The organism is Ferrovibrio xuzhouensis (assembly GCF_042648965.1).
Classification (GTDB): Bacteria; Pseudomonadota; Alphaproteobacteria; order Ferrovibrionales; family Ferrovibrionaceae; genus Ferrovibrio; species Ferrovibrio xuzhouensis.
Map to the genome: position 1 here is coordinate 163445 of NZ_JBHRYJ010000006.1, position 43933 is coordinate 207377.

At 64.5% G+C, this 43933-nt stretch carries 43 protein-coding genes and 1 pseudogene (1 of these 44 only partly in view); 14 read left to right on the forward strand and 30 right to left on the reverse strand.

Going from position 1 to position 43933, the window contains the following annotated elements; translation table 11 throughout:
• The 6 genes in view from ACFOOQ_RS20845 to ACFOOQ_RS20870 are tightly spaced (at most 50 nt apart) and all read right to left on the reverse strand, a layout consistent with a single transcriptional unit that may run on beyond the window.
• Positions 1–273, reverse strand: the beginning of a protein-coding gene (locus ACFOOQ_RS20845) for an FAD-dependent monooxygenase (RefSeq protein WP_379729651.1). It extends 915 nt beyond the left edge of the window; the window shows 273 of its 1188 coding nt (coding positions 1–273); its start codon is at positions 271–273; its stop codon lies beyond the left edge, outside the window.
• Positions 274–323: 50 nt separating this feature from the next.
• Positions 324–1028 carry an ABC transporter ATP-binding protein gene (locus tag ACFOOQ_RS20850; protein ID WP_379729653.1) on the reverse strand — a complete coding sequence of 235 codons (705 nt, stop codon included), beginning with the start codon at positions 1026–1028 and terminating at the stop codon, positions 324–326.
• Complete coding sequence (locus tag ACFOOQ_RS20855) at positions 1021–1812, reverse strand: ABC transporter ATP-binding protein (RefSeq protein ID WP_379729654.1); 792 nt, start codon at positions 1810–1812, stop codon at positions 1021–1023. The genes ACFOOQ_RS20850 and ACFOOQ_RS20855 overlap by 8 nt, the downstream gene beginning before the upstream one ends.
• A 3-nt stretch (positions 1813–1815) precedes the next feature.
• Entirely contained in the window at positions 1816–2799 is a 984-nt protein-coding gene (locus ACFOOQ_RS20860) for a branched-chain amino acid ABC transporter permease (protein WP_379729655.1), read from the reverse strand.
• On the reverse strand, positions 2796–3674 hold the full coding sequence (locus tag ACFOOQ_RS20865; RefSeq protein ID WP_379729656.1) for a branched-chain amino acid ABC transporter permease: 879 nt from the start codon (positions 3672–3674) through the stop codon (positions 2796–2798). The genes ACFOOQ_RS20860 and ACFOOQ_RS20865 overlap by 4 nt, the downstream gene beginning before the upstream one ends.
• Before the next feature lie 32 nt (positions 3675–3706).
• Positions 3707–4837, reverse strand: a complete 1131-nt coding sequence (locus ACFOOQ_RS20870; protein WP_379729658.1) for an ABC transporter substrate-binding protein — start codon at positions 4835–4837, stop codon at positions 3707–3709.
• Between the two features lie 436 nt (positions 4838–5273).
• Here ACFOOQ_RS20870 and ACFOOQ_RS20875 point away from each other — a divergent pair, with 436 nt between their 5' ends.
• Together ACFOOQ_RS20875 and ACFOOQ_RS20880 are read left to right on the forward strand one after the other, a co-directional pair.
• A complete protein-coding gene (locus ACFOOQ_RS20875; protein ID WP_379729659.1) occupies positions 5274–6677 on the forward strand; it encodes an amidase in 1404 nt (467 codons plus the stop codon).
• A gap of 25 nt (positions 6678–6702) precedes the next feature.
• Positions 6703–7452, forward strand: a complete 750-nt coding sequence (locus ACFOOQ_RS20880; protein ID WP_379729660.1) for a maleate cis-trans isomerase family protein — start codon at positions 6703–6705, stop codon at positions 7450–7452.
• Here ACFOOQ_RS20880 and ACFOOQ_RS20885 read toward each other — a convergent pair.
• Positions 7449–8162 (reverse strand): TetR/AcrR family transcriptional regulator, encoded by a 714-nt coding sequence (locus ACFOOQ_RS20885; RefSeq protein WP_379729661.1) that lies wholly within the window; start codon positions 8160–8162, stop codon positions 7449–7451. The two genes, ACFOOQ_RS20880 and ACFOOQ_RS20885, sit on opposite strands and share 4 nt — an antisense overlap.
• Positions 8163–8289: 127 nt before the next feature.
• On the opposite strand from ACFOOQ_RS20885, the gene ACFOOQ_RS20890 reads away from it, so the two are divergent.
• Positions 8290–9336, forward strand: a complete 1047-nt coding sequence (locus ACFOOQ_RS20890) for a 2,5-dihydroxypyridine 5,6-dioxygenase (protein WP_379729663.1) — start codon at positions 8290–8292, stop codon at positions 9334–9336.
• 3 nt (positions 9337–9339) lie between these two features.
• Positions 9340–9966, forward strand: a complete 627-nt coding sequence (locus tag ACFOOQ_RS20895) for an N-carbamoylsarcosine amidohydrolase (protein ID WP_379729664.1) — start codon at positions 9340–9342, stop codon at positions 9964–9966.
• Here the strand turns inward: ACFOOQ_RS20895 and gyrB are convergent.
• The 6 genes from gyrB to rpsT form a co-directional block, all read right to left on the reverse strand.
• Positions 9963–12404 carry a DNA topoisomerase (ATP-hydrolyzing) subunit B gene (gyrB, locus tag ACFOOQ_RS20900; protein ID WP_379729665.1) on the reverse strand — a complete coding sequence of 814 codons (2442 nt, stop codon included), beginning with the start codon at positions 12402–12404 and terminating at the stop codon, positions 9963–9965. The two genes, ACFOOQ_RS20895 and gyrB, sit on opposite strands and share 4 nt — an antisense overlap.
• Positions 12405–12420: 16 nt before the next feature.
• The gene (gene recF, locus ACFOOQ_RS20905; RefSeq protein WP_379729666.1) at positions 12421–13641 is read right to left on the reverse strand and encodes a DNA replication/repair protein RecF; all 1221 of its coding nucleotides are present in this window, start codon (positions 13639–13641) and stop codon (positions 12421–12423) included.
• 5 nt (positions 13642–13646) lie between these two features.
• A complete protein-coding gene (gene dnaN, locus ACFOOQ_RS20910) occupies positions 13647–14765 on the reverse strand; it encodes a DNA polymerase III subunit beta (protein ID WP_379729667.1) in 1119 nt (372 codons plus the stop codon).
• Between the two features lie 193 nt (positions 14766–14958).
• The gene (gene dnaA / locus ACFOOQ_RS20915; protein WP_449265828.1) at positions 14959–16464 is read right to left on the reverse strand and encodes a chromosomal replication initiator protein DnaA; all 1506 of its coding nucleotides are present in this window, start codon (positions 16462–16464) and stop codon (positions 14959–14961) included.
• A gap of 8 nt (positions 16465–16472) precedes the next feature.
• Positions 16473–16901, reverse strand: a complete 429-nt coding sequence (locus ACFOOQ_RS20920; RefSeq protein ID WP_379729668.1) for a rhodanese-like domain-containing protein — start codon at positions 16899–16901, stop codon at positions 16473–16475.
• Positions 16902–17364: 463 nt separating this feature from the next.
• Positions 17365–17628 carry a 30S ribosomal protein S20 gene (rpsT, locus tag ACFOOQ_RS20925; RefSeq protein ID WP_379729669.1) on the reverse strand — a complete coding sequence of 88 codons (264 nt, stop codon included), beginning with the start codon at positions 17626–17628 and terminating at the stop codon, positions 17365–17367.
• Positions 17629–17803: 175 nt separating this feature from the next.
• On the opposite strand from rpsT, the gene ACFOOQ_RS20930 reads away from it, so the two are divergent.
• The 3 genes from ACFOOQ_RS20930 (at position 17804) to ggt (ending at position 22579) form a co-directional block, all read left to right on the forward strand.
• Entirely contained in the window at positions 17804–18388 is a 585-nt protein-coding gene (locus ACFOOQ_RS20930; RefSeq protein WP_379729670.1) for a hypothetical protein, read from the forward strand.
• A 135-nt stretch (positions 18389–18523) separates the two neighbouring features.
• A complete protein-coding gene (locus tag ACFOOQ_RS20935; RefSeq protein ID WP_379729671.1) occupies positions 18524–20860 on the forward strand; it encodes a bifunctional salicylyl-CoA 5-hydroxylase/oxidoreductase in 2337 nt (778 codons plus the stop codon).
• 114 nt (positions 20861–20974) lie between these two features.
• The gene (gene ggt / locus ACFOOQ_RS20940; protein ID WP_379729672.1) at positions 20975–22579 is read left to right on the forward strand and encodes a gamma-glutamyltransferase; all 1605 of its coding nucleotides are present in this window, start codon (positions 20975–20977) and stop codon (positions 22577–22579) included.
• Here the strand turns inward: ggt and ACFOOQ_RS20945 are convergent.
• Positions 22576–23112 carry a carboxymuconolactone decarboxylase family protein gene (locus tag ACFOOQ_RS20945; protein WP_379729673.1) on the reverse strand — a complete coding sequence of 179 codons (537 nt, stop codon included), beginning with the start codon at positions 23110–23112 and terminating at the stop codon, positions 22576–22578. The genes ggt and ACFOOQ_RS20945 overlap by 4 nt on opposite strands.
• Before the next feature lie 77 nt (positions 23113–23189).
• Between ACFOOQ_RS20945 and ACFOOQ_RS20950 the strand changes: the two genes are divergently transcribed.
• Entirely contained in the window at positions 23190–23540 is a 351-nt protein-coding gene (locus tag ACFOOQ_RS20950; protein ID WP_379729674.1) for a winged helix-turn-helix transcriptional regulator, read from the forward strand.
• Here ACFOOQ_RS20950 and ACFOOQ_RS20955 read toward each other — a convergent pair.
• The gene (locus ACFOOQ_RS20955; protein ID WP_379729675.1) at positions 23537–24076 is read right to left on the reverse strand and encodes a hypothetical protein; all 540 of its coding nucleotides are present in this window, start codon (positions 24074–24076) and stop codon (positions 23537–23539) included. The genes ACFOOQ_RS20950 and ACFOOQ_RS20955 overlap by 4 nt on opposite strands.
• A 186-nt stretch (positions 24077–24262) precedes the next feature.
• On the opposite strand from ACFOOQ_RS20955, the gene ispH reads away from it, so the two are divergent.
• From ispH to rnhA, 3 genes are read left to right on the forward strand one after another with little or no spacing between them, the layout of a single operon-like run.
• Positions 24263–25228, forward strand: a complete 966-nt coding sequence (gene ispH, locus ACFOOQ_RS20960; protein WP_379729676.1) for a 4-hydroxy-3-methylbut-2-enyl diphosphate reductase — start codon at positions 24263–24265, stop codon at positions 25226–25228.
• 10 nt (positions 25229–25238) lie between these two features.
• Positions 25239–26228 (forward strand): homoserine kinase, encoded by a 990-nt coding sequence (locus ACFOOQ_RS20965; protein ID WP_379729677.1) that lies wholly within the window; start codon positions 25239–25241, stop codon positions 26226–26228.
• Between the two features lie 7 nt (positions 26229–26235).
• A complete protein-coding gene (rnhA, locus tag ACFOOQ_RS20970; RefSeq protein ID WP_379729678.1) occupies positions 26236–26700 on the forward strand; it encodes a ribonuclease HI in 465 nt (154 codons plus the stop codon).
• Positions 26701–26756: 56 nt separating this feature from the next.
• Here rnhA and ACFOOQ_RS20975 read toward each other — a convergent pair whose 3' ends face one another.
• Positions 26757–27239: a peroxiredoxin gene (locus ACFOOQ_RS20975; protein WP_379729679.1), complete on the reverse strand. Its 483-nt coding sequence runs from the start codon at positions 27237–27239 to the stop codon at positions 26757–26759.
• A 115-nt stretch (positions 27240–27354) separates the two neighbouring features.
• Positions 27355–28155: a protein-disulfide reductase DsbD domain-containing protein gene (locus ACFOOQ_RS20980; RefSeq protein WP_379729680.1), complete on the reverse strand. Its 801-nt coding sequence runs from the start codon at positions 28153–28155 to the stop codon at positions 27355–27357.
• 106 nt (positions 28156–28261) lie between these two features.
• Between ACFOOQ_RS20980 and ACFOOQ_RS20985 the strand changes: the two genes are divergently transcribed.
• Entirely contained in the window at positions 28262–28843 is a 582-nt protein-coding gene (locus ACFOOQ_RS20985) for a YqgE/AlgH family protein (RefSeq protein ID WP_379729681.1), read from the forward strand.
• 10 nt (positions 28844–28853) lie between these two features.
• Here the strand turns inward: ACFOOQ_RS20985 and ACFOOQ_RS20990 are convergent, their stop codons facing one another.
• The 12 genes from ACFOOQ_RS20990 to coxB are packed head-to-tail and all read right to left on the reverse strand — an operon-like array spanning position 28854 to position 39852.
• Positions 28854–29456, reverse strand: a complete 603-nt coding sequence (locus ACFOOQ_RS20990) for a GNAT family N-acetyltransferase (RefSeq protein WP_379729682.1) — start codon at positions 29454–29456, stop codon at positions 28854–28856.
• Between the two features lie 28 nt (positions 29457–29484).
• Positions 29485–30744 carry a M16 family metallopeptidase gene (locus tag ACFOOQ_RS20995; protein ID WP_379729683.1) on the reverse strand — a complete coding sequence of 420 codons (1260 nt, stop codon included), beginning with the start codon at positions 30742–30744 and terminating at the stop codon, positions 29485–29487.
• Complete coding sequence (gene thrC, locus ACFOOQ_RS21000; protein ID WP_379729684.1) at positions 30741–32153, reverse strand: threonine synthase; 1413 nt, start codon at positions 32151–32153, stop codon at positions 30741–30743. The genes ACFOOQ_RS20995 and thrC overlap by 4 nt, the downstream gene beginning before the upstream one ends.
• 19 nt (positions 32154–32172) lie before the next feature.
• Complete coding sequence (locus tag ACFOOQ_RS21005) at positions 32173–33663, reverse strand: carboxypeptidase M32 (RefSeq protein ID WP_379729685.1); 1491 nt, start codon at positions 33661–33663, stop codon at positions 32173–32175.
• Positions 33660–34424 carry an SURF1 family protein gene (locus tag ACFOOQ_RS21010; protein WP_379729686.1) on the reverse strand — a complete coding sequence of 255 codons (765 nt, stop codon included), beginning with the start codon at positions 34422–34424 and terminating at the stop codon, positions 33660–33662. Before ACFOOQ_RS21010 ends, ACFOOQ_RS21005 begins: the two co-directional genes overlap by 4 nt.
• Positions 34425–34428: 4 nt before the next feature.
• Entirely contained in the window at positions 34429–34809 is a 381-nt protein-coding gene (locus ACFOOQ_RS21015; RefSeq protein ID WP_379729687.1) for a DUF983 domain-containing protein, read from the reverse strand.
• An 11-nt stretch (positions 34810–34820) separates the two neighbouring features.
• Positions 34821–35633 (reverse strand): cytochrome c oxidase subunit 3, encoded by an 813-nt coding sequence (locus ACFOOQ_RS21020; RefSeq protein ID WP_379729688.1) that lies wholly within the window; start codon positions 35631–35633, stop codon positions 34821–34823.
• A 38-nt stretch (positions 35634–35671) separates the two neighbouring features.
• On the reverse strand, positions 35672–36295 hold the full coding sequence (locus ACFOOQ_RS21025; RefSeq protein WP_379729689.1) for a cytochrome c oxidase assembly protein: 624 nt from the start codon (positions 36293–36295) through the stop codon (positions 35672–35674).
• Complete coding sequence (locus ACFOOQ_RS21030; protein WP_379729690.1) at positions 36292–36426, reverse strand: hypothetical protein; 135 nt, start codon at positions 36424–36426, stop codon at positions 36292–36294. Before ACFOOQ_RS21030 ends, ACFOOQ_RS21025 begins: the two co-directional genes overlap by 4 nt.
• Entirely contained in the window at positions 36423–37346 is a 924-nt protein-coding gene (locus ACFOOQ_RS21035; protein ID WP_379729700.1) for a heme o synthase, read from the reverse strand. The genes ACFOOQ_RS21030 and ACFOOQ_RS21035 overlap by 4 nt, the downstream gene beginning before the upstream one ends.
• Before the next feature lie 57 nt (positions 37347–37403).
• Positions 37404–39023: a cytochrome c oxidase subunit I gene (gene ctaD / locus ACFOOQ_RS21040; protein WP_379729691.1), complete on the reverse strand. Its 1620-nt coding sequence runs from the start codon at positions 39021–39023 to the stop codon at positions 37404–37406.
• A 28-nt stretch (positions 39024–39051) separates the two neighbouring features.
• Positions 39052–39852, reverse strand: coding sequence for a cytochrome c oxidase subunit II (coxB, locus tag ACFOOQ_RS21045; RefSeq protein WP_379729693.1), 801 nt, complete (start codon positions 39850–39852; stop codon positions 39052–39054).
• 306 nt (positions 39853–40158) lie between these two features.
• Between coxB and ACFOOQ_RS21050 the strand changes: the two are divergent.
• Both ACFOOQ_RS21050 and ACFOOQ_RS21055 read left to right on the forward strand, forming a co-directional pair.
• Positions 40159–42642: pseudogene (locus ACFOOQ_RS21050) on the forward strand (PAS domain S-box protein); the annotation flags it as partial.
• A 121-nt stretch (positions 42643–42763) separates the two neighbouring features.
• Entirely contained in the window at positions 42764–43246 is a 483-nt protein-coding gene (locus tag ACFOOQ_RS21055; protein ID WP_379729694.1) for an SDR family oxidoreductase, read from the forward strand.
• A gap of 8 nt (positions 43247–43254) precedes the next feature.
• On the opposite strand, the gene ACFOOQ_RS21060 is transcribed toward ACFOOQ_RS21055, so the two are convergent.
• The coding region (locus tag ACFOOQ_RS21060; protein WP_379729695.1) for a chlorite dismutase family protein at positions 43255–43933 on the reverse strand (679 nt) is incomplete at its 5' end.

Below are 43933 nucleotides of genomic sequence, written 5' to 3' on the forward strand. Positions count from 1 at the left end.
CAGCGGCGTCCGGAAAAGTTTACGGCCCGTGCGATAATCCAGCCCCAGAATAGCCTGAGGCATGAAGCTCACGGATTTCAGCTCGTCTTCGAGTCCGAGAGCCCGCATGACCTTCACGGCATTCGGCGTCATCTGGATGCCAGCACCCACTTCGCCGATCTGTGGGACCTGCTCGTGGATCGAGACTTCATGGCCGCGCTTGCGAAGGGAGTTTGCCGCAGCAAGGCCACCAATACCGGCGCCGACAACAGCGATCCGAAGCTTTCTACTCATCCCGGAACCTTTCTTCCTTAACCGTTTAATTAATTTATCGGCAAAAAAAATTACCCGCCGAGGTAAGCCTTGAGCAGCGAGGGATTGCCGAGCATGGCCCGCGCATCATCCTCGGCAACTATCTGGCCGGTGCCCACCACATAGGCCCGGTTCGCGAGCATGAGGGCCATTTCGACATTCTGCTCAACCAGGAGCACCGAAACGCCCTTGGCATGAACGGTCTTGATGATGTTGCCGACCTGTTGCATCAGCAGCGGACTTAGCCCCAATGACGGCTCATCGAACATGATGAGCTTGGGATCCGACATCATGGCGCGGCCGATCGCGAGCATCTGCTGCTGTCCGCCACTCAAGCGACCCGCGAGTTCGGACCGGCGCTCCAGAAGAACCGGGAAGTCCGCATAGACCTCATCCAGCTTGCGCTTGACCAGGCTTGCCTTGGGCATGATGTACGCGCCCAGCTCCAGGTTCTCCTCAATCGTCATGTGCGGCCAGACTTTGCGTTCCTCCGGGCAATGCGCAATGCCTGCTTTGATGATATCGGCCGGTTTCCGTCCGCCCAGCACCATTCCGTTGAACGAAATCTCGCCAGACGTCGGCTTGAGCAGCGCCGAAATTGTGCGCAGCACGGTCGTCTTTCCCGCACCGTTCGGCCCCACCAGGGCAACGACTTCGCCGGTCCGCACCTTCAACGATACCTGCCGCAGAGCGGGCACAGCGCCATACCCAGCCGAAACGTTCTTCAGTTCAAGCATGGGCAGCCTCACCGCTCACTTCCAGACTCCCGCCCAGATAGGCCTCGATGACAGCAGCGTTGCTCCGGATGTCAGCGGGCGTCCCTTCGGCGATCTTTTCTCCAAAGTTCAGCACCACGACGCGGTCGGACACTTCCATCACGACGTTCATGTCGTGCTCGACGAGCAGGATTGTGATGTCCAGTTCCCGGCAGATGTGGCGGAGCAAGGCGACGAGCCGCACCGATTCTTCGGTATTCAGACCCGCTGCCGGTTCATCCAGCAGCAGGAGCCGGGGCGCAGCGGACAGGCCGATCGCGATCTCCAGAAGGCGCAGCTTGCCGTAGGCAAGATTCCGGGCCTCCTCTTCTGCGAGTTCCTGCAAACCAACCAGCGTGAGGATGCTGTCGACATTTTCCTGAACATCCCTGTCTCTGGCCCGCGCCGACGATGTGTTGAACATTGTCTCGAGGAAACTCCCCCTTGCGCGCAAGTAATGAGCCGTCACCAGATTCTCTCGCACGGTCAGGCCAGAGAAAACGTTCGTGATCTGGAAGCTTCTGACGATGCCGAGCTGGGCTATCTTGTGCGGTTTGAGATGGCCAACTGACACACCGTCAAAGGTGATTTCCCCCTCATTCGGCGTCACGAAGCCCGTAATCATGTTGAACATGGTGGTCTTCCCGGCGCCGTTCGGGCCGATCAGACTGACGATTTCTCCTCTATTGACCTGGAAGCAGACGTTCCTTGTGGCCTGCAGGCCACCGAACCGGCGGGACACGTTGTCGACGTTGAGCATGGTCATCGGTCAGCTCTCCGCGGGCTTGGGCTGCGGTACCTTGGCTGGCACGCCCCTGCGCCGTCGCAACAGCAGGCCGGTGATACCGTTGGGGAGGAACACCACGACCGCGATCAGCAGCAGCCCGAAGACGCTCAGCCGGACCTCATTGATGAAACGCAGGTATTCCAGCGCCAGGCCAATGACCAATGCGCCGAGAATTGGGCCCAGGACAGTTCCTTTGCCCCCAAGGGCCACCATCATCAGCATGGTCACCATGAAGCTGAAGCCAAATACCTCCGGCCCGACGAAGCTGATGTAATGTGCATAAAAAGACCCAGCCAGGCCTGCGAAGAAAGCCCCGGCAACAAATGTCCCCAAGGCATAGCGGAATGGGTTAATTCCAATCGACTTCGCCAGTCTCCGGTTTTCCCGAATCGCGACGGACGCAGCACCATATGAGGACCGGGCAAAGCGAAAAACGCAGATTGTCGTTACCGCGAGCAGGGCAAGTCCGAGGTAGTAATACCAGAGCTTCGAATTGAACTCATAAACGTGCCCAGCGCCCAGGTTGATGACCGGGGCCGGAATATTGGAAAAACCGAGAGGTCCACGGGTCACCTCAACCCAGTTCAGCACAATGAGGCGCATGACCTCAGTGAAGCTCAGGGTAATCAGGACGAAATAGTGACCTTCCAATCGCAGCGTGATAGCGCCGATAGCAAGGCCGAACAGCGCTGCGATCACCCCGGCTACTGGCAGCGCCAGCCAGAACGGGGCATGGAACTGGGCTGAGAGAATTGCCGAGGTATAAGCGCCAATACCCAGGAAGGCCGCATGTCCGAGGGGAAGTTCTCCCACGTACCCCACGGTGAGATTCAGGCTCGACGCCAGAATTCCGTAGAAGAAGACCATGATCATGACGTGGATAAGGAATTCGTTCGGGACGATCAGGGGCAGCGCCAGCGCCAAAATCAGGCCACCAGCGAGCGTGTTATTCTCAATCGACTTCATTTCTCGCGAGCCCCAACCATACCGAACAGGCCTGAGGGCTTGACCAGAAGCAGGCCGATCACGAGCAGGAATCCTACGACATCCATGTAACCCGTGGAAATGAAGCCCCCCCACAGGCTTTCAACCACGCCCAGAAGCAAGCCGCCAACAATCGCTCCGCCGAAGCTGCCCATTCCACCAAGGATGACGACGACGAACGCCTTCAGCGTTGCCAACTCCGCTGCCGTCGGATGAACAACGAAAACGGCCCCGAGAAGAATCCCCGACAGGGCAGCAAGGGTTGTTCCAAGGGCAAATGTAAACCGGTAGGTCTGCGAAATCGGTATGCCGACGAGGGCGGCCGCTTCCTTTTGCTGGAATACGGCCCGCATGGCACGTCCGCGGCGGGTGTGATTGATGAGGTAATGAACGGCAACGATTGCGGCGACCGAGACAAAAATCGTGATGACACGGACCTTGGTAATCACAATTGTTCCGATAATGAGTGGTGCAGCTCCGATGCCGGTCTCAATGTTCTTCGGCTCAGTGCCGAACACAAGGAGCATTGTGTTCATCATGAACACAGACAGGCCGATGGTGACCAGGGCCGTCGATATCATAGGCGCATCGCGCATGCGGCTGAGGAGCGCCCAATCCACGAAGGCTCCGAATATCCACATGACGACCAGCACGATTGGAATTGCGGCCGCGAAGGGTATCCCGAGGAAATGCGTCAGCACGTATGCCAGCATTCCTCCGAGGACGAAGAACTCTCCATGCGCGAAGTTGACGATCTGCATCATCCCGAAGATGAGCGTCAGGCCAACCGCGGTCAGCGCATAGAAGCAGCCTGCCACGAGCCCGTTGACTATGAACTGTAGGGTTACATCGAACACTTTGGGGCCTCGTGATCAGGCTGCTCTGCGTTTCAGTTCGGCTTTTCCATCTTGGCGTCCGCCTTTACCACCGGCGAGCCGCCCTTAAGTTCTACAAGGAAGACACTCTGCCCGTAGATCTGCCCCTTGGCGTCGAACCGCAGGCGGCCGGTCGGACCAGTGTAGTCAGTCGCAACCAGAGCTTCACGGATTTTGGCCGGTTCCGCCGAGCCCGCGCGCTTGATGGCAGCCGCAATGATGTGAATGGTGTTGTAGCCCGACATCGAATATTTGCCCGGATCTTCGTTGTATGCCGCCTTGAACTTGGAGACGAAGGTCTTGTTCAGGTCACCACTGATGGTTGGTGCATAAGCGACACCCGCCAGCAGGCCATTTGCGGCATCTCCCGCAAGATTCATGAAGGTCGGCGTCGCCCAGGCACCCACACCGAAAATCTTCGATTTGACGCTGAGCTCCTTCGCCTGCTTCACGAGGGTCGCCGCCGCCTGCGTCTCGGCCGCGACAACGATGAGGTCCGGATTGGCCGCACGAACCTTGGTCAGCAACGTGTAGAAGTCCGCATGGCTGTATTCGAAAAACTCAGTTCCGACCGTCTTGGCCCCCAGCCCCTCAAGGACATGCTTGAAAGAATCGACGGTCCCGCGACCCCAATCATCGTTGGCGGCCAAGAAGAACACGGATTTGAACTTCAGGTCGCTGTAGAGCGATTTCGAGAAGGCAACAGCCAGCATGGCGTCGGTCTCCGCGTTGCGGAAGAACCACTTATTGCCAGCTTCAGTCAGCTTCGGCAGGGACGAAACGCCCGTGACCAGCGGAATCTGGCTCTTTTCCGCCAACGGCATAACCGCCTGGGTGGCGCCACTGCAGAACGCCCCCATGATGACCGGCACCTTGTCCGCGGTGATCAGCTTTTCAGCTGCACTGACCGATTCGGCGGGCTTGCAGGCACCATCCCCAATCACAAGCTCGATCGGCGAGCCCAGGACACCACCGGCATCGTTGATTTCCTTGACCGCCAGCTTGGCGCCCTTGATGACGTTATTGCCGTCGAACGCGACGCCGCCCGTCAGCGGTTGAACGACGCCGATCTTGATCGGCTCCGCCATCGCGACGGAGGTCATCAACGACAGGCCAGCCAGCGAAAGTGCCAGGTGTTTCAACATGGACGATCCCTTTTCTCTGTTTGGAAGTGGGCTTGAGATGGTTTTGGGTCGGCCGAGAGCGGATTTGTCGGGCGGATTAGCCGTTTGCACCGCTGAATAAAGGGAAACGCCATGGAACTGCGGGAAGCGCTCCCGCCAGTCACACCCCGCATTTCCCTGCATCGCGGCATCAGGCCCGCCCGTTCTTTTAATTAATCGACTATTTAATTAAATACGGGATTGCGTTTTTGCGTCAAGCGGATTCTGTGCCTGCGATATTTGCAGTGTGGCGGATAAATCATCATGAGTACCGCGCTCGTTGCGACAAACCCTGATTCCACGCGCCTTAATCGCAATTCGGCAGTCGAAGCGAAAAACGGCGCCCTCAAAATCCTTCTTGACCTCAGGAATAAAATTCTGATTTTAATTAATCATCTAATTAATAAACGGGTGCGCCTTGAGCAAAGAGATAACCTCGCTCTCCGCCGCTGGATTGCGGAAAGCCTATCTTCGCAAGGACTTGTCACCGGTGGAGGTGACAAAGATCGCGATTGCGCAGATCGAGCGGCTGGAGCCGCAGCTGAATGCCTTCGCCGTCCAGGCGACGCCCGAGGCACTACTGGAGCAGGCCGCCATGTCGGAGCGTCGATGGCTCGACGCCTCACCGCTCGGCCCTCTCGATGGCGTACCTATCACCATCAAAGATGCCATCCGCACGAAGGGCTGGCCTACTGTGGCCGGGTCGCACACGGTGAAGCCAGGTCAGCCGTGGACCGAGGATTCCCCTGCCGTCGCCCGCGCCCGGGAAAGCGGCGCCATTTTTCTTGGCAAGACCACCACGCCGGAATTCGGCTGGAAGGCCGTAACCGACAGCCCGAAGTATGGCATTACCCGCAATCCCTGGAATTTCGACCGCACTCCTGGTGGCTCCAGCGGCGGCTCCGCCGCGGCCTTAGCCGCTGGTATCGGACATGCGGCGATCGGCACGGATGCTGCGGGCTCGGTCCGTATTCCGGCGTCCCTTTGCGGGCTGGTCGCGCTCAAGGCCACCACGGGCCGCATCCCGACCTACCCACCGAGCGCACTGTGGCGCATGGGCCATATTGGGCCTATCTGCCGCACGGTCGATGACACCGCAATGATGCTGAACCTGCTGTCCCGGCCGGACCCCCGGGACTGGAGCGCCCTGCCCCCGTCCGGCGAGGATTTTGAGCTGCCGCGCCGGTCGCTAGCAGGCTTGAAAGTCGCCTTCAGTCCGACCCTTGGTTATGCGCGGGTGATGCCTGAAATTGCGCAAGTCGTCGAGCTGGCCGTCCGGAAGCTTGAGGACCTGGGAGCGACTATTGAACTGGTGGAAGCTCCGTTCCCGGATCCGACCCCAGCGGCAATGACCATGTTCGCCGCGGGTATCGTTCATTCCCAGCGCCATCTTGACGATGCCGCCATGGCAATGCTCGATCCGGATCTGAGGGCAGTCATCGAGAATTCGGCTTCGGTTGACCGCGAAGCATACATGTCAGCGGTCGATCAGCAGATTGCCCTGACCCGCAACAACCGCCTGTTTCATCAGACATACGACCTTCTGGTGACACCTACTCTGGCGGTTGCCGCATTCGAGGTCGGCCGGAATGTTGCGCCGGACTATGACACGGCCAACTGGATGAGCTGGACGCCCTTCACATACCCGTTCAACCTGACCGGCCAGCCCGCCGCGACCGTGCCCTGTGGCCTGACTGCAGAGGGACTGCCTGTCGGCCTGCAGTTCGTTGGCGACCTATATGCCGATGCTCTCGTGCTCCAGGCCGCACGCCTGTTTGAGACGGTCTCTCCGTTCGGCCACGCCCTGCCGAGCTGCCTCTAACAATCAATCCCTACAGGCTTCAGTCATGACCCAGTTCCGGATCGGCCAGATCGTTCCCAGTTCCAACGTAACGATGGAAACTGAAATACCGGCCATGCTGCAGATGCGGCAGCAGATTCGCCCCGAACGTTTCACTTTCCATTCGAGCCGCATGCGTATGCGGCGCGTGGAGAAGGAGGAGCTGGCGGCAATGGACCGAGAATCGGATCGCTGCGCAATTGAACTGAGTGATGCCCGGATGGATGTCATCGGCTACGCCTGCCTAGTCGCCATCATGGCAATGGGGAAAGGCTATCACCGCCAGTCGGAGCAACGCCTTGCCGAGAGAACTCGGGAAAATGGTGCCGGAACCCAGATCGTCACCAGTGCGGGGGCCCTTGTCGATGCCCTTCCGGTCCTGGGGGCAAAGAAGATTGCCGTCGTCGCTCCTTACATGAAGCCGCTGACCCGACTCGTCGTCGATTATATCGAAAGCGAAGGTATCGAAGTTGTCGACTTCATCGCACTGGAGATCCCGGACAATCTTGACGTGGCACGTCACGACCCGCAGCGACTTCCGGACATCGCCAAACGGCTCAAAGTCGCTTCGGCGGATGCCGTAGTTCTGTCGGCTTGCGTACAGATGCCCTCCCTGCCAGCAATAGCCCGCGCCGAGGCGATCCTCGGGCGTCCGGTGCTGAGCGCCGCGGTGGCAACGACGTATTCGATGCTGAAAAGTCTGAAGCTGGAACCGATCGTTCCCGGTGCGGGCTCCCTGCTATCGGGCGCCTACTAATGCGCCTTTCGGATCGACGCCTTCTTCTTCGTGCGCCCGGTCGGGGCCTCGAGGCCACTCACCATGAATGTGGTCATTCGGTCAATGATCTCGTCGCTGGCCACCGCCCCCTTGTACTGCCCCTCGGACAGGTCCTCGAGGCGGTACAAGCCGGACAGCATATACAAAAGAGACCCGATCATGAATGCCATCCGCCAGTACACATCTGCCGGGTCGACCTTCGGCAGGACCTTCATGAAGGCCTTCACGTACCGGCGCGTCGAGAGGTCATAAACTTCGCGACGCAAATTCATCGCGAGATCCTCAGGTTCATAGTGCAGCCGCGACTGCAACCGTACGAAAGCCATGCCACCCGCGCCCATATCCCGCATTTCGAACGACGGCGTAAGGAACGCCCGTACGATATCCTGCAGGCTCGGCGCCTTGTTCGCGGCTTCAAGCTCATCGAGAAGCTCGATTCGCCTGTCGGTAATCTGCAAACCGCGCCGCTTGAATACCTCCCCGAACAGCTTTTGCTTCGTTCCGAAGTAGTAGTTGATCAGTGCCTGATTGACTTCGGCTCGCTCGGCGATTTCTCGCAGCGACGTACCGGCAAATCCACGCATAGCGAATTCCTGCTCAGCAATGTCGAGGATCGTCTCCCGCGTCGCCCGGTCGCCGGTGGGGCGGCCAGGGCGGCGAATGATCTTCTTGGCAATCTTCTTTGTCATTCCGAATCCAGATGCGGCAACCGCAGGCACCCCGTTCAACACGGCGAGGCGCGTCGAAAATGCCGGATTCGCGTGGACAAAAGCAATCAAATTAATTATACAACTCATTAATTAACGGAGGCATCCCATGGCAATCAGCGACTCTGAACTCATCGCCGCGTGGACCGAGGTGTTGAAGCTGTCCCGCCTGAAGCCGACCGAAACCGTGACCATCCTGACCAGTCAGGACAGCCACCCCCAGACCCTCAGCTGCGCCAGAACTGCGGCACAGCTTGCCGGTGCAAAGGTGATCTGCCTCGACCTGCCTCCGATGAATGGCGAGAAATCGCTCAGTCGAGACAAAACTGCATATGTCGGGACCACCCCACTGACCAACAATCAGGCCGCCATGGCGGCACTGAAGTCCAGCGACATGGTAATCGACCTGATGCTGCTGCTGTTCTCACCTGAACAACAGGAAATCCTTGAAAGCGGCACGCGCATCCTCCTCGCCGTCGAGCCGCCGGAAGTGCTTGTTCGGCTCCTCCCTACTGAAGCCGACAAGACGCGCGTCATGGCCGCAGCGGATTTGCTCAAGCGGAGCCGCAGCATGCAAGTTACATCTGCCGCAGGCACTGACTTCCGCTGTGCCCTTGGGGATTATCCCCTGCTGACCGAGTATGGCTTCTCCGATGAGCCTGGTCGCTGGGACCATTGGCCCAGCGGATTTCTTGCCACCTGGCCGAACGAAGTGACGTCGGAAGGCACCCTCGTCCTGGACCGGGGCGACATCCTGCTACCGATGAAGCGATACCTGGCCGATCCAGTTCGCCTGACTGTTGAAAAGGGCTACGTGACGGAAATTTCTGGCAGTCTCGACGCAGAGCTCCTGCGCGACTACATGACCGCCTTCAATGACCCCGAGGCCTATGCAATCTCGCACATTGGCTGGGGCCTGCAGCCGCGGGCACGGTGGTCGACACTCGGTCTGTTCGATCGGGAAGCCACTCTGGGCATGGATGCCCGGGCTTTTGAAGGCAATTTCCTCTTTTCGCTCGGCCCGAATACCGAAGCGGGCGGAACCCGGAACACAGCCTGCCATATCGATATTCCGATGCGGAACTGCACTGTTTCGCTCGACAACAAGCCGGTTGTCGAGAAGGGTCGCGTCCTCGATTCCCTAGAAGCAGCGTAATCCATGTCAGACGTGGAAGTTTACCAGCGCCAGGGCTTTGGCAATGCGCTGGGACTGAGCGGCCGACCTGGCCTGCTAATCATCGATTTCGTCAACGGATTTTCTGACCCGGCAGTATTCGGCGGGGGTAATATTCCCGCGGCCATTGCAGCTACGATTCCATTTCTGGCATGGGCACGCGAGCACAAACTTCCTGTCGCGCACACTCGTATCGTCTACGCCGATGATGGCAGCGACGGGAATGTATTCAGCCTGAAGATCCCAGGCATGCAGACCCTGGTCGAGCGGGGCGAGACTAGTCAGATCGTCCCCGAGTTGGCTCCGGTGACCGGCGAAATGGTAGTCCGGAAGACCCTGCCTTCGGGTTTCTTCGGTACTAATCTTGCCGCCTGGCTGACCCAGCGATCTGTCCAGACACTCCTTGTGGCTGGCTGCACGACCAGTGGCTGCGTCCGGGCCAGCGTGGTTGACGCGATGTCCTACGGCTTCCGACCTGTCGTACTGACCGATTGTGTGGGCGACCGCGCCAAAGGGCCGCACGAGGCCAACCTGTTCGACATGCAGCAGAAATATGCCGACCTGATGTCATCAAGGGATGTCATGGCCGCCAGTTTTTCGGCTATAGCCTAGATATCCAGGTTCACCACGTTCAGCGCGTTCGACTGGATGAAATCGCGGCGCGGCTCGACCACATCGCCCATCAGGGTCTCGAAGACGTTGTCGGCCTCTTCCGCATGGTCGACCTTGACCTGCAGCAGGCTGCGTGCTTCCGGGTCGAGCGTGGTTTCCCACAGCTGCGACGGGTTCATCTCGCCCAGCCCCTTGTAGCGCTGCATGGAAATGCCGCGCTTGCCGATCGTCTGCACGCGCTCCAGCAGATTGAGCGGCCCCTGCACGGCATGCACCTCGTCTTTGCGGCGCAGTTCGGCGGGCTTGAGATAGGTGGCCTGCAGTTCCGTCGCCATCTCGTTCAGCTTGCGTGCCTCGGCCGAGCGGAACAGCTGGCCGTCCAGCACATAGGTCTCGGTATAGCCACGCAGGCTGCGCTTGACGATCAGTGCATTGTCGGCCGCCAGCGTGCAGGTCCAGCCGCGCTCCAGCTCCGGCGTCAGCGCGTTGAGGCGCCGGGCCAGGGCCTCGGCCGCCTGGCCCGCCTTCTCGGCTGAGGTCATGACGTCGGGCTGCACCATGCCAAGGATCGCCGCCTGTTCGACGACCCACGGATTGTAGCGCTTGCCGATGGAATCGAGCAGCGCGCGGGCAACGCGGGCATGGTCGAGCAGGGCATGCAGGTCCTGGCCGGCGCGCTGGCTGCCGTCATGCAGGTTCAGCACCGCGCCATCCATGCCCTCGCCGATCAGGAATTCCTCCAGCGCCGCCTCGTCCTTCAGGTAGCGCTCGGACTGGCCGCGCTTGACCTTGTAGAGCGGCGGCTGGGCGATATAGAGATGGCCGGCATCGATCAGCGAACGCATCTGGCGGAAGAAGAAGGTCAGCAGCAGGGTGCGGATATGGGCGCCGTCCACGTCCGCGTCGGTCATGATGATGATCTTGTGGTAGCGCAGCTTCGCCAGGTCGAAATCGTCATGGCCGATGCCGGTACCCAGCGCCGTGATCAGCGTGCCGATTTCCTGCGAGGACAGCATCTTGTCGAAACGCGCGCGTTCGACATTGAGGATCTTGCCACGCAGCGGCAACACGGCCTGGTTGGCACGATGTCGGCCCTGCTTGGCCGAGCCGCCCGCCGAGTCACCCTCGACAAGGAAGAGTTCGGCCTTGGAGGGGTCACGTTCCTGGCAGTCGGCCAGTTTTCCGGGCAGCGAGGAAATGTCGAGCGCGCCCTTGCGGCGGGTCAGTTCGCGGGCCTTGCGCGCCGCCTCGCGGGCAGCAGCGGCCTCGACCACCTTGCCGACGATGATGCGGGCATCGGCCGGATGCTCCTCGAACCAGCTCGCCAGCATTTCGTTGACCAGGCTCTCGACCGCCGGGCGAACTTCCGAGGACACCAGCTTGTCCTTGGTCTGCGAGGAGAACTTCGGATCCGGCACCTTCACCGACAGCACGCAGGTCAGGCCCTCGCGCGCATCGTCGCCGGTCAGCGTCACCTTTTCCTTCTTGGCGATGCCGCTTTCACTGGCATAGCCGTTGACGCAGCGGGTCAGCGCGCCGCGGAAGCCGGCCAGATGGGTGCCGCCGTCACGCTGCGGGATATTGTTGGTGAAGCACAGCATCGTCTCGTGATAGCCGTCGTTCCACTGCATCGCGACCTCGACGCTGATGCCCTCGCGCTCGCCACGCATGGTCACCGGCGGCTTGTGCAGCGGCGTCTTGTTGCGGTCGAGATAGCTGACGAAAGCCTCGACACCGCCCTCGTAGCACAGCTCGATGCGCTTGGGCTCGACGCCGCGCAGGTCCTCGAGCACGATACGCACGCCGCTGTTGAGGAAAGCGAGCTCGCGCAGGCGATGCTCCAGCGTGGCCAGGTCGAATTCGGTCTTGGTGAAAGTGTCCGGCGATGGCAGGAAGGTCACCTCGGTGCCGCGCTTGCCCTCGGCCTCGCCCACTTCGGCCAGCGGCGCCTCGGCATTGCCATGGCGGAACCGCATATAATAGGCCTTGCCGCCGCGCCAGATGCGCAGGTCGAGCCAGATCGACAGCGCGTTGACCACCGACACGCCGACGCCGTGCAGGCCGCCGGAGACCTTGTAGGAATTCTGGTCGAATTTGCCGCCGGCATGCAGCTGGGTCATGATGACCTCGGCCGCCGAAACGCCTTCCTCGGGATGGATGTCGACCGGAATGCCGCGGCCGTTGTCGCGCACGGTCACCGAGCCGTCCGGATTCAGCGAGACATAGGCTTCGTCGCAATAACCGGCCAGCGCCTCGTCGATGGCGTTATCGACCACCTCGTAGACCATGTGGTGCAGGCCGGTGCCGTCGTCGGTATCGCCGATATACATGCCGGGCCGCTTGCGCACGGCATCCAGACCCTTCAGCACCTTGATGGACGAAGAGTCGTAACTCTCGCCGTTTTCGTCGCCGTTGCGCGGTGCCACTGCTTCGCTCATATCCGTCACTGCCTCATCAATGGACCAGCGGCGGCGTGACCACGCCGTCCGCGACCCCGAAGAATTGTGCCCGTCCGGCCAGGCCTGCAAACAGGCTCTCGTCGGTTCCGGTCAGCCAGACCTGCCCGCCAAGCACGAGCAGTTCGTCATACAACGCCTCCCGACGCCGGGCGTCGAGATGGGCGGAAACCTCGTCCAGCAGCATCAGCGGTGCTGCCTGCCGGCGCGCCCGGATCAGCCGGGCATTGGCCAGCGTGATCGCGATCAGCAGGGCCTTCTGCTCGCCGGTCGAACACTGCTCGGCGGCCTGCCCCTTCCCGGCATGCCAGACCGCCATGTCACTGCGATGCGGGCCTTCGGCGGCCGCACCGGCCTCGCGATCATAGCCGCGCCGCTCGGCCAGCAGGCGGCGGAAGCGTTCTTCGGCGGCCAGTGCCGGCATCTCGGCCAGCCAGGCCTCCACGCCGCCCTGCGCATTCAGACGGGCCGCCGGAAACGGCCCGGCGGCCAGCGCCATCGCCGCCTCGATGCGGGCGAGGCCGTCGCGGCGCGCGGCAGCCACCGCAATGCCATGCTCGGCCATCTGGCTTTCCAGCGCATCGAGCCAGACCGGATCGGCCCCCGCTGTTTTGCCAATGCCGGCCTTCAAAAGCCGGTTGCGTTCGCGCATCGCCCGCTCGTAGGCCGCCACCTGGCGGGCATGGCCGCCATCGAGGCCGTAGACCAGCCGGTCCATGAAGCGCCGGCGGGTCGACACGCCTTCGACGAACAGACGGTCCATCTGGGGCGTCAGCCACACGACATCAAGATACTCGCTCAGACCGTTGGCGCTCGGTGCCGCCTCGCCGTTCAGCCGGACGACGCGGCGCTCGCCACCCTCGTCCTCGCCGGCCGGCTCGGCCAGCCCCGTGCCCACCGAAATCGCCCCGACGAATGCCGCGATCTCCGCATGCACGGCCCAGCGCGTCCCGCCGTCGTGCCGTGTCACCTCGGACAGCTTCGCCCGCCGCAGACCGCGGCCGGGGCTGAGGAAGGACAGGGCTTCAAGGATATTGGTCTTGCCGGCGCCATTGGCACCGGTGAGCACCACTGGCGCCCCGGTCAGTTGCAGCTGCAGCGCGGTGTAGTTGCGGAAATCACGCAGCGACAGCGCCAGCACGGCAGTCCCCGGACCACCCGCGGCCCGTTCTGCTGCACTGTCCTGTTCGATCTTTGCAACAAGCGCTGCGCTGCTCACCAGGCTCAGACTCGCATCGGCATCAGCACGTACAGGGCACCGTCATCGCTGGGATCCCGCACGATGGTCGGCGCCAAGGCATCCGCCAGCAGGAAGCGGGCATTTTCGCCCTCGATCTGGCTGGCAATATCCAGCAGGTAGCGCGAATTGTAGCCCACCTCGATGGGTGCCGCGCTGTAGACCGCCGTCAGCTGCTCCGAGGCCGAACCATGATCGGGGCTGGTCGCCGACAGCTCGATGCCATCGGGCTTCAGCGCCAGTTTCACGGCGCGGCTCTTCTCGGTGGAAATCGTGGCGACGCGGTCGACGGCGGCCGCGAAGGCCTTGCTGTCGACTTCCATCACCTTGTCGTTGTCGCGCGGGATAACGCGTTCGTATTCGGGGAAGGCGCCGTCGATCAGCTTGGAGACCAGGATCAGTTCGCCGCAGGTGAAGCGGATCTTGGTGTCGCTGAGCTCGACCTTCACTTCCGAGGAGCCGCCTTCCAGCAGCTTGCGCAGCTCGCTGACCGTCTTGCGCGGCACGATCACGCCCGGCATGCCGGCGGCCCCCGCCGGCAGCGGCGCCTCGACGCGCGCCAGGCGATGGCCGTCGGTCGCCACCGCGCGCAGCATCGGCACGCCGGCGCTGGAGGCCGCATGCAGGTAGATGCCGTTCAGGTAATAGCGCGTCTCTTCGGTCGAGATGGCGAAGCGGGTCTTGTCGATCAGGCGGCGCAGCTGGTCGGCCGCCAGCGTGAAATTATGCGGCAGCTCGCCGGCCGCCATGACCGGGAAGTCCTCCTTCGGCAGGCAGCTCAGCTTGAAGCTGGAACGGCCGGCGCGCAGGTCGAGGCGCTGCTCGGCCGGCGTGAAGGTGAGTTCCACCTCGGCGCCATCCGGCAGCTTGCGCACGATGTCATAGAGAGTGTGGGCGGCCACCGTGGTGGCGCCGGGCTTGGCGACCTTGGCCGGCAGCTTCTCGACCACGGCGATGTCGAGGTCGGTCGCGGTGAGCGCGAGATGCTCGCCATCCGCCTCCAGCAGGACATTGGACAGGATCGGGATCGTGTTCCGACGCTCGACCACGCTCTGGACATGGCTCAACGCGGTCAGCAGAACGGCACGCTCGATAGTGAGTTTCATGGCTGGAAAACCGATGGTGTTTTTTGTGGTTGTCGGCGGCCTTCCGCCGAGTCTTAAAAGTATACCAAACGGCCCAGCCCCAAGCGAGGGATTTGGGGGGGATTCCAGCCCTTTTTGCATATGCGAAGGGGCCGCCTCGCGGCAGCCCCAGAGCGAAATTAACTATCTGATATAATTGGAAATTCTGAAAAAATCAGCTTTCCAGTTTGCGGCGCAGCAAATCGATATCCTCGGCGAAGGCCGCGTCGATCTCGCGCAACTCCTCGATCTTGCGCACGGCATGCATCACGGTGGTGTGGTCGCGGCCGCCGAACTTGCGGCCGATTTCGGGCAGGGACCGAGAAGTGAGCTGCTTGGCAAGATACATCGCCACCTGGCGCGGACGGGCCACGGCCCGCGCCCGGCGCGGGCTGTGCATGTCGGCAAAGCGGATCGAGTAATGCTCGGCGACCCGCTTCTGGATCTCCTCGATCGTCACCTTGCGGTCGTTGGCTCGCAGCAGGTCCTGCAGCACTTCCTGGGCCGACTGCACGGTGACCGGCTTGCCGACCAAGCTGGCATAGGCCGAGATGCGGTTCAGCGCACCTTCCAGCTCGCGGATATTCGACGTGATGCGACGGGCGAGGAATTCCAGCACATCCTGCGGGATGTTGGTCAGGCCGTTCTTCTCGGCCTTGGCCTGCAGGATCGACAGGCGCAGCTCAAAGTCGGTCGGATGGATATCGGCGACAAGGCCCCAGCCGAGCCGCGAGCGCATGCGCTCCTCGATGCCTTCCAGATCCGACGGCGAGTGGTCGCCGGAGACGATGATCTGGCGGTTCTGGTCGCACAGCGCATTGAAGGTATGGAAGAACTCTTCCTGGGTGCTTTCCTTGCCGGCGATGAACTGGATGTCGTCGATCATCAGCACATCGACCGAACGGAACTGCTCCTTGAAGGCCATCGTGTCCTTGAAGCGCAGCGCCCGGATGAACTGGTACATGAACTTCTCGGCCGAAAGATACACCACCCGGCGCTCGGGGAAGCGCTGGCGGATATGCCAGCCGATCGCATGCATCAGATGGGTCTTGCCCAGGCCCACGCCACCGTAGAGGAACAGCGGGTTGTAGGTCACGGTCGGGCTCTCGGCGACGCGCAGCGCCGCGGCGCGGGCCAGCTCGTTGGACTTGCCGGTGATGAAGCTGTCGAAGGTGAAGCGCGGATCGAGCGGCGCCGAAAGCTCGCGCTCGACATCGTCCATCTCGCGGACCTGCGGCATGCTCTGCGGCGTCGCCTCGACCGGAACCGGACGGGCGGGCTGAACCGCCACCACCGTCTCGCCGGCAGCCGACACCGACTTGGCCTGCGGCGGCTGCGTCGCACCGGTCGGGCGGACATGGATCACCACCCGGCGCACGGTCGGGTTTTCCAGCCGCCAGATTTCGCGCAGACGCTCGCTGTAATGGTTTGCCACCCAGTCGCGCATGAACCGGGTCGGCACCGCCATATGGATGTCGCCATCCTCGCCGAGCACTTCGCCGGCCAGCACCAGCGGCTTCAGCCAGGAATTGAAGGCGGCATCGCCGAAAGAGACACGCAACCGGGCGCGCACGCGCTGCCACTGGCTGTCGAGAGCGTCACCGGCGACGGCAGCCGACGCGGAAGCGGTCAGCGCGGCAGCTGGCATGGAGACGGATTGCGGCTGGGACGTTTTTGCCATGATGGGCCTCAGCTCTGGGTCCAGGCGAGGCCGGTGGCCTTCCAGCCACCCAGTCGACTGCGATGTTTTTCGGCGTCAAGATCGCCCTCGAACCCGCCGGCGACATTGTAGCAGGCCGTGAAGCCCGCCGCCGTCATCGCCTTGGCCGCGGCGCGCGACCGCGCGCCGGAACGGCACAGGAAATACAGGGGCTGGCCGGGCTTGATGCCCTGGGCGCGCAATTCTTCGGCAAAACGCGGGTTCACACTCATATCGGGATACATCTGCCAGGAAACGAAAACGGGACGCTTGCCGAGCTTGCCGAGATCCGGCACGCCCACAAAGCTCCACTCCGGTTGGGTACGGACGTCGATCAGCTGAGCATCGGAATTGGTCGAGAGCTGGTTCCAGACTTCGGCAACCGTGACATCACCAGCATAGTCCTGATCCCCCGCCATAATCGAAGCCAACATCCCCTAACCTCGCGCCACGTTTGTTGTTTCAATTCTATCATTCCGTCACGCGTGCCGCCGGCTGGTTGCCGGTCCGTTGGTCGCCGTCGCCCCGGCAAAAAAAACGCATTTGCGAGGCGATCATTCTTCTGCTCGGCGACACATCAAGGAACCGTTCAACGCGCGGCAGCGAAGGCATTAAAGGGAAATCACAGCGGCCACGCAAGCGGACAGATGAAGACTCCCCGAAAAAAAATTCCACGTTGCAGAATTGGTACTTGATCGCTGTATCCACGCAGGAATTGCATGTGACACGGACTAATCACCTGACCGAAAACGTCCGCGAACCCGACGCTGCAAAAGATCAAAGCGTTCGCACTCGCATAAAAAAACATCGCCCGCCATTTCCGGCGGGCGATGTTCTGTAAACCGGCGATCCGTCTTGCGGCGCGTCAGGCGCGCCGCAGGATCAAGCCATAGCCTTTACGCGGGCGTTCAGACGCGACAGCTTGCGCGAGGCGGTGCCCTTCTTGACCACACCCTTGCTGACGCTCTTGTCGAGCTCCGGCTGCGCGAGCTTGATCGCGGCCTGGGCCGCGGCCTTGTCGCCGCTCGAAATGGCGGTCTCGACTTTCTTCACGGCGCTACGCGCCACGGTACGGCGGGCGCGATTGACGTCCGTGCGCTTCTTGGTCTGGCGGGCGCGCTTCTCCGCGGACTTGTGCTGAGCCATGCTTGCGAATTCCGATGGTTCGTTGGTTGAGGTGCCTTGGCGGCGAAATCAAGGCGCGGGTTATAGCCCCGCCCCCGGCAGGCGTCAACCCTGCATAAATGCCTGTCCTGACAGGCTCTCGCCTGCCAGCCGGGGCCGCTTGCCGGGCCTGCGGGGCGCCGGCATAGTGGCCGGCATGCCCGATCTGATTCTGCTTGGCCTTGCCGCCTATCTTCTGGGGGCTGCCGCCGGCCTCGCCCTGGTCGCCGCCAGTCCGCTGCCCGCTGCCCTGTTCTGGGGCATCGGGATGATCCTGCACCTCGGCCTCGCCGCGGCCGAACTGTGCGGGCGGTTCGGCATCCCGGTCTTTTCGGGGATGGAAGGTGATCTCCGCCACCTGGCGTTCACGCTGGGGCCGCTCAGCTTTGCGCTCGGTGCCATTTTCAGCCTGATTATTCCCGGCAACAGCCGGAAACTGACGCTTTTCACCGGCATCGGGCTGGCCATCGTCATTGCCGCGGCGCTGGGTCGCCTGCCGGTCGGTACCCTGCCGCTGCCCCTGATCCTGCTCGGTGTCCTGCTGGTGGCGGTGCTGGTCGGGCTGCGCTACCGCCCGGTGCCCGGCCGCTGGCTGCTGCTGGCCCTGATTCTGGCCGCTCTGGCCGAACTGGCCCGCTACCGCTACCTCGGCATCATCCCGGTTGCCCCCACGGCCATCGCGGACGGCTTTTACGGTCTGGCTCTGGCGGCCTTCGGGATGACCGCTAACCGCACACGCTGACCCCCCCGCCCGTATTTTTCATCTTTGGCGGCTTCCCTGGCGGCGTTTCCTTGCCGGGAATTATTTTAAGTATAAACTAATTTTCGGGACGCCGGCCTGCCGGCTCCCCTCTGCCATCGAGCCCGGGGAATTGTCATGCGTGTCACCATCGTCGGCGCCGGTCCGGCCGGCCTGTATCTGGCCCTGCTGCTGAAAAAGGCAGACCCGCGGCACGACATTACCATTCACGAGCGCAACCGCGCCGACGATACCTTCGGCTTCGGCGTCGTGTTCTCCGACGAGACGCTGAACCAGTTCCTCGCCGAGGATGCCGATACCCACCAGGCGATCCGCGACAGCTTCGCCTACTGGCACGAGATCGACGTGGTCGCCGATGGCGAACGCATCCGGTCCGGTGGCCACGGCTTCTGCGGCCTCGCCCGCAAGAAGCTGTTGCAGATCCTGCAGGCCCAGTGCATCGCACGCGGCGTGACCATCCACTTCGAAAGCGAGCAGCAGGACTTCGAGGCCCTGCGCCGCGACAGCGACCTGCTGGTCGGTGCCGATGGCATCAACAGCTTGGTGCGCGACCACTGGAAGGGTCGCTTCGGCCCCAGCCTCGACTGGCGTCGCAATCGCTTCGTCTGGCTCGGGACGACGTTGCCGCTCGATACCTTCACCTTCATCTTCCAGGCCAACGAACATGGCCTGTTCCAGGTGCATGCCTACCGCTTCGAGGACGGCCTCTCGACCTTCATCGTCGAGACCACCGAAGAGACCTGGCGCCGCACCGGGCTGGAGCAGGCCAGCGAAGCCGATACCATCGCCTATTGCGAAACGCTGTTCGCGCCGCACCTGCTGGGCCACCGGCTGATCGGCAACCGCTCGATCTGGCGCAGCTTCCCGACCGTGAAATGCGAAAACTGGGTGCATGAGAACGTCGTCCTGATCGGCGATGCCGTGCATACGGCGCATTTCTCCATCGGCTCGGGCACCAAGCTGGCCATGGAAGACGCCATCGCGCTGAGCCGGGCCATCCAGGCCCATCCGCAATCCGCCCCGGCCGCCCTGCAGAGCTTCGAGGCCGGGCGCAAGACGGAAGTCTCGATCCTGCAGCATGCCGCGCAGGTGTCGCTCGAATGGTTCGAGCATACCGACCGCTATCGCAGCTTTGCGCCGATCCAGCTCGCCTTCAGTCTGCTGTCGCGCTCCAAGCGTGTCACCTATGACAATCTGCGCCTGCGCGATCCCGGCTTCGTCGCCACGGTCGACCGCTGGTTCGCCGACCAGGCGGCGCGCGATCTGGGCATGGCCGCACCCGCGGTCGCGCCGCCGCCGATGTTCACGCCGTTCCGCCTGCGCGACATGACGCTCGACAATCGCGTCGTCGTCTCGCCGATGTGCCAGTATTCCGCCGAGGATGGCCTGCCGAACGACTGGACCCTGGTGCATCTGGGCAGCCGCGCCGTCGGCGGCGCCGGCCTGGTCATCACCGAAATGACGGATATCGCCCCCGAGGCCCGCATCACGCCCGGCTGCACCGGCCTGTGGAGCCCCGCCCAGGCCAGGGCCTGGCGCCGCATCACCGATTTCGTCCATGCGCACAGCCGGGCGAAAATCGCCGTGCAGCTCGCCCATGCCGGGCGCAAGGGCGCCACCTGCCTGCCCTGGGCCGGCGGCTATGACCAGCCTTTGCCCGCGGGTGGCTGGGAAATCGTGGCGGCCTCGGCCATTCCCTATCTGCCGGACAGCCGGGTGCCGCGGGCGATGACCCGCGCGGACATGGACCAGGTGCGCGATGATTTCGTCGGCGCGACACGGCTGGCGCTCGATGCCGGCTTCGACATGATCGAATTGCACATGGCGCACGGCTATCTGCTGTCGAGCTTCATCTCGCCGCTGAGCAACATCCGCGATGATGAATATGGCGGCAGCCTGGAGAGCCGCATGCGGTTCCCGCTCGAGGTGTTCGACGCCGTGCGCGCCGTCTGGCCGGCGGAGCGGCCGATGTCGGTGCGCCTGTCGGCCGTCGACTGGGTGCCGGAGCGCGGCCTGACCATCGCGGACTCCGTGGCCATCGCGGCGATGCTGAAGGCGCATGGCTGTGACCTGGTCGACGTTTCGGCCGGTCAGACCTCGGCGGAAGCGAAGCCGCAATACGGCCGAATGTTCCAGACACCGTTTGCCGATGCCATCCGCCAGGAAGCCGGCATCGCCACCATCGCCATCGGCGCGATCACCTCGGCCGACCAGGTCAACACCATCCTCGCCGCCGGCCGCGCCGATCTCTGCGCGCTGGCCCGGCCGCATCTGGCCGATCCCTATTTCACCCTGCATGCCGCCGCCGATTACGACTGGCGCGGCGTGCACTGGCCGGTGCAGTACGCCGCCGGCCGCGACCAGCTCTACCAGCTGAAATCCCGCGAGCGGGAAGAGGCCGCGGCCGCCGGCGATGTCTTTGCCCGCCAGCGCGCCAGGCGGGATGACGCATAGGCGCAGGATTGCCGCGCCGCAAAATTGTCTATCAGGCCTCCGGCGGCCTGTAATTCCGTCATGGCTGGTGTAATCTCCGCGCACGGATCATCCCCAGGAGTTCAGGCTTCCCCCATGCGCGATCTGCAATTGCCCGGCCGCTCGGTGGCCATGGGCCGTCACGGCGCTGTCGCCACCTCGCACAGCCTCGCCAGCATCACCGCCCTCGATATCCTCAAGCGCGGCGGCAATGCCACCGATGCCGCGATTGCCGCCTGTGCCGTGCAATGTGTGGTCGAGCCCGGCTCGACCGGCATCGGCGGCGACAATTTCGTGCTTTACGCGCCCGCCGGCACCGACACCCGCAACGGCGGCAAGGTCTACGGCCTGAATGGCTCGGGCCGCGCCCCCGGGGGCCTCACCGCCGATCTGCTGCTGCGGCAGGGCATCAAGGACATCCCGCTCACCTCGCCGCACGCCGTCACCATCCCCGGTGCGGTCGATGCCTGGAGCAAGCTGAACAAGCGCTTCGGCAAGCTGCCGCTCGGCGAATTGCTGCAGCCGGCGATCCGCTTCGCCGAAGAGGGCTTCCCGATCACCGAGCGCGTCGCCACCGACTGGGGCCGCAACGAAGCCAAGCTGTCCGCCGACCCCAACACCGCCCGCATGTGGCTGGCGGGCGGCAAGGCCCCGAAGCTGGGCAGCGTGTTCCGCCAGCCCGAGCATGCAAAGGTGTTCCGCGAGATCGCCGCCAAGGGCCGCGACGGTTTCTATACCGGCTGGGTCGCCGAGGACATCGTCAGCTACCTCAACGGCATCGGCGGCACCCACAGCCTGGAGGATTTCGCCACCCAGGAAGCCTTCTGGGTCGATCCCATCGCCACCCGCTATCGCGATGTCGAGATTCTCGAAATCCCACCGAATGGCGTGGGCATCATCACCCTGCTGATGCTGAATATCCTCGGTGGCTTCGACCTGTCGAAATACGACCCGACCGGCGTCGAGCGTTTCCATATCGAGGCCGAGGCGACGCGGCTGGCCTTCCAGGCCCGCGACCTCTATGTGGCCGATCCGGCCTTCGGCGACGTGCCGGTGCAGAAGCTGCTGTCGGCCGAATTCGCCGACGAGCTGCGTGGCCGCATCGACCTGAAGAAGGCCATGGTCAATCCCGGCCCGGTCGGCGGGCAGGCCTATCGCGACACGGTGTATCTCACCGTGGTCGACGAGGAAGGCAATGCCTGCTCGTTCATCAACTCGCTGTTCTGGCCCTACGGGTCCGCGCTGTGCAGCCCGAAGACCGGCGTGCTGCTGCAGAACCGCGGCTGCGGCTTCAAGGTGCAGCCGGGCCATCTCAACTGCGTCGAGCCGCACAAGCGGCCACTGCATACCATCATCCCGGCCATGGCGCTGAAGGATGGCAAACCCTGGTTGTCGTTCGGTGTGATGGGCGGCGGCTTCCAGCCGGTCGGCCAGAGCCATGTGCTGACCAACATGGTGGATTTCGGCATGAACGTGCAGGAAGCCATCGATTGCGCCCGCGCCTTTCACGTCGGCGGCAAGTTCGAGGCCGAACGCGGCATCCGCGAAGACGTGCTGAAGGGCCTCGCCGCGCTGGGCCATGAGATCAAGCTGGCCGAGATGCCCCATGGCGGCGGCCAGGCCATCCTGATCGATGGCGCCAATGGCGTATTGCAGGCGGGCTCCGACCCGCGCAAGGACGGCTGCGCGCTGGCCTACTAGATTGCCGGTGGCGGGAAGCCCGGCGCGCCGGGTTCCCGCGCCACGCCGGTGACGTTCACCGTGAACGATACCAGGTGATAGAAGCCGACCAGCGCCGTGATCTCGATCAACTGCGCGGGTGTGAACACCGCCGCCGCACGCGTCCACAATCCGTCGTCAACGGTTGCCGTATCGACCAACGCATCGGTCAGCGCCACCAGCAGGGCCTCGTCGGCCGCCGGCCACGCCGCCGCATCGCCGTGCACGGTTGCGATGACCTCGTCGGCCGTGAAGCCGGCCTTGCCGGCGAAGAAGGCAACATGCACGCCCCATTCGTATTCCGCGCCCAGCCGCGCCGTGGTGCGCAGGATGACGAGTTCGCGCTGGCGCAGGCTGACCGAGCCCTTGTCGAGCAGCCCGCCGCCGCGCCAGCGCGACAGTACGCGCGGGTTATGGGCCACCGTGCGGAACAGGGCGAGCTCGGCCGGCATCTGGGCCAGGGCCTCGGCGATGGCCGGATCATAGGGCGGGGACAGGGGTTCAAGCCGGGCCATGACGGCCTCCTCCGGTTATGCTACGTTTTTCATAGCAAAGACTAGCGCTACTTTTTCCGTAGCACAAGGAGGTATTAATGGCGCCGCCCCTGCCCCACCAGCCGGTCCGCGGCTCGGCCACCGGCCGCCCCATCATGGCTGCCCTCGACCTGCTGGGCCGGCGCTGGTGCCTGCGCATCCTGTGGGAGCTGAGAGGCCCGTCGCTGACCTTCCGGGCCCTGCAGGGCGCCTGCGGGGAAATGTCCCCCTCGGTGCTGCAGCAGCGCCTGAAAGAGCTCAGGGCGGCCCGTCTGGTCGATCATGCGGGGGACGGTTATGGCCTGAGCGGCCGGGCGCGTGAGCTGCTGCCGGTGCTGCTCGCCCTGCAGGACTGGTCCCGGCTGTGGGCAGCCGACCTGGAGCCGCCGCCCGGCAGCGCTCCGGACTAGAAGCCGCGTTCCTGGCGGTTCTTCTCAAGCTGTTCGTGGCTGACCTCGAGACCGACCAGAACCTCGATATCGCTGGTCGAGCGGCCGTCCAGCGGGATGGTCTGCTCCAGCTCCTCGCCGACCACGACGCGGCGGCGACCTTCCTTGAACGGCACATGGGCGGTGAAGGCCTGACGCGCCAGCACCTTGCGATCACGATCGACGACGGCCACGAAATACGGCACCTGCGCCTCGCCAGCCGCAGCGGCCGGGCCGCGCGTCGCCGCCACCTGCAGGATGAAATGCACCGTCACGCTGGCCGGCTTCTCTTCGAATCTGCACTCGCCGTTGTAATCGAGCAGTTCGGTCTGGAAGGTCACGTCGGTCAGGTCGCGGCCCGGACCCGGGCGATACTGCGTCGCCTTCTGGGCATCGCCGAGGATGCCAACGCGCGGACAGGATGGCAGGTTCGGTTTCTTCGAACTGCAGGCGGCAAGCCCGAGGCCGGCCAGGATGAGAACCGCGAAAGACAGCTTGGTCAGGGATCGGATCGTCACGGGATGCTCACAGGATCTGAGGGCTGCCGCCACGGGGAGGGACAGGCGGGCGGCCTTCCCTTCACGCGTCGAGTGTATTAGCTTGCCCGGCAGTTTGCGGACCCTCCCTGTATAGAAGAGGCCCTCCGCGCAGACAAGCGACAGGCCAGCAACCCCTTGATCCCTAAAGGCTGAACCGCAAGGCCGATGACTGCCCAGACCCGCCCTGAGATCACCCTTGTGCTGGCTGCCCCGCGCGGCTTCTGTGCCGGCGTCGATCGCGCCATCCAGATCGTCGAACGGGCGCTGGCGCAGTACGGCGCGCCGGTCTATGTGCGGCACGAGATCGTCCATAACCGCTTCGTCGTCGACAGCCTGGCCGCCAAGGGCGCCGTCTTCGTCGACGAGCTCGATCAGGTGCCGCCGGGCGCCCATGTCGTCTTCTCGGCCCATGGCGTGCCCAAGGCGGTACCGGCCGACGCCCAGGCCCGCAAGCTGTCGTATCTCGACGCCACCTGCCCGCTGGTCAGCAAGGTGCACCGCGAGGCCGAGCGCCACCATCGCGAGGGCCGCCGCATCGTGCTGATCGGCCATGCGGGCCATCCTGAAGTGATCGGCACCATGGGGCAGCTGCCCGAGGGCGCGGTCGTGCTGGTCGAGACGACCGGCGACGTCGCGCAACTGGCGGTGCAGCCGGACGAGCCGCTCGCCTATATCACCCAGACCACCCTGTCGGTCGACGATACGGCGGAGATCATCGCCGCCCTGCGCGCGCGCTTTCCGCAGATCGAAGGCCCGAAGAAGGAAGACATCTGCTACGCCACCACCAACCGGCAGGCCGCCGTCAAGGCGATTGCCGCCGCCGGCTGCGATGCCGTGCTGGTGATCGGCGCACCGAATTCGTCGAACTCGCTGCGGCTGGTCGAAGTCGCCCGCCGCGCCGGCTGCGCCCGCGCCCTGCTGGTACAGCGCGCCGCCGATATCGACTGGAGCCAGCTCGACCGCGTTGCCACGGTCGGCATCACCGCCGGCGCCAGCGCCCCGGAAATCCTCGTCGAGGAAGTGATCGATGCCTTCCGTACGCGCTATGCCGTACATGTGCGCGAGGTGACCACCGCCACCGAGTCCGTGCAGTTCAAGCTGCCGGTCGCGCTCGACGTCTCCGCCGCCTGACATATCCCGCATGGCCGTTTACACCGAAATCGACGACGACCAGCTGACCGGACTGCTGGCGCAGTACAACCTCGGCAGCGTGCTGTCCTGCAAAGGCATTGCCGAAGGCGTCGAGAATTCCAACTTCATGCTGGCCACCGAAAAGGGCACCTACTTCCTCACCCTCTACGAAAAACGGGTGAAGCCCGACGACCTGCCCTACTTCATCGGCCTGATGGAGCATCTGGCCGCCAAGGGCCTTGCCTGCCCGACGCCGATCCACGATCGCGAGGGCAATACGCTGCGCGAGGTGGCCGGCCGGCCCTGCGCCATCATCAGCTTTCTCAACGGCGTCTGGCCCCGGCGGCCCAATGCGAAGCATTGCCATGTCGTCGGCACCGCCATGGCCGAACTGCATATCGCCGGCCAGGATTTCGAGATGCAGCGCCGCAATGCGCTCAGCATCGACGGCTGGCGGCCGCTGCTCGATGCCAGTGCCGAACGGGCGGACAGCGTGTGCGCCGGACTGCGGGACGCACTGGAGCAGGAATTCGACCTGCTGTGGAAGGGCTGGCCGAAGACGCCGGGCCGCGCCAGCGACAGCCCGCTGCCGCATGGCGTGATCCATGCCGACATGTTCCCCGACAACGTGCTGTTCGTCGGCGAGACGCTGTCGGGCGTGATCGACTTCTATTTCGCCTGCAACGACTATTTCGCCTACGATCTCGCCATCGCGCTGAATGCCTGGTGCTTCGAGCCCGATGGCGCCTTCAACGTCACCAAGGGCAAGGCACTGATCGCTGGCTATGAGAGCCGGCGCCGGCTGACCGATGACGAAATCCGCATGCTGCCGCTGTTCGCCCGCGGCGCGGCGCTGCGATTTCTGCTGACCCGGCTGTACGACTGGCTTAACCAGGTGCCCGGCGCCATGGTCAAGCCGAAGGACCCGCTGGAATACTGGCAGAAGCTGAAATTCCATCGCCAGGTGCGCGGCCCCGCCGCCTATGGCATCGAGCGCTGAGGCCGTCATGGCAGAGACTGGCGACGATCCCGGCGAGCGGGTCGAAATCTTCACCGACGGTGCCTGTCTCGGCAATCCCGGCCCCGGCGGCTGGGCCGCCCTGCTGCGATCCGGCAGCAGCGAGCGGGAAATCAGCGGCGCCGATCCTGCCACCACCAACAACCGCATGGAACTGACCGCCGCCATCGAGGCGCTCGAGGCGCTGAAGCGGCCGTGCATCGTCACGCTGTATGCCGACAGCCGCTATGTGATCGACGGCGCCACCAAATGGCTGCGCAGCTGGAAGGCGCGTGGCTGGAAGACCGCCGACCGCCAGCCGGTCAAGAATGTCGACCTGTGGCAGCGCTTCGAGACCGCCGTAGCCCCCCATCGTGTTGACTGGCAATGGGTGCGCGGCCATGACGGCCATGTGGAAAACGAGCGGGTCGACCAGCTCGCCCGTGCCGCCGCGATGGCGGGGACCGAGGCGTAAAACAGAAAAAGGCCGGCCCGGCGAACCGGACCGGCCTTGCTGGTCTGCCGGAAGGCTCAGAGCTGGCCGAGCAGGGTCGAAGCGTCGGAGACCTCGAAGGCGCCCGGCTTCTCGAGATTGAGCGACTTCACCACGCCGTCGTCGACGAGCATCGAATAGCGCTGCGAACGGACGCCGAGGCCGCGCGCCGACAGGTCGAATTCCATGCCGATCGCCTTGGTGAATTCGCCCGAGCCGTCGGCCAGCATCTCGACCTTGTCGCCGGCATTCTGCTGCTTGCCCCAGGCACCCATGACGAAGGCATCATTGACCGACAGGCAGGCCACCTGGTCGACGCCCTTCGCCTTCAGGTCGCCGTACTTCTCGACGAAGCCCGGCAGATGTTTGGCCGAGCAGGTCGGCGTGAAGGCACCCGGCAGGGCGAACAGCGCCACCTTCTTGCCCTTGAAGAATTCGCCGGTCTTTACCGCCTGCGGGCCCTGGTCGGACATCACGTAGAGCGTGACGTCGGGGATGCGGTCGCCAACCTTGATGGTCATGGTTTCCTCGTCTGGTCTGATTGCGAAAGATCGGGCTGTATCTGCACCGCCACTGCGGCCCCGGTAAGATGGTCTGCCCCGACGACCGAGGCAAGGCCCGGATCAGGGCTTGCCATCAGGGTTTTGGCAATGTCAGTTCCGCCGCCCGGCCGCCATCCAGCAGTGTCAGGACCAGCGGTCCAGCGGCAGCGGCCGGCGGCGTCACCGGCAGGACGAACTGCGCCTGCCTGCCGTCCGTCGCCAGGGTCACCACCGGCCGGCCGAACCAGGCGTCCGGCGTGCCCTCGACCAGCAGGTCCGGCTGGTGCAACGGCCGATCGCTGGAAAGAATAACGCTGAGGCGGCCGTTTTGTTCCAACCGCGACACCAGTTTGACGCCGGCGGCAGCCGCCGGCTGTGGCACGCGGGCGCGCCAGTCCGCCAGCAGGGCCGCGGCCTGCGGATCGGCCACCGGCTGCGCCGCGATCCGGTGCTGCAAATGGTCCTCGCGCAGGATGCAGATATCCTTGCAGACGCCATATTCGGCGCGCAGGGCCAGATCGATGGCCGCGCCGGTTTTCTGCGGCACGATCATGACCGGCAGGATCACCTCGTCAACGTAGCCGAACAGGTCGGCATCACCGATGGTGATGCGGTGCGGCGCCGGCCATGCCATCTGCGCCGCTTTCAGGTTCTGCGATCCGCTCCAGTCGAATTGCGGTGGCACACCACCCTCGCCCGGCGTGCGCCAGTAGAATTTCCAGCCCGGCGCGAGTCGGACCCGCAGGCCGATGCTGCCATTGCCGCCATCAACGATATCAAGACGCGCCGGATCCGGCGCCGACCGCTCCAGCGTGGTGACGACCTGTGCCGCCGCCGGCAGCGGCAGCAGCACGGCCAGCACTGCCAGAATTCTGCGCATATTGCGATTTTTCATGGCACCAATCTGTCGTGACCCCGCCGTTTTGCAAGCCCTCTGCGGCCTCTGCATATGGACATTCGGTGTCGCGGGAGTAACATTCGGGTGAGAGCGGGAGCTGAGCATGACATCTGATGCCAGAGCGATTTCCGGCTATCTTGAGCGGCAGCTGCTGATCGCCATGCCGAGCATGGGCGATCCGCGTTTCGCGCGCACCGTGATCTACATGTGCTCGCATAACGCCGAAGGCGCGATGGGCCTGGTGATCAACAAGCCGTATCCCGGCCTGACCTTCCCCAATCTGCTCGGGCAGCTCGGCATTGAGCCGACCATCGACAACGACATCATCGTCCGCCTCGGCGGACCGGTGGAAACCGGCCGCGGCTTCGTGCTGCATTCCACTGACTACATGCGGCAGGGCAGCGTCGCCATCGACGACGATATCGGCATCGGCCTGACCGCGACACTGGATGTGCTGCGCGCCATTGCCACCGGCACCGGGCCGCAGCGCAGCCTGTTCGCGCTCGGCTATGCCGGCTGGGGGCCGGGCCAGCTCGACACCGAAATCCAGGACAATGCCTGGCTGGCGGCGCCGGCCGACAGCACGCTGATCTTCGAGCCTGCTCTCGAGACGCTGTGGGAGCGCGCGGTGCGCAAGATCGGCATCGACATCGCCAAGCTGGCCAGCATTTCCGGTCACGCCTGAGGGCGGAACCTCAGCGCGTCGTTGCGAGGCCGGGCACCGGCCCGTCGGTCGCCAGCCGCGCATGCAACTGGTGATCGCGCCAGACGCCCTCGATCTTCAGATATTCGCGCAAAGTGCCTTCCGGCCGGAACCCGGCACGGCGCAGCAGCCGCTGGCTCGGGGCATTCTCGGCGAGGCAGGCCGCCTCCAGCCGATGCAGCCGCATCGTGCCGAAGCAATGTGCCATCATCAGCGCCAGTGCCTCGGTCATATACCGCTGACCGGCATGCGGCGCGCCGGTCCAGTAGCCAAGCTCGCCGCATTGCGAGGCACCGCGCCGGATGTTCGACAGCGTGATGCCGCCGATCAGGGCGTGATGCTGGCGGGTGAAGATGAAATAGGCCTCGCCCTGCTCCTGCCGGCGCAGCCGGTCGAACCAGGCGAGGCGGCGGCGATAGCCCTCGCGGGTCAGTGAATCCGCGGCCCAGGCCGGCTCCCACGGCTGCAGGTGATCGCGGCTGATCGCGCGCAGTGTCGCCCAGACCTCGAAGTCGCTGATTTCCGGGGCGCGCAGATAAAGGCGGTCGCCGGCCAGGACAGGCGGCAGGCCGGGAAGGAAGCGCCGGAACAGCATCGCTTCGCCTCCCCCCGCCCGCCAGTGGTCAGCCGAACCGCGCCGCGAAGCGCTGGTAGGATTCGAGCTGGCCGATCGGGCCAAGCGCCGCCAGGGTCGGCTTTGCCTTGCGCATCACCTGCTCGGCGACCCGGCGCACGGCGGCGGCATCGACACGGTCGACCGCCGCCAGCACCTCGTCGATGTCGAGCGGGCGGCCAAACAACAGCATCTGGCGGCCGATCTGCTCGATGCGTGCACCGGAGCTTTCCAGCGACGAGACCAGCCCCACTTTGAGCTGGGCGCGGGCGCGCTGCAGTTCGTCCTCGCCGACCGCGCCGGTCAGCTTGCCCAGTTCCTCGGCCAGTACCGGCATCAGCTCGCCGAGCTTCTCGCCGCTGGTGCCGGCATAGAGGGTCATCATGCCGCCGTCACGATAGGAGTTCGGGAAGGCATAGACCGAATAGGCCAGGCCGCGCTTCTCGCGCACTTCCTGGAACAGCCGCGAGGACATGCCGCCGCCGAGCACGGTGGCATAGACATGCATCGCGTAGTAATCGGGGTCGTCGTAGGCGACGCCGGGCAGCGCCACGGCGACATGCGCCTGTTCGAGGTCGCGCTCGGCGCGGCGTTCGCCGCCGGCATAGGTCGCCGTCTGCTGGGCCGGCCGCGGCGTCTGCGCCAGCCCGCCCAGCATGTGGGCGGCTTCGGCCACCAGGCGGTCGTGATCGACGGCACCGGCCGCCACCAGCACCATGGTCGGCGCATGGTAGAAGCGGCCCATGAAACCCTGCAGGTCGGCGCGCCCCATGTTGGTGACCCGCTCGACGCTGCCGAGGATCGGGCGGCCGAGCGACTGGGCCGGATAAGCCGTTTCCTGCAGATGGTCGAAAATGATGTCATCCGGCGTGTCTTCCGACTGGCCGATTTCCTGGATGATGACCTCGCGCTCGCGCTCCAGCTCGGCCGGATCGAACACCGAATGCTGCAGGATGTCGGACAGGATATCGAGAGCAAGGCTGATATCCTCGCCCATCACCCGGGCGTAATAGGCGGTCTGTTCGCGCGAGGTAAACGCGTTGAGATGACCGCCGACCGCCTCGATTTCTTCCGCGATGGCCAGCGCGCTGCGCCGCTCGGTGCCCTTGAAAGCCATATGCTCCAGCATATGGGCGACACCGTTGATCTCCGGCGTCTCGTCGCGGGCGCCGGCATCGACCCAGATGCCGACCGAAACGGTCTTGACCTGCGGCATGGTCTCGGAGACGACCCGCAGGCCGTTGGGGAGCGTACTGATGCGAAGGGTCATGCCGTCACCCGCTGGTTTTCAATGAAATCACGCACGACTGTATAGTCGTTCGGCAGTTTGGTCTGCCGCTCCGGGCGGTCGAACAGATCGGCCAGACGCGGCGGCAGGGCCGGATGCTGACCGGTCGCCGCCTCGACGGCATCGGGGAATTTCGCCGGATCGGCGGTCGCCAGGGTCACCAGCGGAATCTCTGCCGGCACCGCACGGCTGCTGCGCTGCTGCGCCGCCACCGCAAGGCCGACGGCCGTATGCGGATCGACGGCGATGCCGTTGCCCTGCGCGAAAGCCGTCTTCAGCATGGCTTTGGTCGCCGCCTCGTCGGCACGACCAGCCGCGAAAAGATGCTTTGTCTCGGCCAGCGCATTGGGCGAAACCGTGAAGCCACCGGCCGTGTCGAGCTCGGTCATCAGGCCACGGATCTGCGCGCCGTCGCGGCCATGCATGTCGAACAGCAGGCGCTCGAAATTGCTCGCCACCTGGATGTCCATGCTGGGACTGATGGTCGGCGTCACGCCATCCTTGCGGTATTCGCCACCGGCGAAGAAGCGCGCCAGGATGTCGTTTCGGTTGGTGGCGACGATCAGCTTGGCGACCGGCAGGCCCATTTTCGCCGCGGCATAGCCGGCGAAGATATCGCCGAAATTTCCGGTCGGCACACAGAAGGCCGGGGTGCGGTCGGGGCCGCCGAGGCTGAGGCTGGCGGTGACGTAATAGACGATCTGGGCCATCACCCGGGCCCAGTTGATCGAGTTGACCGCGGTGAGCCCGGCGCGCTCACGGAAGGCCGCATCGTTGAACAGGGCCTTCACCATGGCCTGGGCATCGTCGAAGGTGCCATCCAGCGCGATGGCATGCACGTTGGCATCGGCCACCGTGGTCATCTGGCGGCGCTGCACCTCGGAAACGCGGCCCTGCGGGAACATGATGAAGATGTCGAGATTGGCGCGGCCGCGGCAGCCCTCGATGGCGGCCGAGCCGGTGTCGCCCGAGGTGGCGCCGACGATGGTGGCCCGCTTGCCCGAACGTGCCAGTGCCCAGTCGAATAGCCGGCCGAGCAGTTGCAGCGCCACGTCCTTGAAGGCGAGCGTGGGCCCATGGAACAGCTCCAGCACCCAGTCGTTGGCGCCGGTCTGGCGCAGCGGCACCACGGCGCGGTGGCCAAAGGTGGCATAGGCCTCATTGATCATGCGCTGCAGGTCGGCATCGGGGATGCAGCCGCCAACGAACGGTTTGACCACACGGAAGGCAATCTCGGCATAGGACAGGCCGCGCATCGCCCGCCAGTCTGCGGCGCTGAGCTGCGGCCAGCTTTCGGGCACATAGAGGCCGCCGTCGGCAGCAAGGCCGGCGAGAAGGACGCCTTCGAAATCGAGGACCGGCGCCTGGCCGCGGGTACTGACATAACGCATGGTTCGGCTCGTATCGGGATCAGCTCAAGTAGCGGGCTTTGAGATGGGCCTTGAAGGCCGCCGCACCGAGCGGCTTGCCGGTCGCGGCCTGCAGCAGTTCGTCGGTCGTCAGCAGCGAGCCCCGGCCGTGCACGTTGCTGCGCAGCCAGCGCAGCAGCGGCCGGAAATCGCCCTTGCCGATGCCGGGCAGGATAGCAGCATCCTGCGCCTTTGCGGCAGCAAACAGCTGCGCCGCGGCCATGGCGCCCAGCGTATAGGTGGGGAAATAGCCGATCGAGCCGGCCGGCCAGTGGATGTCCTGCAGGCAGCCGTGGCGGTCGTCGGGCACCTCGACGCCCAGCAGGCTCGACATCCCGTCATTCCAGGCATCCGGCAGGTCGGCGATGGCAAGGTCGCCGGCCAGCAGTGCCTGCTCCAGCCGGTAGCGCAGGATCACATGGGCCGGATAGGTGACCTCGTCGGCATCGACGCGGATCAGGCCGGGCCGCACCCGGGTATAGACCCGGCGCAGGTTGGGTTCTTCCCAGGCCGGGCCGCTGCCGCCAAAGGCCTTGCGCAGGATCGGCGCCGCCCAGCCGAGGAATTCGTCGCCGCGGCAGACCTGCATCTCGACCAGCAGGCTCTGGCTCTCGTGCAGGGCCATGCCACGCGCCTCGCCGACCGGCTGGTCGCGCCAGGCCTTGGGCAGACCGAGTTCGTAGAGCGCATGGCCGGTTTCGTGCAGCACGCCCATCAGCGCCTTGGTGAAATCGGCTTCCTCGTAGCGCGTGGTCAGGCGCACGTCGTCGGGCACGCCGCCGGTAAACGGATGCAGGCTGACATCGAGGCGGCCGTGGTTGAAATCGAAACCGAGCGCCTTCATGAAGCGCAGGCCGACCGCGCGCTGGGTTTCGGTGGCGAAGGGGCCATCGAGCGGCAGGATCGCCGGCGCCTTCGCCTGCTTCGCCATCGCCTTATCGATGAAGCCCGGCAGGAAGCCGCCCAGCTCGGCAAACAGTTTGTCGATCCTGGCGGCGCGACCGCCCGGCTCGTATTCGTCGAGCAGGGCATCGTAGGGGCTGAGCCCGAAGGCATCGGCTTTCGCGGCGGCCACTTCGCGGGTGAGGTCGAGCACCGGCCGGAAGGCCTTGGCGAAAGCCTTGAAGTCGCTATCGGCCCGCGCCTTGCGCCAGACCATCTCGCAGGCGGCGGTCGCCCGCGACCGCGCATCGACCAGGGCCGGCGTCAGCGCGGTGGCATGGCTCCACTGGCGCTGCATCTCGCGCAGGTTGGCCTGCTGCCAGTCGCTGAGCTTGCCGGCCTCGGTCTCGGCCCTGGCGATCCGTTCGCCGAGCGCCGGATCGGTCAGCCAATCATGGCGCACCACGCTGAGCGTCGCCATCTGCTCGGCGCGCGCCCGGGCGCCGCCGTCTGGCATCATCGCCGACTGGTCCCAGCCCAGCATCGCCAGCGCGCCATTAACGGCGGCGATGCGGCAGAAGGTCTGCTCCAGTGCCTTGTAGGTCTTCATGCCTGCGGCGTCCCGCCAGCGTCTGCGTCTGCGGCGGCGGCCGCCTCTTCCTGGGCGCGCTTGCGGTGCCAGATCACGTAGATGAAACACAGCACGATGGCGCCGCCATACCAGGTGACGGCATAGGACAGGTGGTTGTTCGGGAATTCGACCCGGGTCTGGCCACCCTGCGGCCAGCCGCCGGGCACCGGCGTGGTGTCGGCATCGACCAGCAGCGGCGGCACCGTGCCATCGATCCCGGCCAGCCGGGCCATGGCGGCGACGTCGGGATAGAACCACAGGTTCCGCGGCACGTCGTTGACCGGCGTGAAGGGACCCGCCGCCCAGGTCTTGTGGGCGACGCCGTGCACCGTGGTCTCGCCCTCGATCAGGCCTTCCCTGCGGGTGTCCTGCTGCTTCTTCCCGGTCGGGATCCAGCCACGGTCGACGATGACCCAGCCAGGCGCATCGCTGCGCTTGAACGGGACCAGCACCTGATAGCCGAAATTGCCGTTCCGCGAATGGGCCAGCAGATGGAACTCATGGGCGTTGTCGAATGCGCCACGCACGATGACATGCCGGTAGTTCCAGCTGTCGACATCGAACGGCGCTGCCGGCAGTTCGGCCGCCGGCGCGGCCATGCCGGCCTCGACCGTATGGATCAGGTCAAGTTTCCAGAACAGCCGCTGGACCTGCCAGGTGCCAAGGGCGACGAGGACGACAAGCGCCGGAATGGTGAAGACGGTCGGCCAGAGAGCTGGCCGCGAACCTAGAATTTTCAATGGGTTACTCGCGCAACAATTCGATATCGGACGATGCCTTGTGGCGGAATTGTAGCGCGATGAGCGTGGCTTTGAAGGGCCGGAGCATGAGAATGGCACCGCCGAGGATCAACGGCGCCCACAGCACCATATGAACCCAGAGCGGCGGCGCGAACTTCAGTTCCACCCACAGCGCCAGACCAACGACGATGAATCCGAGGATCAGGATGACAAAGACCGCCGGACCGTCGCCGGCATCGATCTTCTCGTAATCGAGGCCGCAGGACGGGCAGACCGGCTTGACCGTCAGCAGGCCATTAAACACCGGGGCTTCGCCGCAGCGCGGGCAGCGGCAGCGAAGCCCCGTGGAAAACGGTGACAGCGGCGGATAAAAGCTGGCCGCCATCGTCTGTCCGATCACCCGGCCACTGCCGAGCCGTGACCCCACCAGTAGATGCAGCAGAACAGGAACAGCCACACCACGTCGACGAAATGCCAGTACCAGGCCGCCGCCTCGAAGCCGAAATGATGGTCCGGGGTGAAGTGGCCCTTCATGGCGCGCACGAGGCAGACGATCAGGAAGATCGTGCCGACGATCACGTGGAAGCCGTGGAAGCCGGTCGCCATGTAGAAGGTCGAGGCATAGATGCCGTCGGTGAAGCCGAAAGCCGCGTGGCTGTATTCGAAAGCCTGGCAGCTGGTGAACAGCAGGCCGAGGATCACCGTCAGGGTCAGGCCCTGCACCAGGCCCTTGCGGTCACCCTGCTGCAGCGCATGGTGCGCCCAGGTCACCGTGGTGCCCGACAGCAGCAGGATCAGGGTGTTGACGAAGGGCAGTTCCCAGGGATCGAAGGTCTGGATCGTGGCCGGCGGCCAGACATGGCCGATCGCCTCGGTCGGGTACAGCGCGGCGTTGAAATAGGCCCAGAACCAGGCCACGAAGAACATCACCTCGGAAGCGATGAACATCACCATGCCGTAGCGCAGATGCAGCTGCACCACCGGGGTGTGATGACCCTCGTGCTCGGCTTCGCGGATGACGTCGCGCCACCAGCTGATCATCGTGTAGAGCACGATCAGCAGGCCCGGCACGGACCAGAGATAGCCGTGACCGTGGAAGCCGGCGACCAGGCCCAGCGCCAGCGCAAAAGCGCCGATGGCGCCGAGCACCGGCCACGGGCTCGGGTCGACAAGATGGTAATCGTGGTTGCGGGCACCGCTGGCGGCCATGGATTCTACCCCCTGATACGCAGATGTTGCATTGATACTCAGTTGACCGCCGCGGCCTTGCCGCCGCGGTCGGAGACTTCCTTTTTCTCTTCGTCGGGCAGACGGAAGAAGGTGTAGCTCAGCGTGATCGTCGTGACGTCACGGGTCTGCGGGTCGGTCAGCAGCTTCGGGTCGACGAAGAACGACACCGGCATGTCGGCCGTCTGACCCGGGTTGAGCCGCTGCTCGGTGAAGCAGAAGCACTGGATCTTGTTGAAATACTGCCCGGCCTTGTCGGGCGTGACATTGTAGGCGGCCTGGCCGGTGATCGCCTTGTCGGTCGGATTGCTGGCCTTGTAGAAGATCAGCGTTTCCTCGCCGGGCTTGACCACCACCTGGCGTTGCTCGGGCTGGAATTTCCACGGCATGCCCGGCGCGGTATCGGAATTGAAGCGCACGGTGATGGTGCGCTCGCTGCTGGTGTCGGTAGCCGCCGGCGCCGCTTCGGCGCGCAGCGGCGTACCGCCAAAGCCGGTGACCCGGCAGAACACCGAGTAGAGCGGTGCCGAGGCGAAGGCGCCGCCCAGCATCAGGGCGGCAACGCCGCCGCAGATCAGGGCGATGCGGCGGTTCTTGCCGCCGGCGCTATGTCCGGTCTGCTGTTGGGGCTGCTGCGCGCTCAATGCCCGCCCCCCGTCATCTTGGCGATGGTGATGAAATAGAACAGCACCACCAAGGCCAGCAGTACGCCGCCCAAAGCCAGATTGCGCGCCCTGCGGCGCTTGTGCTCGTCATGCAGCGGCATGGTGCTCATGCCCCCCAGCCGAGCCCGCGCTCGGCCAGCAACAGGGCGAACAGCAGGAACAGGTAGAGGATCGAATAGGCGAACATATGCTTGGCCGGCCGCTCGTCGCGGCTGCGCCAGATGCGCCAGGCCAGCAGCAGGAAGCCGGCACCCAGCACGGCCGCCATGCCGCCATAGAGCGGGCCGGCAAGGCCGAGCGCCCAGGGCGCCAGGGACAGCGGCACCAGCAGCAGGCTGTATATCAGGATCTGCCGGCGGGTCTCGCGGTCGCCCGCCACCACCGGCAGCATCGGCACGCCGGCGCGGGCATAGTCGTCGGACCGGTAGAGCGCCAGCGCCCAGAAATGCGGCGGCGTCCACATGAAGATGATGGCGAACAGCAGCAGCGGCAGCACGTCGAGGCTGCCGGTCACCGCGGCCCAGCCGATCATCGGCGGAAAGGCACCGGCGGCGCCGCCGATCACGATGTTCTGCGGCGTGCGGCGCTTCAGCCACATGGTGTAAACGAAGACATAGAAGCCGATGGTCAGCGCCAGGATGGCGGCGGCCACCCAGTTGATCGCCAGCCCCATCAACACCACCGAGCCGATCGCCAGCACGGTGCCGAAGCCGAGCGCCTGTCCGGGAGTGATCCGGCCCTGCGGGATCGGCCGGCCGCTGGTGCGCGACATGACGGCATCGATATCGGCGTCGTACCACATGTTGATCGCGCCCGAGGCGCCGGCGCCGATGGCGATGCACAGCAGCGCGGTGATCGCCAGGGTGGGATGCAGGCTGCCCGGTGCCAGCACCATGCCGACCAGGCCGGTAAACACCACCAGCGACATCACGCGCGGCTTCAGCAGCGCAAGATAATCGCCCGGCTGCGCCTCGTAGCGCTCCGCATAAGCGGCATCGAGGCCGGCATGGCCGGCCTCTTCGCGCTCGATCGTGACACTCGCATCAGACAACAGTCTTCTCCTGGGGCGGCAGCTGACGCCTTTGGCTTACTTGATAACCGGGAGCTTCTCGTACTGGTGGAACGGCGGCGGCGAGGACAGCGTCCATTCCAGCGTCGTCGCACCCTCGCCCCACGGATTGTCGGCCACCTTCTTCTTGCGGATCAGCGCGAAGATCACCGAGCCGACGAAGAACAGCGTCGAGGCGAACGAGATATAGGCACCGATCGAGGCGACGAAGTTCCAGCCGGCGAAGGCATCCGGATAATCCGGAATACGGCGGGGCATGCCCTGCAGGCCGAGGAAGTGCATCGGGAAGAACAGCAGGTTGACGCCGATGAAGGTGGTCCAGAAATGGATCTTGCCGGCGGTCTCGCTGAGTTCGCAGCCCGACATCTTGCCGAACCAGTAGTAGAAGCCGGCGAAGATGGCGAACACCGCGCCGAGGCTGAGCACGTAATGGAAGTGCGCAACCACGTAGTAGGTATCCTGCATGTAGGTGTCGACGCCGGCATTGGCCAGCACCACACCGGTCACGCCACCCAGCGTGAACAGGAAGATGAAGCCCACGGCGAACAGCATCGGCACGGTGAAGCGGATCGAGCCGCCCCACATGGTGGCGATCCACGAGAAGATCTTCACGCCGGTCGGCACCGCAATGACCATGGTCGCCGCGGTGAAATAGGCCCGGGTGTCGACGGCGATGCCGGTGGTGTACATGTGGTGCGCCCACACGACGAAGCCGACGACGCCGATCGCGACCATGGCATAGGCCATGCCGAGATAGCCGAACACCGGCTTCTTCGAGAAGGTCGAGATCACCTGGCTGATGATGCCGAAGCCGGGCAGGATCAGGATGTACACTTCCGGATGGCCGAAGAACCAGAACAGGTGCTGGAACAGGATCGGGTCACCACCGGCCTCGGGCTTGAAGAAGGCGGTGCCGAAGTAACGGTCGGTCAGCAGCATGGTGATGCCACCCGCCAGCACCGGCAGCGACAGCAGCAGCAGGAAGGCGGTGATCAGCACCGACCAGACGAACAGCGGCATCTTGTGCAGGGTCATGCCCGGCGCGCGCATGTTGAAGATGGTGGTGATGAAGTTGATGGCGCCGAGGATCGACGAGGCGCCGGCGATATGCAGGCTGAAGATCGCCAAGCCGACCGCCGGACCCGGATGGCCGACATCGGAGCTGAGCGGCGGGTACATCGTCCAGCCGGTGCCGGCACCAAGGCCGCCGGCCGGCCCCTCGACCATGGTTGAGATCAGCAGCAGCAGGATCGACGGGATCAGCAGCCAGAACGAGATGTTGTTCATGCGCGGGAAGGCCATGTCCGGCGCGCCGATCATCAGCGGCACGAACCAGTTGCCGAAACCGCCGATCATCGCCGGCATGACCATGAAGAAGATCATCAGCAGGGCATGGCCGGTCACCAGCACGTTGAACAGCTGGTGGTCGCCGCCGAGGATGCCGTCGCCGGGATACATCAGCTCGGCCCGCATCAGCACCGAGAAGGCGCCGCCGATCAGGCCGGCCACCACGGCGAAGATCAGGTACATCGTGCCGATGTCCTTGTGGTTGGTCGAATAGACCCACCGGCGCCAGCCGGTCGGCAGATGATGGTCGTCGTGATGATCGTGGGCCGCGTGGGCGTGAGCCTGGGACATGGAGCTCCCCTATTCCTGAATCTGTCTGTTATTGGGCGAGGCTGGCGTCGGCGAGACGCGGCGACGAGCCGTCCACCGAAGCGTACTTCTTCTTCGCCTCTTCGACCCACTTGGCATAGGCCTCCTGGGACACGACCTTCACTTCGATCGGCATGTAGCCGTGCAGCTGGCCGCAGAGTTCCGAGCACTGGCCATAATAGGTGCCCTCGCGCTCGGCGCGGAACCAGGTCTCGTTCAGACGGCCAGGCACGCCATCCTTCTTCACCGCGAAGGCCGGCATGGCCCAGGAGTGGATCACGTCGGCGGCGGTGACCAGCACGCGGACATCGGTGTTGACCGGCACGACAACCACGTTGTCGGCGGTCAGCAGACGCGGCTGGCCCGGCTTGAGGTCGGCCGTCTGCACGATGTTGGCATCGAAGGTGAAGTTGCCGTTATCGGGATATTCGTAGGACCAGTACCACTGGTGGCCGATCGCCTTGATGGTCAGCTTCGCGTCCGGCGCCTTGTCGGCGTAGTACAGCAGCTTGAAGGACGGCACCGCGATCACGATCAAGATCAGGATCGGCACCACGGTCCAGACCACCTCGATCAGGGTGTTGTGCGAGGTCTTCGACGGGACCGGATTGGCCGAGGCCCGGAAGCGCACGAGCACATAGACCAGCAGGATCAGGACGAAAATGGTGATCAGGGTGATGATCCACAAAAGCAGATTGTGGAAATTATGCATCTGGTCAGAAACCGGACTGACCGAGGGCTGCAGCCCGATGTGCCAGGGGGTTGGCTGACCGACCAGCGTCCCCTCTTCGGCCCGGGCAAGTGCCGGCATAAAGACGGCCAGCAATGCCGCGAATGCTGCGCTACCCGTCACAGCCCGGAGCGCCGCACCGCGAACGCCCGAAAACCAGTTCCACCCCATAGCTTTAAACCCTCACTGATGTTCCGGCACAGAGTCTGACTTATAGAGGGCTGGAACATACACTGCGACATGCTGTCCGCACAGTCTGCCACCGTTCTGCGACGATTTGTCGCGACGCCGGAAAAGCCCGGTCGATGTGATCTTACTCATTGATTTGCCTCACCCTTGCGCGCCAGCCACAGCCCCCCTAATCTGCCGCCTCCGGGGGATTTGCGGATGCTCGATCCATTTCAGAGGAAACTGACCCAGGACGTCCTCGACTGGCTGGATCGCCCCGCCTTTACGGTTGAATATGTTGGCGGTGAAAACTACCATTACGTGTTTTGCAATGCCGCCTATGCAGCCCTGACCGAGCAAAGCCAGGACGACCTGTTCGGCCAGAACTACACCGCCGGTTTCGCCCTCGGTGAGGCCGAGAAAGTGCGCAGCCTGCTGGACGCCGCCCGGACCGAGAACAGCCGGCAGGTCGGCAACGTCCTGATCCGCTGGGCCAATGGCTGGCTGTGCCAGGGCCTGACGGTCTCCCCCCTGCGCAATGCCACCGGCGCCACCGCCGGCTTTGTCGTCATCGCCGAGGCCAGTACCCCGGAGCGCGTCCATCACGCCGCCCTGCAGGTCGCCGAATACAAGCTGCGCGACTTCACCGAGCTGGCTTCCGACTGGTTCTGGGAAACCGATTCCGACCACCGCTTCACCTGGATCTCCGACACCTCGGCCGCCAATATCGGCCAACTGCGCACCCGCTACATCGGCGAGACCCGCTGGGACGTGGCGATGCCGAGCGACAACGAGACCGACATCCTGTTCTGGCAGGAGCACCGCCGCCAGCTCGACAATCACGAGGCCTTCCGCGGTTTCCGTTACTGCACCCTGCTGAACAGCGACGAAATGTGGCTCGAGATCAACGGCAAGCCGGTCTTCGATGCCGAGAACCGTTTCATGGGCTACCGCGGCTCGGGCCGCGACATCACCGACCAGTACCGCCAGCAGCGCCGCATCGAGGCCGCACTCCGCCAGGCCGAGGAAGCCAGCCGGGCAAAAAGCCAGTTCCTCGCCAACATGAGCCACGAGCTGCGCACGCCGCTGAATGCGATCATCGGCTTCTCGGAAATCATCCGCGACCAGATGTTCGGCCCGGTCGGCGTGGTGCGCTATGTCGATTACGCGCGCGACATCAACGCCTCGGGCACCCATCTGCTGGCGCTGATCGGCGATATCCTGGACATGTCGCGTATCGAGGCCGGCTATTACGCCCTGGATGAGAAGGCGATCGACCTCTCGGGCATCATCAATTCGGCGCTCACCATGGTACGGCCGCAGGCCGAGCGCGGTGGCGTCGAGCTGCGCAACCTGTCGCCCGACAGCCTGCCGCAATTGCGGGCCGACGAACGCGTGGTCAAGCAGGTGCTGATCAACCTGCTCGGCAATGCGGTCAAGTTCACGCCGAATGGCGGCACCATCGATGTCGTCTACCAGCAGATGCTGGACGGCAGCCCGGCGCTGACCGTCGTCGACACCGGCATCGGCATTCCGCAGGACCGGCTGGAACATATCTTCGAGCCGTTCCAGCTCGCCAAGGCCGAAGTCGCCCGCCAGCATGGCGGCACCGGCCTCGGCCTGTCGATCAGCAAGCGCCTGATGGAGCTGCACGGCGGCTCGCTGACGCTCAACAGCGCTGTCGGCAGCGGCACCCAGGCGCAGATCACTTTCCCGCACTGGCGCCTGCTGTCGGAAGCCGAACAGGGCTGGACCCCGCCGCCGCCGCCCGAGCCGGCGGCCTATTCGGCAGCGCCGCCGCCAGCCGCGAAACCGACCGCCCGCACGACCATCCGCGACGAGGTCGCCGAAACCGCGGCGGAAGCCCTGCGCAGCCTGATCGACACCATGGGCGAGGGTGTGATCAGCATCAATGCCGAGGGCGTGGTGACCGCCGTCAGCCCGGCCTGTGCCGCCATCTTCGGCTATGGCGCCGCCGAGCTGACCGGGCAGAACATCAAGATCCTGATGCCCGAACCATTCCGTTCGGGCCACGACAGCTATGTGCGCAATTACATCAGCACCGGCCGCGCCAAGATTCTCGGCCTCGGCCGCGACACGCTCGGCCGCAAGAAGAACGGCGAGATCTTTCCGATCCATATCAGCGTCGGTGAATTCGGTACCGGCAGTGACGTCGGCTTCACCGCGATCATCCGCGACATTTCCGACCGTCGTGACGTCGAACTGCGCGCCGAATTTGCCAGCCGCAACGATCCGCTGACCGGCATCCTCAACCGCAGCAGCTTCATCGCCGAGACCGAGCGCATGCTCGGCGCCCAGCATCGCCTCGATGGCGGCCTGTGGGTGCTGTTCAACCTCGACATGGATGGCTTCCGCGACATCAACGAAGGCTTCGGTTACCATATCGGCGACAACATCCTGCGCACCGTGGCCGACCGCCTCGCCGAGGTGCTGCCGCGCGAAGCCCTGGTCGGACGCATCGCCGCCGACCAGTTCGCCGCACTGGCCGCCGTCAACGACCTGAACAACGCACTGAACCTGGCGCAGACCCTGCACGCCCACCTGACCCGGCCGGCCACCATGGACGGCCGGGTGGTGCCGCTCAAGGTCAGCATGGGCGCGGCGATCATCGACGATCCGGGTGAGAGGATCGGCGATTCACTGGCCAAGGCCGAGCTGGCGATGAAGCTGGTGCATGCCTCCGGCGGCGATTCGACCCGCTTTTACGGCTTTTATTGCATAATGCCGCCAGCTGGAGGGGATGCCATGCTTCTATCATCGTTGACGGACCCGGTTGACCTCGCTCGGGCGCAGGCCGCGTTTGATGCAGCATGGAACGAGATCAAACGGCATCGCCCATACCGTGGGCGGCTTCGCCTCGGCCGCCGCCGCCGAGGGAGGCCCCGATCTCTGGGAGCAGATGTACCGGTTGAACGTCCTGACCACGCTCAACATCTTCCGGGCCGCGCTGCCGCCCATGTGCGCAGCCGGTCGCGGCAGCCTGCTGGCCATCGGCGCCGGTGCGGCCGTGAAGGCGCCGTCGGGGCTTGGCGCCTATGCCGGTGCCAAGAGCGCCGTCCATCGGCTTGTCGAGAGCTTCGCCGACGAGCTCAAGGCCGACCGCATACGCGTCAACGCGATCCTGCCCAGCATCATCGACACCCCGCAGAACCGGGCGGCCATGCCCGACGCCGACCACACCGCCTGGGTGCGGCCGCGTGAGATCGCCGACGCCATCGCCTTCCTGCTCGCCGAGGATGCCAGCGGCGTCACCGGTGCGTTCATTCCGGTGTCGGGGCGGGTCTGAGGCTTCGCTTAGACAGGCTCGGTCCGGACAAGCCGGACATCGACCTCGCGCTCAACGAAATCCCATTCCCGCGTCGCTCGCAGCCGCGCCAAAAGCCTGTCGAACGCCGGCTCATCGGCCGGTGCGAACTCGAACCAGGTCAGGAAATCGAACGGCTCGCCGAGGTCGCGGCTGTGGTGCAGCCGGCGCGCGATCGCCGGAAGGTACTCCATGCCGATCGCCGTGTGCTGCGAGGTCTCTTCGAAGATCGCGCGTCTGTCATCCTGCGCGAGGTCCCACCAGGCCGCCGACTTTTTGATTGGGATCAGGGCTGCATGGGTCGCCTGTCGGCGGTCGAGGCCCTCCTGGCGCGCCCTCAGGCCGGCCACCTCGTCTCGCGTCGCATAGCGGAGGTTGCTGACCGTGCCGAGCAGGCGCCAACTTGTAGGGTCATCGATCGGGCCGGGCTCCCAGGGGTGGATGGTCAGGGCCTCGGCCGGTGCGAGGCCGGCGCCGCGATAGGCCGCGATCGAGGAGATACGCCAGTCTCCGTGCGCTCCGGCGCTGAAGGCATAGGTCGACGCCATGGCGGTCCCGATCTTGCTAATCACCCGACATTCCCCAAGTGGCCCGCCGCTTGACTTCAAGATCGCCTGATTTTGCTCGCTGGGCAAGCGTTTTTCGCCCCGAGCGGTGTCTGTCGTCGCG

Coding starts and splice junctions, on each gene's coding strand:
- ACFOOQ_RS20850 (WP_379729653.1), bottom strand. CDS start 1,028: ATGCTTGAACTGAAGAACGTTTCGGCTGGGTATGGCGCTGTGCCCGCT.
- ACFOOQ_RS20855 (WP_379729654.1), bottom strand. CDS start 1,812: ATGACCATGCTCAACGTCGACAACGTGTCCCGCCGGTTCGGTGGCCTG.
- ACFOOQ_RS20860 (WP_379729655.1), bottom strand. CDS start 2,799: ATGAAGTCGATTGAGAATAACACGCTCGCTGGTGGCCTGATTTTGGCG.
- ACFOOQ_RS20870 (WP_379729658.1), bottom strand. CDS start 4,837: ATGTTGAAACACCTGGCACTTTCGCTGGCTGGCCTGTCGTTGATGACC.
- ACFOOQ_RS20880 (WP_379729660.1), top strand. CDS start 6,703: ATGACCCAGTTCCGGATCGGCCAGATCGTTCCCAGTTCCAACGTAACG.
- ACFOOQ_RS20885 (WP_379729661.1), bottom strand. CDS start 8,162: ATGACAAAGAAGATTGCCAAGAAGATCATTCGCCGCCCTGGCCGCCCC.
- ACFOOQ_RS20890 (WP_379729663.1), top strand. CDS start 8,290: ATGGCAATCAGCGACTCTGAACTCATCGCCGCGTGGACCGAGGTGTTG.
- ACFOOQ_RS20895 (WP_379729664.1), top strand. CDS start 9,340: ATGTCAGACGTGGAAGTTTACCAGCGCCAGGGCTTTGGCAATGCGCTG.
- gyrB (WP_379729665.1), bottom strand. CDS start 12,404: ATGAGCGAAGCAGTGGCACCGCGCAACGGCGACGAAAACGGCGAGAGT.
- dnaN (WP_379729667.1), bottom strand. CDS start 14,765: ATGAAACTCACTATCGAGCGTGCCGTTCTGCTGACCGCGTTGAGCCAT.
- dnaA (WP_449265828.1), bottom strand. CDS start 16,464: ATGGCAAAAACGTCCCAGCCGCAATCCGTCTCCATGCCAGCTGCCGCG.
- ACFOOQ_RS20920 (WP_379729668.1), bottom strand. CDS start 16,901: ATGGCGGGGGATCAGGACTATGCTGGTGATGTCACGGTTGCCGAAGTC.
- rpsT (WP_379729669.1), bottom strand. CDS start 17,628: ATGGCTCAGCACAAGTCCGCGGAGAAGCGCGCCCGCCAGACCAAGAAG.
- ACFOOQ_RS20930 (WP_379729670.1), top strand. CDS start 17,804: ATGCCCGATCTGATTCTGCTTGGCCTTGCCGCCTATCTTCTGGGGGCT.
- ACFOOQ_RS20935 (WP_379729671.1), top strand. CDS start 18,524: ATGCGTGTCACCATCGTCGGCGCCGGTCCGGCCGGCCTGTATCTGGCC.
- ggt (WP_379729672.1), top strand. CDS start 20,975: ATGCGCGATCTGCAATTGCCCGGCCGCTCGGTGGCCATGGGCCGTCAC.
- ACFOOQ_RS20945 (WP_379729673.1), bottom strand. CDS start 23,112: ATGGCCCGGCTTGAACCCCTGTCCCCGCCCTATGATCCGGCCATCGCC.
- ACFOOQ_RS20950 (WP_379729674.1), top strand. CDS start 23,190: ATGGCGCCGCCCCTGCCCCACCAGCCGGTCCGCGGCTCGGCCACCGGC.
- ispH (WP_379729676.1), top strand. CDS start 24,263: ATGACTGCCCAGACCCGCCCTGAGATCACCCTTGTGCTGGCTGCCCCG.
- ACFOOQ_RS20965 (WP_379729677.1), top strand. CDS start 25,239: ATGGCCGTTTACACCGAAATCGACGACGACCAGCTGACCGGACTGCTG.
- rnhA (WP_379729678.1), top strand. CDS start 26,236: ATGGCAGAGACTGGCGACGATCCCGGCGAGCGGGTCGAAATCTTCACC.
- ACFOOQ_RS20975 (WP_379729679.1), bottom strand. CDS start 27,239: ATGACCATCAAGGTTGGCGACCGCATCCCCGACGTCACGCTCTACGTG.
- ACFOOQ_RS20980 (WP_379729680.1), bottom strand. CDS start 28,155: ATGAAAAATCGCAATATGCGCAGAATTCTGGCAGTGCTGGCCGTGCTG.
- ACFOOQ_RS20985 (WP_379729681.1), top strand. CDS start 28,262: ATGACATCTGATGCCAGAGCGATTTCCGGCTATCTTGAGCGGCAGCTG.
- ACFOOQ_RS20990 (WP_379729682.1), bottom strand. CDS start 29,456: ATGCTGTTCCGGCGCTTCCTTCCCGGCCTGCCGCCTGTCCTGGCCGGC.
- ACFOOQ_RS20995 (WP_379729683.1), bottom strand. CDS start 30,744: ATGACCCTTCGCATCAGTACGCTCCCCAACGGCCTGCGGGTCGTCTCC.
- thrC (WP_379729684.1), bottom strand. CDS start 32,153: ATGCGTTATGTCAGTACCCGCGGCCAGGCGCCGGTCCTCGATTTCGAA.
- ACFOOQ_RS21005 (WP_379729685.1), bottom strand. CDS start 33,663: ATGAAGACCTACAAGGCACTGGAGCAGACCTTCTGCCGCATCGCCGCC.
- ACFOOQ_RS21015 (WP_379729687.1), bottom strand. CDS start 34,809: ATGGCGGCCAGCTTTTATCCGCCGCTGTCACCGTTTTCCACGGGGCTT.
- ACFOOQ_RS21020 (WP_379729688.1), bottom strand. CDS start 35,633: ATGGCCGCCAGCGGTGCCCGCAACCACGATTACCATCTTGTCGACCCG.
- ACFOOQ_RS21030 (WP_379729690.1), bottom strand. CDS start 36,426: ATGAGCACCATGCCGCTGCATGACGAGCACAAGCGCCGCAGGGCGCGC.
- ctaD (WP_379729691.1), bottom strand. CDS start 39,023: ATGTCCCAGGCTCACGCCCACGCGGCCCACGATCATCACGACGACCAT.
- coxB (WP_379729693.1), bottom strand. CDS start 39,852: ATGCCGGCACTTGCCCGGGCCGAAGAGGGGACGCTGGTCGGTCAGCCA.
- ACFOOQ_RS21055 (WP_379729694.1), top strand. CDS start 42,764: ATGCAGCATGGAACGAGATCAAACGGCATCGCCCATACCGTGGGCGGC.